This window comes from Variovorax sp. SRS16 (assembly GCF_901827165.1).
GTDB lineage: Bacteria > Pseudomonadota > Gammaproteobacteria > Burkholderiales > Burkholderiaceae_C > Variovorax.
Genome location: NZ_LR594666.1, coordinates 4,754,969 through 4,812,255 on the forward strand (window position 1 = coordinate 4,754,969; position 57,287 = coordinate 4,812,255).

Here is a 57,287-nt window from a genome sequence, read left to right on the forward strand (position 1 = left end):
GAAGAAATACTGCGTGATCGCCGAGTCGGCGCCTGCGTGCACCTTGGCCGCGAAGGCCTGCAGGTCCGCCTCGGGCGAACGTGCCTGCGGATGCACCTCGGGATAGCAGGCCACCTCGATGTGGAAGTCGCGGCCCGTCTCCTCGCGAATGAAACGCACCAGGTCGCTCGCATACAGGAACTCGCCGCCGATGCCGTAGCCGCTCGGCAGATCGCCGCGCAGCGCCACCAGCCGCCGGACGCCCATGGCCTTGAGTTCGGCCAGCTGCGCACGCACCGTCTCGCGCGTCGCGCCGATACAGGAGAAGTGGCTCGCGGCGTCGACGCCTTCGGCCAGGATCTCGCCCACGATGCCGAAGGTGCCGGCATGGGTCGACCCGCCGGCCCCATACGTGACGGAGCAGAACTCGGGCTTCTGCGCATAGAGCTGCTGGCGCACCGCGCGCAGCTTGACCGCGCCTTCGGGCGTCTTGGTCGGAAAGAATTCAAAGCTCAGCGGAAGGCGCACGGCCGGCTCCTGGTTGGCCGTTCGCATGAACGGCATGAATGAAGAATTCGCGGTTGCCATCGCCGCCCGCGATCGGGCTGTCGAACCAATGCAGCACGCGCAGCGCGAGCGCCGCGCAGGCCTCGCGCAGGCGCTGCTCGACCACCGCATACAGCGCGGGATCGCGCACGATACCGCCCTTGCCGACCTGCCCCGGCTGCAGCTCGAACTGCGGCTTGACCAGCATCAGCAGGTCGCCGCCCGGCGCCAGCAGCGGCACCAGCGCCGGCAGCACGAGCGTCTGCGAGATGAATGACAGATCGCCCACGATCAACCCGAAGCGCGCATCGGCGGGCGAAGACGCTGCCCAGGCCTCGGCGCCGAGCGTGCGCGCGTTGACGCCTTCGACGGCGGTCACGCGCGCATCCTCGCGCAGCCGCGCATGCAACTGGCCATGGCCCACATCGACGCCGATCACGTGCTCGGCACCCTGCTGCAGCAGGCAGTCGGTGAAGCCGCCGGTCGACTGGCCGACGTCGAGGCAACGCCTGCCGCGCGGATCGATGCCCGCGGCCGCGAGTGCGCCTTCCAGCTTGAGCCCGCCGCGCGAGACATAGCGCGCCTCGGCCGCATCGAGCAGCTCGAGTTCGGCGTCCACAGGGATCTCGTCGCGGTTCCTGGCGACCGTGCGCCAGTCCGCGCCGTCGCGCCAGCGCAGACCGCCCGCGATCAGCCGCACGGCCTGCGAGCGCGACGCGGCAAGGCCGCGTTCGACGAGCAACTGATCGGCGCGCAAAGCGCTACGCGAGTGGGCGTTTCAGTAGCGGTAGGTGTCCGGCTTGTACGGGCCGTTCTTGTCGACACCGATGTAGGCCGCCTGCGCATCGGTCAGCTCGGTCAGCATCGCGCCGACCTTCTTCAGATGCAGGCGCGCGACCTTCTCGTCCAGGTGCTTGGGCAGCACGTAGACCTTGCCGGCATGGTAGGCGTCGGGCTTGGTGAACAGCTCGATCTGCGCGATGGTCTGGTTGGCGAACGACGACGACATCACGAAGCTCGGATGGCCCGTGCCGCAGCCCAGGTTCACGAGCCGGCCCTTGGCCAGCAGGATGATCTTCTTGCCATCGGGGAAGGTGATGTGGTCGACCTGCGGCTTGATCTCTTCCCACTCGTACTTCTCAAGCGAGGCGACGGCGATCTCGTTGTCGAAGTGGCCGATGTTGCAGACGATCGCCTGGTCCTTCATGGCGGCCATGTGCTCGTGGCGGATCACATCGCGGTTGCCGGTGGTGGTCACGAAGATGTCGGCCTTGTCGGCCGCGTACTCCATGGTCACGACCTTGTAGCCTTCCATCGCGGCCTGCAGCGCGTTGATCGGGTCGATCTCGGTCACCCACACCTGCGCGCTCAGTGCGCGCAGCGCTTGCGCCGAGCCCTTGCCGACGTCGCCATAGCCAGCCACGCAGGCCACCTTGCCGGCGATCATCACGTCGGTCGCGCGCTTGATGCCGTCGACCAGCGATTCGCGGCAGCCGTAGAGGTTGTCGAACTTGCTCTTGGTGACCGAGTCGTTGACGTTGATGGCTCGGAACAGCAGCGTGCCCTTGGCGCTCATCTCGTTGAGGCGGTGCACGCCGGTGGTGGTCTCTTCGGTCACGCCGATGATCTCGGCCGACTTGCGCGTGTACCAGGTTGCGTCGAGCGCGAGCTTGGCCTTGATCGCGGCGTAGAGGATGCGTTCCTCGTCGCTGGTCGGGTTGGCGAGCACGCCCTGGTCCTTCTCGGCGCGCTGGCCCAGGTGCATCAGCAGCGTGGCATCGCCGCCGTCGTCCAGGATCATGTTCGGGCCTTCGCCCTTCGAATCCTTGGCGCCGAATTCGAAGATGCGGTGCGTGTAGTCCCAGTAGTCCTCGAGCGATTCGCCCTTGATCGCGAACACCGGCGTGCCGGCGGCCGCGATGGCGGCGGCGGCATGGTCCTGCGTCGAGAAGATGTTGCACGAGGCCCAGCGCACGTTGGCGCCGAGCGCCTGCAGCGTCTCGATCAGCACCGCGGTCTGGATCGTCATGTGCAGCGAGCCGGTGATGCGTGCGCCCTTGAGCGGCTGGCTCTTGGCGAATTCCTCGCGGATCGCCATCAGGCCGGGCATCTCGGTCTCGGCGATGCGGATTTCCTTGCGGCCCCAGGCAGCGAGCGACAGGTCGGCGATCGCCTGATCGGCGCTGGCCACGGGAGAAGATGCGGATTTGAGAACGGCGCTCATGAAAACTCCAAAACAAGTTTGAGTGATGCCACTGCCTTCGGGGATGACCGGAGAGGGACTCACCGCGAGAACAGCGGGTGAGCGTGGTTGCGATGATGGTCCGAGCCTCACGCCTGATGGCGCTGCAACGCTCCTCGGAGCGCGCATTTTAGCGCGCCCGGATGGGCCGTGTGGTCAGCAGCGGCTCCCGGATCGGCCTGGACTGCGTCGCCCTCCCCCAAACTCCACCGCCACCATGCTGGCCGGGCGCAACGGCTTCCAGCCGCCGCCGTGAGCGCGCGGTGCCCGCGGCACGCGCGAGGGGCGCTCGGTAAAATCGCTGGTTTTGCCTCGACTGCCCGCGCCCGTGAGCGCGCATCGCGTTCACTTCCATGACCTTCGCCTCCGAAACCCGCCGCCGCCGCACCTTCGCGATCATCTCCCACCCGGACGCCGGCAAGACCACGCTGACCGAGAAGCTGCTGCTGTTCTCCGGCGCGATCCAGATCGCCGGCTCGGTCAAGGCGCGCAAGGCCACGCGGCACGCCACTTCCGACTGGATGGAGATCGAGAAGCAGCGCGGCATCTCGGTCGCCTCCTCGGTGATGCAGATGGTCTACCGCGACCACGTCATCAACCTGCTGGACACGCCCGGCCACAAGGACTTCTCCGAAGACACCTACCGCGTGCTGACCGCGGTCGATTCGGCGCTGATGGTGATCGATGCCGCCAACGGCGTCGAGGCGCAGACGCGCCGGCTGATCGAGGTCTGCCGCCAGCGCGACACACCCATCATCACCTTCGTCAACAAGATGGACCGCGAGGTGCGCGAGCCGCTCGAGCTGCTCGACGAGATCGAGCGCGAACTCGGCATGCCCTGCGTGCCGATGACATGGCCCGTCGGCCAGGGCAAGTCCTTCGGCGGCATCATCAACCTGCGCACCGAAGTGATGACCGTCTTCGAATCGGGCAGCGAGCGCCTGCCGCAGGATTTCGACGCCATGCCGCTGACCGATCGCGACGCGCTGCACAAGCGCTTCGGCCGCGAGTTCGACACCGCGATGGAAAGCATGGAACTCGCCACCGGTGCCTCGCCCACCTGGGACCGCGAGGCCTTCCTGGCCGGCAGGCAGACGCCCGTGTTCTTCGGCTCCGGCGTCAACAACTTCGGCGTGATGGAAGTGCTCGATGCATTGGTGGACCTCGCGCCGCCGCCGCAGTCGCGCACCAGCACCACGATGGTCAATCGCCAGCCGGTGGTGAAGGAAATCCAGCCCGAGGACAAGGATTTCGCCGGCGTCGTGTTCAAGGTGCAGGCCAACATGGACGCCAACCACCGCGACCGCATCGCCTTCGTGCGCATGGCATCGGGCCGCTACACGCCGGGCATGAAGCTCAAGGTGCAGCGCACCGCCAAGGAGCTGCGCCCCACCAGCGTCGTGACCTTCATGAGCCAGCGCCGCGAGGCGGTCGAGGAAGCCTACGCGGGTGACATCGTCGGCTTCACCACGCACGGCGGCGTGCAGCTCGGCGACACCATCACCGATGGCGCGTCGCTGCAGTTCACCGGCCTGCCCTTCTTCGCGCCCGAACTCTTCATGACCGTGATCCTGAAGAACCCGCTGCGCACCAAGCAATTGCAGCAAGGCCTGGCGCAGCTCGGCGAGGAAGGCGCGATCCAGGTGTTCCGGCCCGAGGTCGGCGGCCCGATGCTGCTGGGCGCGGTCGGGCAACTGCAGTTCGAAGTGGTGCAGCACCGGCTCAAGTCCGAGTACGACGCCGACGTGCGGCTCGAAGGCTGCCAGTACACCGGCGCGCGCTGGATCACCGCCGATACGCCGGCCGAGCTGCGCGCCTTCGTCGATGCCTACCCGGCTCGCATGGCGCGCGATGCGGCCGACACGTTGGCCTATCTCTGCACCTCGCCCTACGACGTGCGGCTGGCGCAGGAGCGCTTTCCGAAGATCCACTTCCATCCGCTGCGCGAGCATGCGGGCCTGGCGCTGCAGACCGCCGGCTGATGAAGACACTCGCCCAATGGCCGCTCGCCGCGCGGCGCGGACTGGTCGGCCTGTTCACCGACATCGACGACACGCTGACCACCGAAGGCGCGATCACGCCCGATGCGCTGCAGGCGCTGGCCGGCATCCGCGCGGCGGGTCTGCACATGGTCGCCATCACCGGCCGGCCCGTCGGCTGGAGCGAAGTCTTCGCCGCGACGTGGCCCATCGATGCGATCGTTGCCGAGAACGGCGCCGTCGCGCTGGTGCCTTCTGACAGCGGCATGCTTTCCAAGCGCTACCAGCAGGATGCAGCGACCCGCGAACGCAATTTCGCGCGCATGCAGGCCGTGCTGGCGCGCATCGAGCGCGAGATCCCCGGTGCGCGTCGCGCCACCGATTCAGCCGGCCGCGAATGCGACATCGCGATCGACCACAGCGAGTTCGTGCAGCTCGACGATGCGCAGATCGCCGCCGTCGTCGCGCTGATGCGAAGCGAAGGCATGCACGCCACCGTCAGCAGCATCCACGTCAACGGCTGGTACGGCGAGCACAACAAGCTCGAAGGCGCACGCTGGATCGTGCGCGAGCTCTGGGGCCGCGACCTCGACGCCGAGATGGATCGCTGGGCCTACGTCGGCGACTCGACCAACGATGCGCTGATGTTCGAACGCTTCGTGCACAGCATTGGCGTCGCCAACGTGCGCCGCTTCGAGGCAGCGCTGTCGCATCGGCCGCGCTATGTCGCGCCGAGCGAGCGTGGTGCGGGCTTCGCCGAAGTGGCGGCCGCGGTGCTCGACAGCCGCGCCGGACCCGGCCGAGCCTAATCGGCGAGCCAGCGCGACAGGTTGGCCTTGACGAAGTCGTCGTCGGCCAGATCGGCGTGCAGCGCGCAGACGCGATCGATCTCTTCCTTCTGCCCCGGGCTCAAGCCCTCTTCGGGATCGAGGCACCAGATGCCTTCGAGCAGCCCCTGACGCCGCAACACCTCGTGGCAGCCCGCGATGCAGCCATGGAAGGCATTCGCGACATCGAAGAAGGCGCTGTTGCAGTCGGTCACGCGGCTGTCGAGCGCGAGCAGATCCGCCTCGATCGCGCGGCCGCTGTCCGCTGCGGCCTGACAACGCGCAAGCATGCGCACCGCACCCGAAGTCCAGACCGACCAGTGGCCCAGCAGCCCGCCGCGAAAGCGCACCGTCACCGGCGCACCGTCGCGCATCGCCGTGAACGGCGTCACCAGGTCGAGCACGATATGGTCGTCGTTGCCGGTGTAGAGCGTGACGCGCGACTCGGCGCGCGCGGCCACCACGCCGCGCACCACGTCCAGCGTGCGGTAGCGGTTGAAGGGTGCGACCTTGATCGCGACCACGTTCCCGATCGCGGCGAAGCGGGCCCAGAAGGCCGCGCTCAGGTCCATGCCGCCGACAGCCGGCTGCAGGTAGAAGCCGATCAGCGGGATCTCGGCCGCGACCGCTTCGCAGTGCGCGATCAGCGCGTCCTCGCCCTCGCCTTTCATCGCCGCCAGGCTCAGCAGCCCGGCCTGGTAGCCGAGGCCGCGCGCGAGCTTCGCTTCGCTCAGGGCCTGCGGCGTGCGCCCGCACACGCCCGCGACCATCGCGAGTTCGCGCTGCGGTGTGACCCATGCGCGCGCGGTGTCGATCGCGAGCCGCAGCACCGGTTCATACAGCCCGAGCTCGCGGATCGCGAACTGCGTCGTGTGCACGCCGACCGCCAGCCCCCCGGCGCCGGCATCGAGGTAATAGCGCGTCAGCGCACGCTGGCGCCGCGGGTCGAGCCGGTGCTGCGCGTCCAGCGCGAGCGGGTGCGCAGGGATCGCAAGCCCGCGTGCGAGCAGCGCACGGATGTCGTCAGAAGGTGCCATCGCGCACCTCGAACTTGGTCGGCTTGCCGAGGCTCGGGCCACCACTGCGAACCCAGTCGGCCACCCAGTCGAGCATCGCGCCCAACGGCACCAGCGGATAGCCGAAGAGGCGCGCGGCCTCGGTGGTGTCGGACAGCAGCGCGGTCGAAGCCTCCTGCCCGGTGATCTCCACGGTCACGCCGAGGCGCGCCGCGAATTCGCCGGCCAGCCAGCGCACCGACAGCGTCTCGGGACCGGTGCAGTTGATCGGCGTCGGCGGCACCGTGCAATGCCGCAGCGCGCGCAGCACCTGCGCATTGGCATCGCCCTGCCAGATCACGTTGACATACCCCATGGTCACATCGACCGGCTCGCCGCGATGCACCTTGGACGCGATGTCGAACAGCACGCCGTAGCGCATGTCGATCGCGTAGTTGAGCCGGAACAGCCGCCCCGGCGTGCCGTGCTTGGCGCCGAAGTACTCGAACATGCGCTCGCGCCCGATGCACGACTGCGCGTACTCGCCGACCGGCCCGGGCAGCGTGCGCTCGCTGGCGCCCTGGCGGCCGACGGTCGTCAGCGGATAGACGTTGCCGGTCGAGAAGCTGACGATGCGCGCATCGCGAAAGCTGTCGGCCACCAGCGCCGGCACGTGCGTGTTCATGGCCCAGGTCAGCGCCTGGTTGTCCTTGGCGCCGAACTTGTGGCCGGCCGCGAACACGATGTGGGGCACGCGCGGCAGCGCCGCGATGGCTGCGCGGTCGAGCAGGTCGCAGGCGATGGTCTCGATGCCCCAGCCCTCGAGTCGCTCGCGCACGCGCGCATCGCTGAAGCGCGCGACGCCGATCACGCGCTTGTGCGGCGCGGCGCGCTTGGCCAGCCGGGCCAGCGTCGGGCCCATCTTGCCGGCGACGCCGAGGATCATCAGGTCGCCCTCGATCTGCGCCAGATCGTCGACCAGCGCCTGGCTCGGACGTGACAGGAATTCATCGAGCGCCTCGACCGAGTCGAAGCGCGTCGGCAGGGCGGTGGGGTCGAGCAGCGGCGTGTCTGGCTGGCTCGGTGAGGAGGATGTCGGCATCGAAGAAACCTCGGCGTTCAGGTCGATGCCGATCAGCTTAGGAGGGTGGCCGGGCATTGTCAACCGTTTGGTTGAATTCCAGCTGAGCGAGCCGATCGACGTCAGGGAGAAGGAGCCGGCTGCCTCTGCCCGTAGCACAGATAGCTGATTACCATCTCGGTCGCGTGATGCAGGCGCGCCTGGATGCGTTCCGGCGTACCCAGATCGACATCGAGCACATAGGACAGCGTGTAGCGGTTGGTGATGAAGTACGAGCCCAGCCCCGAGATCGACACGTAGAGATCGACCCAGTCCGCGTCACTGCGGAACACGCCCTGTTGCTTGCCCTTCTCCAGCACATGAGCAAGCGCCGTGCGCAGCGGATTGAACATCGCACTGATCTGCTTGGACTTGCGGATGTGCTTGGCCTTGTGCAGGTTCTCGGTCGACAGCAGCTGCAGCAGATCGGGCTGGTCGATGAAATGCTGGATGGTCTTGGTCACCAGCTCGCGCATGTCCTCGACCGGGTTGTCGCCGCCGAGCGCGAGTTCATTCTGCCGGTCGCGCATGGCGCCGTAGGCGTGCTCCATCACTTCGATGAACAGGGCTTCCTTGCTCGCGAAGTAGTGATAGACGAGGTTCTTGCTGATCTTGCAGCGCGCCACGATGGCATCGATGCGCGCGCCGTCGTAGCCGTGCGCGGCGAACTCCTTGCTCGCGATCTTGACGATGCGTTCGCGGGTGGCCTGCGCGTTGCGCGGCCGGCGCTTGGGGCCGGCGACCTTGGTTTCTGTCATGGCTTCACCGGTCTCCTTCGGGCTGCGCCCAACCCGGCCGCGCGAGTTTAGCGGCCCGGTTCTTCACTGCGGAAAACTCGCGTTGACAAACCGCCATTCCATCTCCTATATTTCGCCCACTATTGGACTAGCCAGTTAGTTAGTTCGATGATCGATGGACCAGATTATCAACCAGCCGCGAGGCAAGTGAAACGGAGTAGGGGATGAACTTGACCCAGCACGCCCCCGGAGGCGTCCGCGTCGGATGCGACATCGGAGGCACCTTCACGGACATCGTCCTGGCCCTGCCCGACGGCAGGCTGTTCGTGAACAAGACCTCGACCACGCCCGACAACCTGGGCCAGGCGATCGTCGACGGCCTCGGTGCCCTGATCCAACAGGCCGGCGTGGCGCCCGGCGACATCACCGAGATCGTGCACGGCACCACCACCGCCTCGAACACGATCCTGCAGAAGGTCGGCGCGCCGACCGGCGTGCTGACCACGGAGGGCTTTCGCGACGTGCTGGAGATCGGCCGCATCCGCACGCCGACGATGTTCGACCTCGGCTGGTCCAAGCCCGAGCCGCTGGCCACGCGGCGCTGGCGCCGCGGCATCCGCGAGCGCATCGATGCGCAGGGGCGCATCGTCACCGCGCTGGACGCGGCGCAGCTGCTCGCCGAGACGCAGCAGCTGGTGGACGAGGGCGTGAGCTCGCTCGCGATCTGCTTTCTCAACAGCTACATCAATCCGGCGCACGAGCTCGCGGCCAAGGCGCTGCTGCAGCAGCATTTCCCGCAGCTGCTGCTGAGCGTCTCGTGCGAAGTGCTGCCCGAAATCAAGGAGTACGAGCGCACCAGCACGACGGTCGTCAACGCCTACATCCTGCCGGCCATGCGCACCTACCTCGCGCGTTTGCGCGACGACCTCACGCGCATGGGCATCACGGCCTCGCTGCAGGTGATGGCGTCCAACGGCGGCATGATGGGCCTCGCCTCGGCCAGCGACAAGCCCGTGTTCGCCGTGGCTTCGGGGCCGGCGGGCGGCGTCGCCGGCGCGGTCGAGATCGGCGCGCTCGGCGGCGACGCCGACCTGATCGTGTTCGACATGGGCGGCACCACCGCCAAGGCCTCGATCATCGCCAACGGCCAGCCTTCGCTGACCAATGAGTACGAGTTCCGCAACGGCATCAGCGCGCCGAGCCGCTTCGTCAAGGGCGGCGGCTACGTGCTCAAGGTGCCGGCGATCGACATCGCCGAAGTGGGCGCCGGCGGCGGTTCGATCGCGTGGATCGATGCCGGCGGTTTGCTGTGCGTCGGTCCCGAGTCGGCGGGGGCGCACCCGGGCCCGGCCTGCTACGGCAACGGCAACCCGCACCCGACGGTGACCGACGCCAACATGGTGCTCGGCTACCTCAATCCCAAGGCGCTCGCGGGCGGCAGCCTGAAGGTGTCGCCCGAACTGTCGATGGCCGCGATCGAGCGCGACGTCGGCCGCCCGCTCGGGCTCGACCTGCTGGCCGCCGCGCACGGCGTGCGCCAGCTCGCCAATGTCAGCATGGCGCGCGCGATCCGCGCCGTCACGGTCGAGCGCGGCCGCGATCCGCGCGAGATGTCGATGATCGCCTTCGGCGGCGGCGGTCCGCTGCATGCGGTCGCGGTGGCACGGCTGCTCGGCATCCGCCGCGTGATCGCGCCGATCATGGCCGGCGTGTTCTGCTCCGCCGGCATGCTGTCGGCCGATGCCGAGCACAACTTCGTCAAGGCCGTGCTGCGGCCGCTCGCGGATTGCGCACCGGCCGAGATGGGCGCGATCGCGAACGCGCTGGCCGACAAGGGCTACACCGTGCTGGCCTCCGAAGGCTATCCGCCGGAAGACGCGAGCGCCGTCCTGGCCGCCGATCTGCGCTACCTGGGCCAGAGCTCCGAACTCACGGTGCCGCTGAAATCGGCACGTTTCGATGCCGAGGTGGTCGCGCAGCTGACGCGCGACTTCCAGGCGATGTACCAGCAGACCTTCGGCTACAGCAGCGACGAGCCGCTGGAGCTGGTCAACCTGCGCGTCGCCGCGCGGGGCCGCAGCAAGCACCGGCTCGACTTCGCCCACTGCCAGGTCGATGCGACCGCGCTGCAGGGCGAGACCACCACCCGCCTCGTGAGCTTCGCCGCCGGCGAAGCGCCGGTGATGACGCACGTGGTGCCGCGCGCCAGCATCGGCGCCGACGCGCAGCAAGGCCCGCTGGTGATCGAGTCCTACGACACCACCATCGTTGTCCCGCCGCACTGCAGCGTGCGTTCGGACGCGATCGGCAACATCATCATCGACCTCGAGGAGTCAACGCAATGAGCATCGCCATCGACCCGATCACCTTCGCCGTGATCAAGAACGCCATGGACTCGATCGTCGACGAGGTCGCCTACACCGTGCTGCGCACCGCGCGCTCGGAGATCGTCAAGGACGTGATGGACTACTCGGCCGCGATCTGCGACCGCGAGGGCCGGATGATCGCGCAGGCCAAGACCATCGCTCTGCACTTGGGCGCGATTCCCGAAGCGATGGCCGCGGTCAACGCGCGCTACGGCCATGACCTCGCGCCGGGCGATGCGGTGATCGTCAACGACCCGTACCAGGGTGGCATGCACCTGCCGGACATCTTCATGTTCGTGCCCTTCTTCTACCAGGGCCAGCTCGAAGGCTTCTGCGTCGTGATCTGCCATCACACCGACGTCGGCGGCCGCGTGCCGGGCTCCAATGCCAGCGACTCGACCGAGATCTACCAGGAAGGCCTGCGCATCCCGGTGGTCAAGCTCTACGACGCCGGCCGTGTCAACGACATCATGGAGCGCGTGATCGCGCAGAACGTGCGCGTGCCAGACCGCGTGCTCGGCGACCTGCGTGCGCAGTACGCGGCCTGCCAGGTCGGCGTGCGCGAACTCACGAACCTGCTCGACCGCTACGGCCGCGAGAGCGCACGCGCCTACTTCGCCGAACTGCTCGACTACGCCGAGCGTCTGACCCGCGCCGAGATCCGCACCTGGCCCAAGGGCACCTTCACCTTCGAGGACTTCATCGACGACGACGGCCTGTCGCCCGAGCCGATCCCGATCCGCGTCGCGCTGACGGTGCACGAGGACCACGTGAGCGTCGACTACACCGGCTCGTCGCCGCAGGTGCGCGCCGCCATCAATTCCACGCGCTCGTACACCAACTCCTGCACCTATCTGAGCGTGCGCTGCGCGCTCAAGGGCGACGTGCCGAACAATGCCGGCGTGTTCCGCTGCGTCGAGATCCACGTGCCCGAAGGCACGGTGCTGAACCCGGTCGAGCCGGCCGCTGTCGCGGCACGCGCGCTGACCGGCTACCGCGTGTTCGACACCATGCTCGGCGCGCTCGCGCAGGTGGTGCCCGACCGCATCCCGGCGGCGGGCGAAGGCGGCAACACCGTCGTCTGCCTGTCCGGCAAGCGCGACGACGGCAAGCCCTACATCATCGTCGACATGGTCTGCGGCGCCTGGGGTGCGCGGCCGCATGCCGACGGTGTCGAGGCCATCACAAACGCATCGCAGAATCTTTCCAACACGCCGGTCGAGACGCTGGAAGCGCAGCACCCGGTGCGCGTCGAAGCGTACGAACTCGAGCCCGACACCTGCGGCGCCGGCCGCTGGCGCGGCGGGCTCGGCATCCGGCGCAGCTACCGCGTGCTCGGCGACGACGTGCTGCTGCAACTGCGTGCCGACCGCATGAAGTTCCGGCCCTACGGCCTCGACGGCGGCGAGCCCGCATCGCCGGCCTCGAACATCCTCACGCGCGGCGATGTCGACGAATCGCTGCCGAGCAAGATCGGCGTGCAGATCGCACGCAACGACAAGGTGACGCACATCCAGCCGGGCGGCGGCGGATTCGGCAATCCCTTGCTGCGCCCCTTGACCGAGATCGAGAAAGACGTCTGGAACCACAAGCTGAGCGCGGCCTTCGTGCGTCAGCACTACCTCGCGGTCGTCGATCCGGACACCGGCAAGGCCGACGCGGCTGCCACCCGGGCCCTGCGCGACGAGCATGCCGCCGCCCTCCCCGCCTGACGCTTCCCACCCCCAACCTGCAACCGGAGAATCACAATGAAGAGAAGGACCCTGAGCACCGGCCTGGCAGCCATGATCGCGCTGCCCGCCCTTTCCCTCCGCAACGCGCCGGCGCGCGCGCAAAGTGCCGCGAAACTGCGCGTGAAGCTGGACTTCTCGCCCTGGGGCATGCACGGTGCGATGCATCTGGCGCTGCAGAAAGGCCTGTTCAAGGCGCAGGGCCTGGACGTCGAAGTGCAGGACGGCACCGGCACCATCTCTACCTTGCAACTGCTGTCGGCGGGTCAGGCCGACATCGGGCAAGTCGCGCTCGGCACCATGGCGGTCGCGAAGGAGAACGGGCTCGACCTGATCTCGGTCGCGGGCTTCGCGCGCACCGGCGACCTCGCCGTGCTGATGGACCAGTCGCAGGGCATCCAGAAACCCAAGGACCTCGCGGGCAAGAAGATCGTCTGCTTCACGACCAGCCCATGGGCGCCCTTCATCGAGCCCTTCCTCAAAGCCAACGGCATGAGCAAGAGCAGCATCGAGCTGGTGATGGTCGCGCCGAGCGCGATGATCTCGACCTATGCCTCGGGCAACAGCGATGGCTTCATGTCGCAGGCGCCCTTCGGCCAGCCGATGGTGCTGAAGACGCGCAAGGCCTCGGCGCTGCTGCTCGGCGACAGCGGTATCAGCTTCCCGAGCTACGGCCTCGCGCTGACACCCAAGACGCTCGAAAGCAAGCGCGAGGCGATCGGCAAGTTCGTGCAGGTGCAGGTCAAGGCCTGGCAGTACATCTACGACGGCCACGTGGACGAGGCGGTGGCCGCGATCGTGGCGCAGCGGCCGAATGCGAAGCTGGATCCCGACGTGCTGAAAGGCCAGATCGTCGCCTACCGCGCCTTCTTCGAAAGCCCGAGCAGCAAGAACCTCGCCTTCGGCCTGCAGACCGACGCCGATTGGGCCGCGGCCATCAAGTCGATGGAGCAGACCGGCCAGATCAAGCCCGGCCACAAACCCTCGGACTACTACACCAATGCGCTCCTATCCGTCTGAACCCGCACCCGCGAGGAGCACTGCCGTGTCCGCCTTTCTCGAGATCGAGCGACTCAACAAGATCTACAAGTCCGAGCGCAAGCCGATCCACGCGCTGCAGGACATCGATCTGCACATCGAGGAAGGCGAGTTCGTCAGCATCGTCGGCCCGAGCGGCTGCGGCAAGAGCACGCTGATGCGCTGCATGGCCGGCCTCGAACCGATCAGCACCGGCCGGCTGGCGCTGCACGGCAAGGCCATCGATGCGCCGCCCGCCGACATGGGCGTGGTGTTCCAGCGCGACCTGCTGCTCGAGTGGCGCAACATCCTCGACAACGTGCTGGTCGCGGCCGAGTTCCACGACCTTGACCGCCGCCAGCACGAAGCGCGTGCGCGCGAACTGCTTGGCCTGTTCGGGCTGTCGGCTTTTCTCGACCGTTTTCCACGCGAGCTCTCGGGCGGCATGCGGCAGCGCGTCTCGATCTGCCGCGCGATGTTGCTCGACCCGCAGCTGCTGCTGATGGACGAACCCTTCGGCGCGCTCGACCCGTTCACGCGCGACGAACTCAACGTCGAGCTGCAGCGGACTTGGTTGGCGACGCGCAAGACCGTCGTCTTCATCACGCATTCGATCAGCGAGGCGATCTACCTCGGCGGCCGCGTGGTGGTGATGGCGCGCGGGCCGGGCCGCATTGCCGACGTGGTCCCTATCGAACTCGAGCGCCCGCGCGGCCTCGACATTCGCGAGACGGCGGAGTTCGCCGCCTACGTGGCGCGCATCCGCGACACCTTCCGAAACGTCGGCATTTTCAAGGGCTGAGAACATGAAAACCCTCTGGGCTCGCACCGCGCGCAGCTGGCAGGCGATGATTACGACGCTGGTGCTGCTCGTGATCTGGGAAGTCTGCGTGCGCACGCTAGGCATCCGCGACTTCCTGTTGCCGGCGCCTTCCAAGATCATCGGGCAGTTCTTCGCGCAGCCGGGCTACCTGCTGCTCGAAAGCCTGGACACGCTGCGCACCACGATCTACGGCTTCGCGCTCGCGCTGGTGCTCGGCGTGGCGGCGGCGATAGGCATCGTGTACTCGAAGTTTCTCGACCGCACGCTCTACTCGTTGCTCGTTGCGCTCAACGCCGTGCCGAAGGTCGCGCTGGCGCCGCTGTTCGTGATCTGGATGGGCACCGGCACCCTGCCGAAGGTCGCGATCGCGATGCTGATCGCGATCTTTCCGATCCTGATCGACACCGTGCTCGGCCTGCGCTCCACCGACCCCGACATGCTCGACATGGCGCGCGTCAACCATGCCTCGCGCGCCAAGATCCTGTGGAAGATCCGCTTTCCGAACGCGCTGCCCAGCCTCTTCGCGGGCATGAAGGTCGGCGTGTCCTTCGCGCTGGTCGGCACCATCGTCGGCGAGTTCGTCGCGGGTGAAGCCGGGCTCGGCCATGTGATCCTGGTGGCGCAGGGCGGCTTCGACACCTCGACCGTGTTCGTCGCGCTGATTCTGCTGTGCATCCTCGGCGTGCTGCTGTTCAAGGCGATCGAGATCGCGGAGGCGCGCTACCTGGTCTGGCATGCGTCGCAACGCGAGCGGCCGGAACTGAGCAGCGCATCGGCCTGAAGCGATCGAATCGAACGACGAATCCGAGCGCCCAACGAAAGTTCGGCGTTCAAAATATGATGGCGCTCGCGAGCGCCACCCGGTGGCCTCGGATTGTTCGATGACGCAGCAGCAGCAAAGAAAGAACTCACCATGGCTAAAGCCTATTGGATCAGCGCCTACCGTGCCGTCAAGGATGCCGACAAGCTGGCGGCCTACGCCAAGCTCGCCGGCCCGGCCATCAACGCCGGCGGCGGGCGCTTCCTGGCGCGCGGCCTGCCGGCCAAGACCTATGAACACGGACTGTCCGAACGCACCGTTCTGATCGAGTTCGACAGCGTCGCGCAAGCCACGGCGACGCATGACAGCCCCGCCTACAAGGCCGCGCTGGACGCGCTCGGCGACGGCGCCGAACGGGATATCCGGATCATCGAAGGCGCCTGAGTACGCTTGTCGCGCATGCCGCCGCAGGCAGGCATGGCGAGACACCGGGCGATGCGTCAGACGCTGATCGCCTTTTTCAGCACGCGCGCGTAGTTGCCAATGCACACGTCGTGCAGTACGGACGCGGGAATGTTCCGGCGCGCCAACGAGTCCGCCACGGCGCGCAGGTCGACATAGCGCTTGAACACGGCGTCGGTGCCGGCACCTTCCATGTCGGTCCCGAAGGCCACGCCTTGCGGTCCCAGCAGGTCGACCATTCGAAGGATCTCGTCCGCGTAGGTCTCGGCGTCCCGCACGTGGTACGCGGGATCGGAATGCACGCGCACGGTCCACAGACCCACGACGCCGCCATGCGCGACGATGCGGCGCGCCTGGTCCGGCGACAGCGCACGCGCGACGTTGGGCCAATCGCGCCAACTGCCGCCGCTGCGGCTGATCCACGAGTGCGACCAGATCATCGTCGCATCGCTGGCCGCGAGCGCCGCATCGACGAACGACGGCGCGGAATGCGCGAGATCGACCAGCACGCCGAGGCGCTTGCATTCCTGGATCACCTTCAGCGTGACGTCCGGCAGGCCCAGGAAACGCGGTGCCTCGGTCTGCAAATCGCCGAGTGGCGACTCGATGAAGTGCACCAGCTGCAGATGGCGCAGGCCCATCGCATGCGCAAGCGCCACGCGCTCGGGCTGGCCCTCCAGGAAGTTCGCGGCCTCCGAGGCCATGACGATGTGCGGTTCGCCGCGAAGCGCAGCGTCGATGTCCGATGCGGAGAGTGCCTTGGGCAAGTTCCATTGGCGCAATGCGTCGTCGTATCTTGTGACGCGTCGCTGGAAATAACTCCAGAGTTGTCCCGGTTCGGGTTGTCGAATCTGCTTGATGCCTTTGGGGGTCGTTCGAGTGAACGGAGTGTCGTCGACCAGGGCCCAGGCGACGAGCGTGACCCCCGCCTCGTCCATCTCGTTGCGCAGGTTCAGGACCGGATCTCGGCTGAACATGGTGGCGTGGGAATGCATGTCGGCAATGAGCTGGCGCTGCGGCTGCTGGGCCAGGGTGCGCTGCAGGGGGAATGCGGTGGCCAAGGCCCAGAGGGCGACGCTGCGGCGGCGCGGGGAAAAGCAGCGAGCGTTCATGAGCGGGCGATGGGACAAGCGGTCGGCCACTATATGGCGAACATGGCAATGAATGTTCTGGTCGCCCGCGTTGCGCGATAAGGGTTTCACATGTTCACCCTGCAAACATCGGCCATGAAAATCAAGGCACCTTCATCGGCACGCCATTCAGCCCATCCAGCAGTTCGCCTATACGCAGGGAAAGAACTCGACCGACTCCGCGTTCATCATCGATGCAATGGATCTCCTCTACGCGGGCAATGTCGACGGCTTCTGCCTGGTGTCGAGCGACAGCGATTTCACGCGTCTCGCAACTCGGCTCAGGGAGGCCGGCAAGATCGTGTACGGGTTGGGCGAACGCAAGACGCCTGAGCCATTCATCGCAGCGTGCGACAAGTTCATCTTCTTCGAGGTCTTGAAGCGGTCCGCTGAAGCCACAGTCCTGCCGCAAGTTTCGGATGTGCCGGACCTCAAGGAGTTGCTGACGCACGCCATTCGCGAAACTGCCAGGGATAGCGGCTGGGCTCGGCTCTCCACGGTGGGCGGCCTTGTGAGCAAGATGCACACATCGTTTGATCCGAGGAACTATGGGTTCAAGAAGCTCAGTGAACTCGTCCGCGCTCAGCCCTATCTCGATGTAGTCGATGCACCGGACGCTACTGGATTTGTGCACGTGGAAGTGCGCTCGAAATGAAGCCCTGCCCGAAGGCCAAGCGTCTATCCCCCGGCTGATGCCGAACCGACCTCCGCTTCAGACTGATCTGAGTCATTCGTGCCCGGTGGCCCAAGCGGTCGCTGCGATCATCACCGGACTTTCGGCGGGCAGCGGCTCGTATGACCGCAGCGCCCCCGAAACCGGGTACTCAAGGTGGCGCGGTCATGGTCTGGTCGTGAATGTCAGGTCGGGGGCGGAACCAACGGGCACTTCCGACCCAAAGCGGATGTAGCGAGTGCAGCGTGGACCATCGCCAAGCGGCCAGTCACCGCAGTACGCGTTTCGCGAAGATCGCTCGGTGTTTCGCGGTTCATTGAAGCGCTGACAGCGCGGACGCCAGTCACGGTATCCGAGTCACCGGGACGGTGAGATAGCCTGCAGCACATCGTTGAACACGCCGTACTGCACCTTGAATGCCTGCGGGCTGTAGTCCTGGTAGTAGCCTGCCGTCACGGCGACGACGAGATCGAGCTCGGGCACGATGCGGATCGATTGCCCGCCTCGACCGAGCGCACCGATCCAGCGGACTATCCGTCGGTGCGCAGCAGCATGGCCGCTCCACCAAAGGTAGCCGTAGTCCTGCTCGTCCGTCGCCTTGATGAACGATGCGGTGGAAGCGTCGATCCAGCCCTTCGACACGATCTGGCGTCCATCCCAGCGGCCGCCCGCCAGCACGAGCTGTCCGATCTTCGCCATGTCCCGCGGACGCATGCGAAGGCCACCGCCGGCGTCGCTGTCTCTTCCCATTCGGCTCCATTCTTCGCCCGAGATGCCCAGGGGCTCCAGCAGGCTCGCTCGCGCGAACTCGTCGAGCGGTCTGCCGGTGGCCCGATGCAAGATCGCTGATACAAGCGCCAGCGCGCCGGTACTGTAGAAGAACTGCTGCCCCGCCGCCGCCACAGCTCGGCGTGTGAGCACGTAGCGGCACGGATCGCCCGAGAAATACATCCGCGTTTCGTCGTTCGCGAGATCGCCGGTCGCGGGCGTCGACTCGATCCATTCGAGGCCGAGCGTCATGCTGAGCGCGTGCCGCAGCAACAGGCGATCCGATTCCGGCGTTCGCAGGTCTGCGAGTTCGGGGAAGAAGCTAAGGATTGGCTCGTCGACGTCCTGGATCAGCCCCCGGTCGATCGCGATGCCGACGGCGAGCGACGCGACGCTCTTCGTCGCTGACTTCATTGCATGGCGCGTGTTGGCGTCGAAGACGACGTTCTCCACGCGGCTGCCGAAAAAGCTGGTCGGCACCTGATCGCTGCCTCGCAGGTAGCGCTCGAAGACGAGCTTACCGCGATGCACGACGAGCACGGCGTGGATGTTCGCGCCCGAAGCAGCAAGCCGATCGGCCATCTTGCTGAGTGCGGTGGTGTCAACGAGCTTGTCGTCGTCGCCCGCGGCGATGTTCCAACCGTCGTCTCGCGAGGTTGTCGCGGCGAAGCCTTCGATCGGATATGCGCGAGCTGACCCGCCGAGTGAGGCAAGCGCATTGCCAGCAAAAACCAAGGTGAACTCACGGCGCTTCATGGCACGTTGACTGCGGAAGGTGCACCGATCTTAAGCGGCGAAGGCTGTTGCGTCGATTGCCTGCTCGTCCCAGTGAGCGATCCCATACCGCCTTGAAATGGGACTGGAGCATCTCCGAAGCACCCGTTCGCGATTGACAGCTTGTGGCCGTTAAGAGTCAGCAGTACCTTTCAGACCGGCCGGTGGCGTAGTGACCGCCGCGAAGGTTCGATGGCCGCTTCGTGGCCGAGACTGTGAACATGAGGGACCAAGGACGACCGGCTGGACACGCTGCGAAGCCGCCGTCGTCTGCCGCCTCAAAGCGCCCAACGCCGCTTTGCTGCCGCTGGCCAGCGCCGTCTCCGCCAGCACCAAGACACCTCCAACCCTCAAGGCCGCAACCCCGCCATCGCAAACGCCACCACATGCCGCCGATAGCCATCGACCGCCTTCCCCTCCCCCAGATCCCGCCCGAAGATCGACGACAGCGTGAGCCGATTGGAGAAGAAGAAGTACGACATCCCCGCCACCGAGATGTAGAACTCCACCGGATCGATCCCCCGCCTGAACACCTTCGCCGCAATCCCGCGCCGCAGCGTCTGCGCAATCAACTCGATCAACGGCGAGTTGGTCTCCCGAATCGCGCGCGAGTCGCGCACATGCATCGCGCCGTGCGCGTTCTCATGATTCAACAGTCCGATGAAATCCGGATGCCGCGCCAGGTAGTCGAAAGAAAAGCCGATCAGCGCCGCCATCGCCTCGGCCGGCTGCATGTCGCCGAGCTTGAGTTCCTTCTCGAGCGAACGGATCTCGGTGTAGACCTCTTCCAGCGCCGCGCGGTACAGGTCTTCCTTGCTGCCGAAGTAGTAGTAGATCAGCTGCTTGTTGGCGCCCGCGCGCGCGGCGATCTCGTTGACGCGCGCGCCCGCCAGGCCCTTGGCCGCGAACTCGGCGCGCGCCGCGGCGAGGATGGCCGTGCGGGCGGCATTCGGGTCGCCCTCTGTGGGCGCGGCGGCGGTGGAGCGGCGGGTGGGCATGCGTGGGCGGCGCTTCGCTTGGGTCGAAGTGCGCGGATTATCCGCGCGCCCCGCATGCGGGCCGTTCAGCCCGCGTGCTGCATGAACCCGTCCAGCACATTGACCGCATTGGTGCCGACCTCGGCCACCGCATAGCCGCCCTCGAACACGAAGACGGTAGGCAGCCCGGCGCGCGCGAGGTCTTCGCCGATGTGCAGGTAGTCCGGCGTCGCGAGTGTGAAGCCGGCGATCGGGTCGCCTTCGAAGGTATCGAGCCCGAGCGACACCACCATCGCGCCGGGCCGGAAATCCGCGATGCCGCGCAGCGCGCTCGCGAGCGCCTCGCGCCATGCAGCGAAGCCCGTCCCGCGTGCCAGCGGCAGGTTGCGGTTGAAGCCTGCACCCGCACCGGCGCCGCGCTCGTCGGCATAGCCGAGGTAGTGCGGGTACTCGGTGTGCGGATCGCCGTGCAGGCTGGTGAACTGCACGTCGGCGCGCTCGTAGAAGATGGCCTGCGTGCCGTTGCCGTGGTGGTAGTCGATGTCGAGCACCGCGACGCGTTCGACGCCGGCATCGCGCAGCGCCTGCGCCGCGATGGCCGCGTTGTTGAGAAAGCAATAGCCGCCGAAGAAGTCGACGCCTGCATGATGGCCCGGTGGCCGCGTGAGCGCGAAGGCCGCGCGTTCGCCTGCGAGCACGTGCTGCACGGCCGTGAGCGCGCAATCGGCGCCGGCGCGCGCGGCGGTCCACGTGCCCGAGGTCAGCGGCGATCCCGCGTCGTACGAGAACAGACCGAGCCGCGCCGCAAAGCTTGCGGGCAGCACGTCCGAACGGAAAGTGCGGATCGGCCAGTACGACGGCAGCGCATCGCGCCCCGCGTTGGCCGGATCGATGGCGACCCATTCGTCCCAGGCCTTCGACAGGAAATCGAGATAGCGCGGCGCATGCACCCGCGCGATGGCCGCATCGTCGAACGCGGCCGGCGCATCGATCGCCCCGAGCCCGCGCGCCTTGAGTTCGCGCAGCACATGATCGACGCGTGCCGGGATCTCGAAGCACGGCATCAGCTCGCCACGGAACATCTCCACCTTGCCGTGGTGCAGCGCGTGCCGGTCGTTGTAGATGGTGCGCATCAGGCTTCCCGGCGAATCGGCTCCGCCGCCTCGCGCGCGGGCGGCATGCGCAGCACGTGCGCGCTGCCGGCGCGTGCCAGCACCGGCCCCAGCGCGACGCCCGTGTGCGTGCCCAGTTGCACGACTTCCTCGGGCGGCGCCGCGGCGACCACGCGCCCGCCGCCGTTGCCGCCTTCGGGCCCGAGATCGATCAGCCAGTCGGCTTCGGCGATGACGTCGAGGTCGTGCTCGATCACGACCACGCTGTGGCCGCCGTTGACCAGCCGGTGCAGCACGTGGATCAGCTTCTCGACGTCGGCCATGTGCAGCCCGACCGTCGGCTCGTCGAGCACGTAGAGCGTGTGCGGCACCTTGTTGCCGCGCCGCGTGATGTCGTCGCGCACCTTGCTGAGTTCGGTCACGAGCTTGATGCGCTGCGCCTCGCCGCCGCTCAGCGTCGGCGAGGGCTGGCCGAGCGTGAGATAGCCCAGGCCCACGTCCTTGAGCAGCTGCAGCGGATGGCTGATGTGGGGCATGGCGACGAAGAACTCGACCGCCTCGTCGACCTCCATCTGCAGCACGTCGCCGATGCTCTTGCCGCGCCAGCTGACGGCCAGCGTCTCGGGGTTGAAGCGCGCGCCGTGGCAGACCTCGCACGGCACCTTGACGTCGGGCAGGAAGCTCATCTCGATGGTGCGAACGCCGGCGCCGTCGCAGCCGGGGCAGCGGCCCTCGCCGGTGTTGAAGCTGAAGCGCGCCGGGCCGTAGCCGCGCGCCTTGGCCTCGAGCGTGTCGGCGAAGAGTTTGCGGATGGTGTCCCAGAAGCCGATGTAGGTCGCGGGGCAGCTGCGCGGCGTCTTGCCGATCGGCGTCTGGTCGACCTCGAGCACGCGGTCGATGGTCTCGTAGCCGTCGACGCCGCTGCAGCCGACCCACTTCGGCCGCTTGCCGGCCGCATCGGCATCGCGACCGGCTTTGGTCGTGCGCTGCACGACGATCGCGTAGACGTTGGCGAGCAGCACGTCGCGCGCGAGCGTCGACTTGCCCGAGCCGCTGACGCCGGTGACCGCGACCAGCCGATGCAGCGGCAGCGGCACCGTGACGTCCTGCAGGTTGTGCAGGTCGGCGCCGCGCACCGTGAGCCAGTCCGGCGATCCGGGCTCGGGCAGCGGCACCGGGCGCCGCGCCTGCAGCGGATGCTTCATCGCATCGCGCAGGTAGCGGCCGGTCTGCGAATCGGCGGCGCGCTCGATGTCGGCGACGCTGCCCTCGGCCACCAGCCGGCCGCCGCGCTTGCCGGCGCTGGGGCCGATGTCGATCACATGGTCGGCGCGGCGGATGGTGTCCTCGTCATGCTCCACCACCACCAGCGTGTTGCCCTTGTCGCCGAGCTTGTGCAGCGCGTCGAGCAGGATCTGGTTGTCGCGCGCATGCAGGCCGATGGTCGGCTCGTCGAGCACGTAGCACACGCCCTGCAGGTTGCTGCCGAGCTGCGCCGCGAGCCGGATGCGCTGCGCCTCGCCGCCGCTCAGGGTCGGCGCGCCGCGGTCGAGCGTGAGATAGCCGAGGCCGACCTCTTCGAGGAATTCGAGCCGGCTCTTGATCTCGGGCACGAGGTCGCGCGCGATCTCGCCCTGGCGGCCGGTGAGCGCGATCTGCTCGAACCAGATGCGGATGTCGGTGACGCTCATGCGCGCCAGCTGCGTGATGCCGATGCCGCCTTCGCCCCAGGCCTCGCCCGCGACACCGCCACCGCCGAACATCACGGCGCGCGCCGTGGCGTTGAGCCGCGTGCCCTCGCAGGTCGGGCACACCGCGTCAGCGACATCCTCGACCTCGGGCTCCGCGAAGGTCTGCTCGCGGCCGCGGTTGTCGTCGCCGAGCACCGAGTCGTCGAACACCTTGCGCTGCTCCTTCGTGAGCTTGACGCCGGTGCCGACGCAATCGGGGCACCAGCCGTGCTTGCTGTTGTACGAGAAGAGGCGCGGGTCGAGCTCCGCATAGCTGGTGCTGCAGACCGGACAGGCGCGCAGCGTCGAGAACACATGGGCGCGGCCGATGCCGAGCGTCGGCGCGCCGGCCATCATCGCGCCGCGCAGGCCGGTGAGATCGCTCATCACGTGCACCACGCCCTTGCCGTGTTCGAGCGCCTTGGTCAGCGCCTGGCGCAAGGTCGTTTCTTCGGACGGCAGCACGTCGAGGCTCGCGACCGGCAGCTCGATGCTGTGTTCCTTGAAGCGGTCGATGCGCGGAAAGCCGGTGGTCGGCAGGAATTCGCCGTCGACCCGCAGGTGCGTGTAGCCGCGCGGCCGCGCCCAGTCGGCCAGCTCGGTATAGACGCCCTTGCGGTTGCTCACCAGCGGTGCGAGCAGGCCGATGTGCTGGCCCTTGAAGTTCTTCATGAGCTGCGCCGCGATGCTGTCGGGCGTCTGCGGCTGCACCGCGGCGCCGTCGTGGATGCAGTGCTGGATGCCGAGCTTGACGTACAGGAGCCGAAGGAAATGCCAGACCTCGGTGGTGGTGCCCACGGTGCTCTTGCGCCCGCCGCGCGACAGGCGCTGCTCGATCGCGACGGTCGGCGGAATGCCGTAGACCGCATCGACCTCGGGCCGGCCCGCCGGCTGCACGATGCTGCGCGCATAGGCGTTCAACGATTCGAGATAGCGGCGCTGGCCTTCGTTGAACAGGATGTCGAAGGCCAGCGTCGATTTGCCCGAGCCGCTGACGCCGGTCACCACGCTGAACTTGCCGCGCGGGATGTCGACCGTGAGGTTCTTGAGGTTGTGCTCGCGCGCATTGACGATCTGCACCGCGTCGCGCCCGGCCACCGGCTGCACGCGCGCGGCATACGAACGCGCCGCGCGTTCCGCCACCTTGTAGGCGCCGGGGCCGACGGCCAGTTCGTAGTCGGCCAGCGCCGCGCCGGTGAGCGAGGCGCGGTTCTCGCGCACCTGCTCGGGCGTGCCGACCGCCACCACCCGGCCGCCGCCCTCGCCGCCTTCGGGGCCGAGGTCGACCACCCAGTCGCTGGCGCGGATGACGTCGAGGTTGTGCTCGATCACGACCAGCGAATGCCCGGCATCGAGCAGCTTGCGCAGCGCACGCATCAGGCGCGCGATGTCGTCGAAGTGCAGGCCGGTGGTCGGCTCGTCGAACAGGAACAGCGTGCCCTTGCGCGCCAGCGGCTGCCGGCTCGAACTGCCGTTCTTCGCCGCCTCGGCGAGGAAGCCCGCGAGCTTGAGCCGCTGTGCCTCGCCGCCGCTCAAGGTGGGCACGGGCTGGCCGAGCTTGACGTAGTCGAGCCCGACATCGACGATCGGCTGCAGCACGCGCAGCACCTCGCGGTCCATCTCGAACACCGCGGCGGCCTCGGCCACCGTGAGGTCGAGCACGTCGGCGACGTTGAAGCTGCGCGCGGCGCGCTCGATCGTGACCTCGAGGATCTCGGGCCGGTAGCGCTTGCCGTCGCAGTCGGGGCAGCGCAGGTAGACGTCGGACAGGAACTGCATCTCGACGTGCTCGAAGCCCGAGCCGCCGCAGGTCGGGCAGCGGCCGTCGCCGCTGTTGAAGCTGAACTTCGAGGCCGTGTAGCCGCGCTGGCGCGAGAGCGCGGCGGTCGCGAAGATCTCGCGGATCGCATCCCAAGCGCCGACGTAGCTCGCCGGATTGGAACGCGCGGTCTTGCCGATCGGCGACTGGTCGACGAAGACCACGTCGCTCAGCAGATCGGCACCGAGCAGCCGGTCGTGCGCGCCCGGCGTTTCGGTGGCCTTGCCGAAATGGCGCATCAGCGCGGGCGCCAGCACATCCTGGATCAGGGTCGACTTGCCCGAACCGCTGACGCCGGTGATGCAGACCAGGCGCGCGAGCGGCAGCTCCACGGTCGCGTTCTGCAGGTTGTGCTCGCGCACGCCTTCGAGGATCAGCCGCGGCGTGTTGTCGGTGACCATGCGGCGAAAGCCCATGCCGATCTGCTTGCGTCCGCCGAGGTACTGACCGGTCAGCGTGTCGGCATCGCGCAGCGCATCGGTGCTGCCGTCGAACACGATCTGCCCGCCGCGCACGCCGGGCCCCGGGCCCATGTCGATCACGCGGTCGGCGGCCAGCATCACGGCCGGGTCGTGCTCGACCACCACCAGCGTGTTGCCTGCGTCGCGCAGGCGCAGCATGGCCTCGGTGATGCGGTTCATGTCGCGCGGATGCAGGCCGATGCTGGGCTCGTCGAGCACGAACAGCGTGTTGACCAGCGAGGTGCCGAGCGCGGTCGTAAGGTTGATGCGCTGCACCTCGCCGCCGCTCAGCGTGCGGCTCTGGCGGTCGAGCGTGAGGTAGCCGATGCCGACGTCGTGGAGGTAGCGCAGGCGGGTGGTGATTTCTTCGAACAGCAGCTTGAGGGCCTGGGTTTCGCCGTGGGAGATCGACGCGGGACCCTCACCCCCGCCCTCTCCCGCAGGCGGGAGAGGGAGCAAGCCCGCCTGGCCCCCTCTCCCGCCTGCGGGAGAGGGTTGGGGTGAGGGCTGCTGCCCATCGAAGAAACGCCGCAGTCTTTCGATCGGCAACATCATCAAGTCGTGCAGGCACAGCCCCGGCAACGCCTCCAGCTGCGCACGCGACCATTTCACGCCCACCGGCATGAAGCGCTTCGCCGGATCGAGCACCGCATCCGCGCCTTCCTTGCCGCCGATGCGCCACAACAGGCTTTCGAGCTTGAGCCGCGCACCCGCGCAGGTCGGGCACGGCGTGTAGCTGCGGTACTTCGACAAGAGCACGCGGATGTGCATCTTGTAGGCCTTGCTCTCCAGGTAGCCGAAGAAGCGGCGCACGCCATACCACTGCTGGTTCCACTTGCCCTTCCAGTTGGGCGAGCCCTCGATCACCCAGGCCTGCTGCTCGGGCGTGAGCTTGTTCCAGGGCGTGTCGCGCGGGATGCCGGCCGTCTCGGCGTGGCGCATCAGGTCGTCCTGCGCTTCCTTCCAGGCGGGCGTCTGGATGGTCTTGATCGCGCCGGCGCGCAGCGTCAGCTTGTCGTTGGGAATCACGAGGCCGAGGTCAACGCCGATCACCCGGCCGAAGCCGCGGCAGGTCTCGCAGGCGCCGACCGCGGAGTTGAAGGAGAACATCGACGGGATCGGATCGGCGTAGCGGATGTCGCTCTCGGGGCAATGAAGGCCCGTGGAGAATTTCCAGATCTCGGGTGATGCGCTTTCGTCAGCCGGCAAGGCATACACGGTGAGCCGCCCGCTGCCGCGCTTGAGCGCGACCTCGATCGCCTCGACCACGCGCGCGCGTTCGGCGCCGGCGATGCGGAAGCGGTCGGCCACCACGTCGAGCACCTTGCGCGGCCCGGTCGGCGTCGCGATCTCGCGCTCGGCCTGCACGCGCGTGAAGCCGCTGGCGGACAGCCATTGCGTGACCTCGTCGGCCGTGGTGCTCGCAGGCAGCTCGACCGGGAAGGTGAGCACTACGCGCGGATCGCCCGCGACCGCCGCGCGCGACGCCAGTTCCGCATAGATCGAGTCCGGCGAATCGTGCCGCACCGGCAGCGCCGTCTCGCGATCGAACAGCTGTGCCGCGCGCGCGAACAGCAGCTTGAGGTGGTCGTTGAGCTCGGTCATCGTGCCGACGGTCGAGCGCGACGAACGCACCGGATTGGTCTGGTCGATCGCGATGGCCGGCGGCACGCCTTCGACCTTGTCGACGGCCGGCTTGTCCATGCGGTCGAGGAACTGGCGCGCATAGGCCGAGAAGGTCTCGACATAGCGCCGCTGGCCTTCGGCGTAGAGCGTGTCGAACACCAGGCTGGACTTGCCCGAGCCGCTCGGGCCGGTGACCACGGTCATCTCGCCGGTGCGGATGTCGAGATCGAGGTTCTGGAGGTTGTGCTGACGTGCACCGCGAATCCGGATGGAGCCCTGTGTCATGAATGCCTTGGGGGTGGGGCAGACATTCTAGGAAGGCCGGGCGACACATTCGTGCACGACATCACATGGGGGGTCGGGACGCAGGGGTTTCCACCGATGGCAACACGTATCACGGCAGACACAAATAGACGCGTTTGCTGTCACATCCCGGATTTCAAATGAAAAAACATACCCGAACATGGGGGATCCGCGCCTGCGCGGCCCTCCTGCTGGCCCTCGCCACCCTGAGCACATCGGCCCAGATCCTCATCGGCCAGACGGCCGGCATGACCGGCCCCACCGCCGCTCCCTTGAACGAAGCCAACAGCGGCGCCCAGCTGGTCATCGACGCGGCGAACGCCAAGGGCGGCATCAACGGCGAAAAGATCGAGATGGTCCGCATCGACGATGCCTTCGACGCCCAGCGCGCGGGCGAGAACGCACGCGTGCTGATCGAGGACAGGAAGGTGGTCGCTCTGTTCCTGAGCCGCGGCACGCCGAACACCCAGGCCATGATCCCCTGGCTCGACAAGTACGGCGTGGCGCTGATCGGGCCGTCCACCGGCGCCATGGCGCTGTACAAGCCGCTGCAGAAACACGTCTTCAACGTGCGCGCGACCTACCAGAGCGAAGCCGAGAAAGCGGTCCAGCACCTGGTCACCATCGGCCTGACGCGGATCGTCGTGGTGCACGCGGCCGACTCCTTCGGCAAGGATGCGCTCGCGGGCGCCGTGACGGGCTTCGACAAGGCCAGGCAGAAGCCGGCCGCGGTCGTGGCGGCGGACCGCGAGAAACCCGACTACGCGAGCATCGTGCCGAAGATCACCGGCGCCGATGCCCAGGCGGTGTTGTGGTTCGGCGCCAGCCAGGTGGTGGCCGACGGCGTCAAGGCCTTGCGCGCCGCGGGCTCGGCGGCGCAGGTCGTCACGCTGTCCAACAATGCCTCGTCGGGTTTCATCAAGCAGCTGGGCGATGCGAGCAGCGGCGTGATCGTGACCCAGGTGTTCCCCAACGAGCACCTGATCGGCCAGCCGATGGTCCACGAAGCCCTCGCGCTCGCGCAGGCCAAGGGCCAGACCGAGCTGTCACCGGCCACGCTCGAAGGCTTCGCCGCGGCCAAGGTGCTGGTCGAGGCGCTGCGCCGTGCCGGCCCGAAGCCGACACGCGCCAAGGTGCTCGCTGCGCTCGAGACCATGCACGACTACGACCTCGGCGGACTGGAGGTGCACTATTCGCCCCAGAGCCACGCCGGCATCGATTTCGCCGACCTCTCAATCATCAGCCAAGGCAAATTCAAGAGATAGGCTCGCCCCCAGTCTTCGCGCACTTCGTGTCGCTTCGCCAACCCCCTACCGGGGGCAACACCAGCGGCCCGGCGGAGCCGGTTCCGCGGTGTTTCTGGTACTAGGGTCGACGCGGAGTCAGTCGTTGGCGTAGATGTCTACGTCCTTGGTTTCGCGAATGAAGAGCGTACCTACGACCAGTGTGACGGCCGCGATGATGATCGGATACCAGAGCCCGTTGTACATGTTCCCGGTGGTCGCCACGATCGCGAAGGCGGTGGTGGGCAGCAGACCGCCGAACCAGCCGTTGCCGATGTGGTACGGCAGGCTCATGGAGGTGTAGCGGATGCGTGTGGGGAACAGCTCGACCAGCATCGCCGCGATCGGGCCATAGACCATCGTCACCAGCAGCACAAGCCAGAACAGCATCAGCACCGACATGAACTTGTTCATCTTCGCGGGGTCGGCCTTGCTCGGATAGCCGGCCGCCTTCAGGTCGTCGCCCACGCCCTTCTTGAAGGCGGCGATGTCCTTGGCCGAAGCCTCGTCGAACTTGAGGTTGACCACGTTGCCGACCGGCGCTTCGACCGTCTTGTCGCCGATCTTGACCACGGCCTTGGAGCCCGGCGCGCCGTCAATGTTGTTGTAGCTCACCGAGTTCTGCACCAGGTAGCGCTTGGCGATGTCGCACGAGCTCTTGAAGTCGATCTCGCGCGCCACCGGGTTGCCCTGGAAGGAGCAGGACTTGGGATCGGCCGTCACCGTCACGCCGGCCGTGGCCTGGGCCTTGGCGAGGTCGGGATTGGCGGCCTCGGTCAGCATCTTGAAGACCGGAAAGTAGGTCACCACCGCCAGCAGGCAGCCGGCCATGATGATCGGCTTGCGGCCGATCTTGTCCGACAGCGTGCCGAAGATCACGAAGAAGGGCGTGCCGAGCGCGAGCGCCGCGGCGATCATCAGGTTGGCCGTGGTCGCATCGACCTTGAGCTGCGCCGTGAGGAAGAACAGCGCGTAGAACTGGCCCGTGTACCAGACCACCGCCTGCCCGGCTGTGAGGCCGACCAGCGCCAGGATCACGATCTTGAGGTTCTTCCACTGGCCGAAGGACTCGGACAGCGGCGCCTTCGAGGTCTTGCCCTCGGCCTTCATCTTCTGGAAGGCCGGCGACTCGGACAGCGACAGCCGGATCCACACCGAGATGCCGAGCAGGAAGATCGACACCAGGAACGGAATGCGCCAGGCCCAGTCGTTGAACGCCGCCTCGCCGACGCCTTCGCGCACCCCCAAAATCACCAGCAGGCTCAGGAACAGGCCGAGCGTGGCGGTGGTCTGGATCCACGAGGTGTAGGCGCCGCGCTTGCCGAAGGGCGAGTGCTCGGCCACGTAGGTGGCGGCACCGCCGTACTCGCCGCCGAGCGCCAGGCCCTGCAGCATGCGCAGCGCGATCAGGATCACGGGCGCCGCGACGCCAATGGTCCCGTAGCTGGGCAACAGGCCGACGATGAAGGTCGACAGGCCCATGATCAGGATGGTCACCAGAAAGGTGTACTTGCGCCCGATCATGTCGCCCAGCCGGCCGAACACGATGGCGCCGAAGGGCCGCACCAGGAAGCCGGCCGCGAAGGCCAGCAGCGCGAAGATGAAGGCCGCTCCCGCATCCAGGCCGCTGAAGAACTGCTTGGCGATGATCGCCGCCAGCGAGCCGTAGAGATAGAAGTCGTACCACTCGAACACGGTGCCGAGGGAGGAGGCGAAGATGACCTTCTTCTCCTCCCGGCTCATGGGCCGGGGCGCGCTCGTGGGCGCTCCGCGCGAATCCAGTGTGGCTGCCATTGCGTCGTCTCCTCAGAAGTGTCGGCCCACGGAAAGGGACCGTGACGCATTCTTGAGGCGGCGACTGACCCGATCCTTTCGCCAAACTGAATCGGCGCTGACAACTTAGGGTGAAACCCGGAGGGTCTGTTTCAGCTGGCAGGAAAGCTCAGGTTTTGCTGCTGCGCAGCAGTGCCGGCCGCTGGTCGGCGGCGGTCCATTGCGGACCTGCGAACCACGCGTCGTCCGCGAGCCGCGCGCGCAGCATGCCGAGGCCGTCGAAGCCCCAGAACAGGTCGCCGTCGACCTCGTACGCCGGCACGCCGAACACGCCTTGTGCGATGGCCTCGTCGGTGTTGGCGCGCAGCTGGGCCTTGACCTCTTGGCCATTGGCATCGCGCACCTGCGGCAGCCTGGCTGCGAGCGCCGCGAGCCGGGCCGCATCGCCGGCCTCGGCGCCGCCGCGCCAGATTTCGCGAAAGATCGTCTCCGCGACCCAGCGGCTGATCGTCCCGTCCGGCGTCGTCGCCAGCGCGAGGCGCAGGTGCGGCAGCGGGTTGTAGGGATGCGAGGCCGGCATCTCGATCGGGATGCCGTGCGCATGGCCCAGCCACAGCACGTGGCGATAGGTCCAGGTCCGCTTGGCCGGAATCTCCGCCGGCCCGAGCTGGCCGTGGTGCTTGAGCAGCGCGCCGAGCAGCAGCGGCTTGTAGCTCACGCTGTAGCTCAGGCCCTCGAGCGCGTCGGGAAGATGCTCGAACGCGAGCAAGGCGTAGGGCGAGATGAAGTCGAGATGGAAGGTGATGTGCTTCATGGCGATGCGTCCTGATCGTCGAGTGTCAGCAGATCGGTCTCGGCGCGCAGCTCGATGGCGCGCCAGACCCTGCGCTTGGTCGCATCGTCCATGCGGCTCCAGCCGGCGATCTCGTCGATGGTGCGCAGGCAGCCGGTGCAGAAACCGCTGGGCCGGTGCATGCGGCAGATCGAGATGCACGGCGACGGCAGATCGTTCGGCAGCATCCGCGCGACGGCCGCGCGCGACGCGAGTTCGGGCGCGAGGCCGGTGCTCACACCACGTCCGCGACCGGCGCGCCGGTCAGGCCTTCGAGATCGTGTGGGGAGAGCCGCACCACCGCATGCGGATGGCCGGCCGCGGCCCAGACATCCTCGAAGCGGAACAGCTCGCGGTCGATCAGCATGACCGGCGCCAGCGCGTGCGCGAAGGGCGAGACGCCGCCGATCGAGAAGCCGGTCGTGCGCTTGACGAATTCGGCATCGGCGCGGCCCAGCTTGCCGACCAGCGCCTCGACCTTCTTCTCGTCGACGCGCCGGTCGCCCGAAGTCACGACCAGCACCGCCACGTCGTCGGCCTTGCGGCGGAACACGATGCTCTTGGCGATCTGGCCGAGTTCGATGCCGAGCGCATCGGCCGCCTGCTGTGCGGTGCGCGCGGCGTCGTCGAGCATCTGCGGCGCATGGGGATGGCCCTTGTCCTGCAGCAGGCGCGCGACGCGCTGCACGCCGTCGGGCAGTGAGGTCAATTCGGCACCGCACATCGTCTCAGCCCTCGCGCTTCGTGCGTATCGCCTTCGACGCCCGCGAGTTGGGCTCGCGGCCCAGCGCCTCGCTGATGTACACGCCCGCATCGATCAACCGGTCCAGGTCGATGCCGGTCTCGATGCCCATGCCGTGCAGCATGTAGACCACGTCCTCGGTGGCCACATTGCCGGTCGCGCCTTTCGCGTACGGGCAGCCGCCGAGCCCGGCCGACGAGGTGTCGAACTGCCACACGCCCATCGCCAGGCTCGCGAGCGTGTTGCCCAGCGCCTGGCCGTAGGTGTCGTGGTAGTGGCCCGAGATGTCGTCGATGCCGAAGTGCTTCAAGGTCGCTTCCAGCGCGCGCTGCACCTTGACCGGGGTGCCCACGCCGATGGTGTCGGCCACGCCCACGTGCTGCACGCCGATGTCTTTCATGAGGCCGGCCAGCATGTCGACGCGCGCGGGCGCGACTTCGCCTTCGTAGGGACAGCCCACGGCGCAGGACATCGCGCCGCGCACGTAGATGCCCTGGTCGCGCGCTGCCGCCACCACCGGCCGGAAGCGCTCGATGCTTTCGGCGATCGAGCAGTTGATGTTGCGCTGGCTGAAGGCCTCGCTGGCGGCGGCGAACACCACGATCTCGTCGGGCCATTCCTCGCGCGGCGCGGCGATGGCGGCCTCGAAGCCTTTCATGTTGGGCGTCAGCACCGAGTAGCGCACGCCGGCCTTGCGGTGGATGCCGTGCATGACCTCGGCGTTGTCGGCCATCTGCGGCACCCATTTGGGCGAGACGAAGCTCGTCACCTCGATCTCGCGCACCCCCGCATCCTGCAGCCGGTGCACGAGGCCGATCTTGATCTCGGCCGACACCGGCTGCTTTTCGTTCTGCAAGCCATCGCGTGGGCCCACGTCGACGATCTTGACTTTGCCCGGATATTTCATGACCAACCTTCCAGATTCCTGTGCGAGCTCAGTATCCACGGTTGTGGTCGACCACGCCGCCGATGGGTTCACCGCGCTCCAGTGCGCGGATCTTGCCGGCGATCTGCGCGATGCTCGTCTCGCGCTCGGTGCGCGCCGAACCGTGCGGCGTCACCGTGATTTTCGGATGGCGCCAGAACGCGTGCGCCGGCGGCAGCGGCTCGACCTCGAACACGTCGAGCGTCGCACCCGCCAGCTGCCCGCCGTCGAGCAGCGGCATCAGTTCGGCTTCCATCAGATGGCCGCCGCGCGCCACGTTGATCAGATAGCCGCCCGGCTGCCCGCCGTGGAGCAAGGAAAGATTGCGCCGGTTCAGGATGCCGCGCGTCGCCTCGGTCAGCGGCAGCAAGTTCACCAGCACGCGGCTGGCGCTCAGAAAGGCATCGAAACCGTCGTCGCCAACGAAGCCCCGCACGCCATCGATCGCCTTGCCCGAGCGGCTCCAGCCATTGACCGGGAAATCGAACTGCGCAACCGCGCGCGCCACCCGCTCGCCGAGCACGCCCAGGCCCATCACGCCGACTGCGAAATCTCCGCGCTCGCGCGGCTTGCGATAGCTCCAGCGGCCTTCGCGCGCGTCGGCCTCGTAGACGTCGAACTCGCGGAAATGGCGGATCAGCGCATGGCACACATACTCGGCCATCTGCACGGCCATGCCGCCGTCTTCGAGACGCACCAGCTGCGTCCGCGGCGGCAGCCGGAGCCGGGTCAGCGCATCCACGCCCGCGCCGATGTTGAACAGCCCGCGCAACTGCGGCTGCTCGTCGAGCAGTTGCTGCGGCGGCATCCAGACCACCGCGTGGTCGACCGGCGGCGCGCCCGGCGTCCAGGCCCGCACCTCGGCGCCGGGCAGTGCACGGCGCAGGCCGTCGACCCAGGGTTCCGGCTTGAGTTCGGACAAGCAGACGGCGATGCGCAGATGGGGGTAGGAGATCCCGTCGGCAGAAGACGGTGCAGGCGGCACGGAAGAGGTCGATGAAATCGTCATGCCCCGAGCTTAAGCGGCGATGCGCAGCAGTTCCGCGCCCTCGGTCACCTGGTCGCCCGGCGCGTAGAGCAGTTCTTCCACGGTGCCGTCGGCCGGCGCCGCGATGGTGTGTTCCATCTTCATCGCTTCCATCACGGCCAGGGCTTGGCCGCGGCGGACCTTGTCGCCGGCCTTGACCGCGAAGGACACCACCTTGCCCGGCATCGGCGCGGTGAGGCGCCCGCCTTCGGCCTGCGTCTCGCCCGCATGCGCGAGGCGATCGATGGCGACGATCTTCGTCGCGCCCTCGGCCGCGAACACATGCGCCGTCGCCTGTTCCTGGTAGACGCTCAGCGTGCGGCGCTGCCCGTTGAACTGCACCTCGATGTCGCCCGAAGGCAAGCGGCCGATCACCAGCGGCCCGGACACGCCGCCCACCTGCAGCGCGAGCGTGCCGTCGTGCAGGTAGCTCAGCATGGCGGCCTGCGTTTCGCCGCGGAACTCGAATTCGAACGGGCGCAGCGCGACGCCGTGCGACTGCCAGCCGTCGCGCCGGCTGAAGGGATCGGCCGAGGCGCTCGCCCCCTCGCCGAGCAGCGTGTGCGCCACCGAAGCCGCGGCCGCCAGCGGCAGGCCGAGCGGCTCCTGGTCGAACAGCACCGCGCGCTCGCGCTCGATCAGCGCGGTGTCGAGCTTCGCATGGGCAAAGGAATCGGTGCGCAGCACGCCGCGCAGAAACTGCACGTTGGTCGCGACGCCGACGATGTGCGTCTGCGCCAGCGCGAGATCGAGCCGCGCCAGCGCCTCCTCGCGGGTCGCGCCGTGCACGATCAGCTTGGCGATCATCGAGTCGTAGAAGGGCGAGATCACGCCGCCCTCGCGCACGCCGTCGTCGATGCGCACGCGGCTGCGCTGGAAGGCCGTGGCCTGCGGCTTGCGGTAGACGCGCAGGGTGCCGGTGGCGGGCAGGAAGTTCTTGTCGGGGTTCTCGGCGCAGATGCGCGCTTCGATCGCATGGCCGTGGATCTGCAGCTGGTCCTGCGTGAGCGGCAGGGGCTCGCCCGAGGCCACGCGCAGTTGCCACTCGACGAGATCGAGGCCGGTGATGGCTTCGGTGACCGGATGCTCGACCTGCAGGCGCGTGTTCATCTCCATGAAGAAGAAGTTCATCTCGCCGCCTTCGCGCTGCTCGACGATGAATTCCACCGTGCCCGCGCCGACGTAGTTCACTGCGCGCGCCGCGGCGACGGCGGCCTCGCCCATCTGCTTGCGCATGGCCTCGGTCATGCCCGGCGCCGGCGCTTCTTCCAGCACCTTCTGGTGGCGCCGCTGCACCGAGCAGTCGCGCTCGAACAGGTAGACGCAGTGGCCCTGCGTGTCGCCGAAGACCTGGATCTCGATATGGCGCGGACGCTGCACGTATTTCTCGATCAGCACCGCATCGTCGCCGAAGCTGTTGATCGCCTCGCGCTGGCACGAGGCCAGCGCGGCCGCGAAGTCGGCCGACTTCTCGACCACGCGCATGCCCTTGCCGCCGCCGCCGGCACTGGCCTTGATCAGCACCGGGTAGCCGATGCGGTCGGCCTCGCGCTGCAACAGCGCCGGATCCTGGTCGCTGCCGTGGTAGCCGGGCACCAGCGGCACGCCGGCCTTCTCCATCAATTGCTTGGACTCGGCCTTCAGCCCCATGGCCTTGATGGCGGAAGGCGGCGGGCCGATGAAGACCAGGCCCGCCTCGGCGCAGGCGCGCGCGAACTCCTCGTTCTCGCTCAGAAAGCCGTAGCCCGGGTGCACCGCCTGCGCGCCCGTGGCCTTGGCGGCTTCGCGGATCTTGTCCCAGCGCAGGTAGCTGTCCTTGGGCGCGCTGCCGCCGAGGTGGACGGCTTCGTCGCAGGCACGCACGTGGTTGGCGTAGGCATCGGCGTCGGAATACACGGCCACCGTGCGGATGGCCATGCGCCGGGCCGTGGCAGCCACGCGGCAGGCAATCTCCCCGCGATTGGCAATCAGGATCTTGTCAAACATTCGATGAGTCCCCAGGGGTGTTCTTCTTGAATTGGAATGCGGGCACGACGCCGGGATCGGGCCGCCCGCTGAAGATGCGCGCGACGCGGCTGAACAGCGAGCGGAGGAAGCGCCAGCTCTTTCGGATCAGCCACACGCTGAGCGCCAGCACCGCGACGAAGAGCACGCCGAAGACCAGCGGATGCGCGACCGCGAGCCACAGCCCGGCCGGCACCATGCCGTCCTCCACCAGCGAGGCGCCGACGTTGCTGAAGGGCTCGGGCGAGGTGTTGATGGCCGCGCGCGTGGTGGCCTTGGCCGCATGCGCCGTGGCCGCGAAACCACCGCCGAGCAGTCCGGCCACGAGCGCCATCACCGCGTGGTCGGTGCCGAACACGCTGGCTGCGAGCGCCGCACCGGCCGGAATGCGGATCACGGTGTGCACCATGTCCCACAGCGAATCGAGGCCCGGGATCTTGTCGGCGAAGAACTCGACGAAGACCATGAAGCCGCTGGCCGCAATCACGACCGGATGCGCCAGCAGCTGCAGGCCATGCGGCAGCGGCACCCAGCCGAAGTAGCCGACCAGGCCGGTCAGCAGCACGACCAGGTAGAGCCGCACGCCGCTGGCCCAGCCGACGGCGGCGGCCAGTGCGAGGAGTTGCGGTGTGTCGAGCGTGTCCATGGGCCGGCCGTCTCAGCGGACCAGCCACGAGGGCTTGCGCTTCTGCAGAAAGGCTTGCACGCCTTCTTTGCCCTCGTCGCTGGCACGGATGTCGGCGATGCCCTGCACCGTCTTCGCGATCAGCGCATCGTCGATCTCGGCGCCCGCCACGTCGGCGATCAGCCGCTTGCAGGCCCGCACCGCGGCCGGACTCGCGCCCGTGAAGGCCTTGACGAGTTCGGCTACCTTGGCATCGAGTGCATCGGCCGCGACCACCTCGTGCACGAAGCCGATGCGATGCGCCTCGGCCGCGCTGAAGCGCTCCGCGGTCAGGAACCAGCGCTGCGCCGCGCGCGTGCCCATCGCGCGCAGCACGTAGGGGCTGATGGTCGCGGGAACCAGGCCGATCTTGACTTCGCTCAGGCAGTACCACGCCGTGTCGGCGCTCACCGCGATGTCGCAGGCGGCAACGAGGCCCATGCCGCCGGCATAGACGTCGCCCTGCACGCGCGCGATCACGGGCTTGGGGCATTCGTGGATCGCGCGCAGCATGGTCGCGAGCGCGCCCGCGTCGGCGAGGTTTTCCTCATGCGTGAAGTCGGCCGCGCGGCGCATCCAGTGGAGGTTGGCGCCGGCGCAGAAGGCCGGGCCGTTGGCGCCGAGCACGATGACCCGCACGTCTGCCGAGGCGCTCGCTTCGGCGAAGGCCTCGCCGAGTTCGCGGATGACGACCTCATCGAAGGCATTGCGCGATTCCGGCCGGTCGAGCCAGATGCGCGCGACGGCGCCCTCGATCGCGAGTTGAAGCGTGGTGAAGGAAGTGCTCATGAAGAACGCGCCTCTTGTTGCAGCAGATAGACCCAGTCGAGTACCGGCCCGGGCTGGACCATCGCGGTCAGCGCAGCCGTCAGCTGGCCGCGGTGATGGGTCGCGTGGTTGAACACATGGCCGAGCGCGGGCGCGAACGGGATGCGGACTTCGTCGCCGTTGTTGCGCGTGTAGGCCAGCTCGCCGTCGAAGCGCTCGGGCGGCAGCGTCGAAAGCCAGGGGCTCCAGCGCGTGACGGCCGTGGCGAGGGCGTTGCACACGTCGGCGCGCTGCGCATGCAGCACGGTGTCGAGCGGCATGCGCAGCGACTTGCCTTCGGCGAAACGCGCGAACCAGATGGTGTCGGTCACCAGCAGGTGATTGACCGTGTTGTGCACCGAATGAAAGAAGAGCCCACAGTCGCGATGCCAGTCCGCGTCGGACAGGCCGTCCAGGTTCGAGGCGATCAGCTTCTGCGTCGCCCACACGTGGTAGCGGGCCAGGCTGGCAAAGTAGTTGGCAAGCGACATGGCGGCTACCTCACATGCGGAAGATGCCGAACTTCGGCTCGGGAATCGGCGCGTTGCGCGCGGCCGCCAGGCCGAGCGCCAGCACGCGGCGCGTGTCGGCCGGGTCGATGATGCCGTCGTCCCACAGCCGCGCGGTGGCGTAGTAGGGATGGCCCTGGGCCTCGTACTGCTGGCGGATCGGCGCCTTGAAGGCTTCTTCTTCCTCGGCGCTCCACTGGCCACCCTTGCCTTCGATGCCGTCGCGCTTGACAGTGGCCAGCACGCTCGCGGCCTGCTCGCCGCCCATCACGCTGATGCGCGCGTTGGGCCACATCCAGAGGAAGCGCGGCGAGTAGGCGCGGCCGCACATGCCGTAGTTGCCGGCGCCGAAGCTGCCACCGATGATGATGGTGAACTTGGGCACGTTGGCGGTGGCCACGGCCGTCACCATCTTGGCGCCGTGGCGCGCGATGCCTTCGTTCTCGTACTTGCGACCGACCATGAAGCCGGTGATGTTCTGCAGGAACACCAGCGGGATCCTGCGCTGGCAGCACAACTCGATGAAGTGCGCGCCCTTCTGCGCCGATTCACTGAACAGGATGCCGTTGTTGGCGACGATGCCCACGGGCATGCCCTCGATCTCGGCGAAGCCGCAGACCAGCGTGCTGCCGAAGCGCGCCTTGAATTCATGGAACTCGCTGCCGTCGACGATGCGCGCGATGATCTCGCGCACGTCGAAGGGCTTGCGCGTGTCGGTCGGGATCACGCCGTAGAGTTCTTCGGCCGCGAAGGCCGGCGTGCGCACCTGCGTGGCAGCGGGCGCCGCAGGCGCGCCGTTGTGCGCGTTGAGGTTGGCGATCGCCGAACGCGCCAGCGCCAGCGCGTGCAGGTCGTTCTGCGCGAGGTGGTCGGCCACGCCCGACAGCCGCGTGTGCACGTCGCCGCCGCCCAGGTCCTCGGCCGTGACGACCTCGCCGGTGGCCGCCTTCACCAGCGGCGGGCCGCCGAGGAAGATGGTGCCCTGGTTCTTGACGATGATCGACTCATCGCTCATCGCCGGTACGTAGGCACCGCCGGCCGTGCACGAGCCCATCACGACGGCGATCTGCGCGATGCCCTGCGCGCTCATCTGCGCCTGGTTGTAGAAGATGCGGCCGAAGTGGTCGCGGTCGGGAAACACCTCATCCTGGTTCGGCAGGTTGGCGCCGCCCGAGTCGACGAGGTAGATGCAGGGCAGGCGGTTCTGCTCGGCGATCTCCTGCGCGCGCAGGTGCTTCTTGACGGTCAGCGGGTAGTAGGTGCCGCCCTTCACGGTCGCGTCGTTGCACACGATCATGCAGTCGACGCCGCTGACGCGGCCGATGCCGGCGATCAGTCCCGCGCCGGGCGCCGCGCCGTGGTACATCGCATGCGCGGCGAGCGGCGCGATCTCGAGAAAGGGCGTTCCGGGATCGAGCAATTGCGCCACGCGGTCGCGCGGCAGCAGCTTGCCGCGCGCGGTGTGCTTGTTGCGCGCGGCCTCGCCGCCGCCGGCTTCGACCTTGGCGAACTGCGCATGCAGGTCATCGACCAGCGCGCGCATCGCCGTCGCGTTGGCCTGGAATTCGGCCGATCGGGCGTTGAGTTTGGTTTCGAGTTGGCTCATGCGGTCTTTTCGTCGTCGAGTCCGAGCTTGCTTTTCATCGCATCGCGGATCTTGAATTTCTGGATCTTGCCGGTCACGGTCATCGGGAACTCGGAGACGAATTCGATGTACTTCGGCACCTTGTAGTGCGCGATCTGGCCCTTGCAGAATTCGCGCACCTCGTCGGCGGTCGGTGCCTGCCCCGGCTTGGCGATGATCCACGCGCAAAGCTCCTCGCCGTAGCGCTTGTCGGGCAGGCCGACCACCTGCACGTCGCGCACCTTCGGATGGTGGTAGAGGAATTCCTCGATCTCGCGCGGATAGATGTTCTCGCCGCCGCGGATCACGAGGTCCTTGATGCGGCCGACGATGTTGACGTAGCCCTCGGCGTCCATGGTTGCGAGGTCGCCGGTGTGCATCCAGCCTTCGGCATCGATCGCCTCGCGCGTCTTCTCTTCGTCTTCCCAGTAGCCCAGCATCACCGAGTAGCCACGCGTGCAGAACTCGCCCGAAGCGCCGCGCGGCACGATGGCGCCGGTCTCGGGGTCGACGATCTTGATGTCGATGTGCGGCTGCACCGTGCCGACCGTGGAGACGCGCTTGTCGAGCGGCGTGTCGGTGCTGCTCTGGCAGCTCACGGGGCTGGTCTCGGTCATGCCGTAGGCGATGGTGATCTCGCTCAGGTGCATCTGCTCGACCACGCGCTTCATCACCTCGGTCGGGCACGGCGAGCCGGCCATGATGCCGGTGCGCAGCGTCGACAGATCGAACTCCTTGAAACGCGGCTGGTCGAGCTCGGCGATGAACATGGTCGGCACGCCGTGCAGGCCGGTGCATTTCTCGGCCTGTACCGTCTCCAGCACAGTGAGCGGATCGAAGCCGTCGTTCGGATAGACGATGGCAGAGCCATGCGTGAGGCAGGCCAGGTTGCCCAGCACCATGCCGAAGCAGTGGTACAGCGGCACCGGGATGCAGAGCCGATCGTCGGGCGTGAGCTTCATGCACTCGCCGATGAAGAAGCCGTTGTTGAGGATGTTGCGGTGCGTGAGCGTCGCGCCTTTGGGGAAGCCGGTGGTGCCGCTGGTGAACTGGATGTTGACGGCATCGGTGGCCTTGAGCGTCCTGCCGATCTGCGCGATGCGCGCATCGCCGGGGTCGCCGCTCGCAAGCAATGCGGAGAAGCGCTGCAGGCCCGCCTTGTCGGCCTCGCCCGGCTTGTCGATCCACACCGTGTGCTCGAGCGTCGGCAGCTTCGCCGGCCCGAGTTCGCGCAGCATGCCGAGGTAGTCGCTGGTCTTGAACTGCGCCATCGACACCAGCGCCCTGCAGCCGACCTTGTTGAGCGCGTACTCGACTTCGGAGGTGCGGTAGGCCGGGTTGATGTTGACCAGGATCAGTCCGACCTTCGCCGTCGCGATCTGCATCAGCACCCACGGCACGTTGTTGTGCGACCAGATGCCGATGCGGTCGCCGGGCACGAGGCCCAGGTTCAGCAAGGCGCTCGCGAGCCGCATCGATTCGGTCTGCAGTTCGCGGTACGTCAGGCGCTGGCCCTCGTGGCGGCTCACCAGCGCGTCGCGGTCCGGCTGCCCGGCCGTCATGTCGTCGAAAAAATCGCCGATCGTCTGTTCGATCAGCGGGACATCGGTGGCGCCTATGGCGATGCTGTCGAGGTGGTTCATCTTGTCTCCTTCAGTGGCATTCCTATCGTGCCAGCTTCAGCAGTCGGCGGTGGTCATGCCGTTTCAGCAAAGAGTTCACGGCCGATCAGCATGCGCCGGATCTCGCTGGTGCCGGCGCCGATCTCGTAGAGCTTGGCATCGCGCCACAGGCGCTCCACCGGAAAGTCCTTGGTGTATCCCACGCCGCCCAGCGCCTGGATCGCCTCGCCGGCCATCCAGGTGGCTTTCTCGGCCGAGTAGAGGATCGCGCCGGCCGCATCCTTGCGGAAGGTGCGTGCGTGGTCCTTGCGGTCGCAGGCCTTGCCGACGGCGTAGACATAGGCGCGCGTCGCCTGCCAGGTCGAATACATGTCGGCCAGCTTGCCCTGCATCAGCTGGAACTCGCCGATGCTCTGGCCGAATTGCTTGCGCTCGTGGACGAAAGGCAGCACGGCGTCCATGCACGCGGCCATGATGCCGAGCGGCCCGCCGGAAAGAACGGCGCGCTCGTAGTCGAGGCCGCTCATCAGCACCTTCGCGCCCATGCCCTCGCCGCCCAGCACGTTCTCTTCCGGCACTTCGCAGTTGTCGAAGAAGAGCGGGTAGGTGTTGGAGCCGCGCATGCCCAGCTTGTCGAGCTTGGTGCCGGCCGAGAAGCCCTTGAAGTTCTTCTCGACGATGAAGGCCGTCATGCCGCGCGCGCCCATCTCGGGCTCGGTCTTGGCGTAGATCACCAGCGTGTCGGCATCGCCGCCGTTGGTGATCCACATCTTGCCGCCGTTGAGCACATAGCGGTCGCCCTTCTTCTCGGCGCGCAGCTTCATGCTGACGACGTCGGAACCGGCATTGGGCTCGCTCATCGCCAGGGCGCCGACGTGCTCGCCGCTCACCAGCCTGGGCAGGTATTTCTTCTTCTGCGCCTCGCTGCCGTTGCGGTGGATCTGGTTGACGCACAGGTTGGAGTGCGCGCCGTACGACAAGCCGACCGAGGCCGAGGCGCGCGAGACTTCCTCCATCGCCACGATGTGCGCAAGGTAGCCGAGCTCGGTGCCGCCGAATTCTTCCTTCACCGTCATGCCGTGCAGGCCGAGTTCGCCAAGCTTCTTCCAGAGGTCGGGCGGAAACAGGTTGTCGCGGTCGATGTCGGGCGCGCGCGGCGCGATCTCGTTGGCGGCGAAGTCCTGGATCGCGTCGCGCAGCGAGTCGATGGTGTCGCCCAGGTCGAAATTCAGGCCGGGATCGTGCATGGGTTGTCTCCTGAGTGGCGGGCCGGTGTTGGCGCGAAAGCCGCAGCTTACGCCGTGTGCCGTTGCATTTGGCGCCACAATGGTTGCATATCGTGCCATCGACTCTGCCTTCCTCCATGCCCTCGTCGCTGCTGCGCCCGGCCGGCCGCGCAGCCACGCCGATGGCCTTCGTGCGAGCGATCGTGGAGGGCTACGAGCGCTACGGCCTCGATCCCACCGAGGCCCTGGCACGGGCACATATCGCGCCGCGCGATCTGGCCCGACCGCAGGCGCGCGTGACGGCGGCGCAGTTCGAGGCGCTGTCGGGCCACGCGATGCAGCAACTCGACGACGAGGCGCTCGGCTGGTTCTCGCGCCGCCTGCCCTGGGGCAGCTACGGCATGCTGTGCCGCGCCTCGCTGAGCTCGCCCGACCTGGGCGTCGCGATCAAGCGCTGGTGCCGGCATCTGCGGCTGCTCACGGACGACATCGTGCTCGACCTCAAGGTGGCGGGCGGCGTGGCGACGGTGTCGATCACCGAGCATCGCGCGCTCGGCGCGTTCCGCGAGTTCTGCTTGGTCTCCAATCTGCGCTTCCTGCACGGGTACGCGTGCTGGGTCATCGATTCGCGCGTCTCGCTGCGCGCCGCCGCCTTTCCCTTCGAGGCGCCGCCGCACCAGGACGCCTATCCGCTGATGTTCGGCGGCACGCTGCACTTCGGCGCCGCACGGGCGAGCTACAGCTTCGACGAGCGCTATCTCGCGTTGCCGCTGCAGCGCGACGAACGCGCGCTGCGCACGATGCTGCGGCGCGCGCTCCCGCTCACGGTGCTGCAGTACCGCCGCGACCGGCTGCTCGGCCAGCGCGTGCGCGAGTTGCTGCGCATGCGTGGCGGCGAGATGGCCAATGCGGCATCGCTGGCGGCGATGCTGAACCTGTCCAGCCGCACGCTGCACCGCCAATTGCTCGAGGAGGGCAGCTCGCTGCAGGCCCTGAAGGATGAGGTGCGCCACGAGCAGGCCGCGGAACAGCTGCGGCGCACCGATCGGCCGATCAAGCAGATCGCCCTGGCGGTCGGATTCCGCAACGAGAAGAGCTTTTCGCGCGCCTTTCGCGCCTGGGCCGGCATGACGCCCGGTGCGTTCCGGCGCGCGGATGGCATCACGTAAGAACTTCGACGTACAAACAGCCGCTGTACCTTTTTGACATGGCCACGATCGTCCGGAGGCTTTAAGCTCGCAGGCTGGGCCGTTCGTGAAAAAGTGTGAGCTAACGCCTTCGGCCTAAGCCTTCTGCGCGGATATTCACCCCGTTCCGGCCCTACGATCGACCCATGCAAGTTCCCGACACCGACACCTCCGAATACGCTGCGCTCATCGAGTTCGTCGCCACCTCCGGCCGCTCGCGCAGCCATCCGTCGGTGATCGAGAACGCCGGCGAGTTGATCGCCAACATGTGGTCGAGCCGGGCCAAGGCCATGACCCAATCGCTCGCCACCATGGCGAAGGCCGCCATGCACGGCAACGCCCGCTGAACGGACCCCGCCTCGGAACTCAGGCCGTCGCGGCAAAGCGCCACGCGGCCAGCAGCGCCGGCAGCTGCGCCATGTCACTGAACACCTGGGCCACGCCGACGCCGAGCAGCGCCTGCGGATCGCTGTGCCCGAGGTTGCCCGGGCTGTAACCGAACACCGTCGCGCCGGCGGCGATGCCCGCCACCGCACCCGTCACCGTGTCCTCGACGACCGCGCAGCGCGCCGGCGCGACGCCCAGCGCAGCCGCCGCGGCCAGGTACACGTCGGGGGCCGGCTTGGAGCGCGGCATCTCGTGGCCGCTGAAGATGCGGCCGGCGAAGCGGTCGAGGATGCCGATCTTGCCGAGCTGCAGCTCAACCTTGTGCCGGTCGGCGCCGGACGCGCAGGCGATGCGGCCGTCGAGCGCGCCGTGCAGCGCACGCACGGCCTCGGGCGCATGAGGAATCGCCACCAGGTCGCGCTCGAGCGCTTCATTGCGGCGGCCGCGGAACTCGCTCAGCCATTCGGGCGTCAGCGCGAAGCCGGTCTTGGCCTCGATCAGCGCGGCCTCGTCCTTCACGGCCTTGCCGGTGAAGACCCGCATGCACTCGTCGACGCTCAAGCGCCAGCCGAGTTCGCCGAGCATGTCGGCCAGCACACAGTTGGTGATCGGCTCGGAGTCGACCAGCACGCCGTCGCAGTCGAACAGCACGGCGTCGAAGGGGATGGGCATCATGCGCCGATGGTACCAACCCCTCCCCAGCCTTATTCGGTGCCGGACGCGATCGGGATGTAGATCTCGCCGCCGCGGGCCTTGAACTCGGCCGACTTGCCGGCCATGCCGAGCGCCAGCGCGTCGTCTTCGGCCAGGCCCTTCTGCGCAGCGAAGTCACGCACCTCCTGCGTGATCTTCATCGAGCAGAACTTGGGACCGCACATCGAGCAGAAATGCGCCACCTTGCTGCTGTCCTTGGGCAGCGTCTCGTCGTGGAATTCGCGCGCGGTGTCGGGGTCGAGCCCGAGGTTGAACTGGTCCTGCCAGCGGAAGTCGAAGCGCGCCTGCGACAGCGCATCGTCGCGCGCACGCGCACCCGGATGGCCCTTGGCCACGTCGGCCGCATGCGCGGCGATCTTGTACGCGATGATGCCCTGCTTGACGTCGTCGCGGTCCGGCAGGCCCAGGTGTTCCTTGGGCGTGACGTAGCACAGCATCGCGGTGCCGGCCCAACCGATCATCGCGGCGCCGATGGCACTGGCGATGTGGTCGTAGCCGGGCGCGATGTCGATGGTCAGCGGGCCGAGCGTGTAGAACGGCGCCTCGTGGCAGGTCTTGAGCTGCTCGTCCATGTTGGCCTGGATCAGGTGCATGGGCACGTGGCCCGGGCCTTCGATCATGGTCTGCACGTCGTGCTTCCAGGCCAGCTGCGTGAGCTCGCCCAGCGTGTGCAGCTCGGCGAACTGGGCCTCGTCATTGGCGTCCGATGCGCAGCCGGGGCGCAGGCCGTCGCCGAGCGAGAAGCTCACGTCGTAGGCCTTCATGATGTCGCAGATGTCCTCGAAGTGCGTGTAGAGGAAGCTTTCCTTGTGATGCGTGATGCACCACTTGGCCATGATCGAGCCGCCGCGCGAGACGATGCCGGTGCGACGGCCTGCCGTCAGGTGGATGAAGGGCAGGCGCAGGCCGGCGTGGATGGTGAAGTAGTCGACGCCCTGCTCGGCCTGCTCGATCAGTGTGTCGCGGTAGATCTCCCAGGTGAGGTCCTCGGCCACGCCGCCGACCTTCTCGAGCGCCTGGTAGATCGGCACGGTGCCGATCGGCACCGGGCTGTTGCGCACGATCCAGTCGCGCGTCGTGTGGATGTTGCGGCCGGTGGAGAGGTCCATCACATTGTCGGCGCCCCAGCGGATCGCCCACACGAGTTTCTCCACCTCTTCCTCGATGCTGGAGGTGACGGCCGAGTTGCCGATGTTGGCGTTGATCTTGACCTTGAAGTTGCGCCCGATCGCCATCGGCTCGACCTCGGGGTGGTTGATGTTGGCCGGGATGATCGCGCGCCCGCGAGCCACCTCGTCGCGCACGAATTCGGGCGTGATGATCTTCGGGATACTGGCGCCCATCGGGTTGCCGGCAAGGCGCTTCTCGCGCGCGGCATCGGCCATGTACGCAGCCATCCATTCGCGCCGGCCGTTCTCGCGCAGCGCGACGTATTCCATCTCGGGGGTCACGATGCCGCGGCGCGCGTAGTGCATCTGGGTGACGTTGGCGCCGGACTTGGCGCGGCGCGGCGTGCGCTGCAGCGCGGCGGCGCCGGCACGCAGCTCGGCGATGCGCTGGGCGTCGCGGTCGGCATGGGTGGCGCCGTCGTCGAGCGCGAGGTGCAGGCGCCCTTCGTAACTTTCCGTGTCGTTGCGTTCGGCGATCCACGCATCGCGCACGCCGGCCAGGCCGCGGCGCACGTCGATCTCGGCAGCGGGATCGGTGTATGGGCCCGAGGTGTCGTAGAGCGAGACGCGCTCGCCGTTGGTGAGCAGCACCTCGCGCACCGGCACGCGCAGGTCGGGCCGGCTGCCCTCGATGAGGGCCTTGGTCGAGGCGGGAAAGGGTTCGCGCGTGAGCGTGAGAAGGGAAGCGAACTTGTCGATGGCGTTCATGCGGGGCACTCCGGGTTGATGGACAACGGGGTGCTCCGCGATCGCTCCGGGGCGGCACAGGGTCTTCGAGGACGGGGGCCGTGGAGTCGCAGCTCTTCTTACGCTGGTATGAACCAGATCAAGTTCGCGGGTTCGGCCATTTGGCCATCTCAGTACGCAACTGCGTGCACCCCGGAGCGGGGTCGATTCTAGGCCTCGCGCGCCGTAGCGATCAAGCGGAATGTGCCGCGATGGCCGGCATGGCGCCCATCGACCCTTCTTCAGACTCGCTGGCCGCGACCATCGCCGTCCAGGCGTCGAGCCCGCCGGCGAGCACGCGCACGCGCGGCAGGCCCGCGGCCATCAGCACGCGCGCTGCGACGACCGCCGATGCGTCTTCGGGACAGTCGCAGAACACGACCAGTTCGCGGCCGTCCGAGAACGCGCCGAGGCGCTTCGGCAACTCGTTGAGGTCGATCGCCAGCGCGCCCGGGATCTCGCGCGGGTCGAGCGCGCGCGCCTGCGGCGCACGGACGTCGATCACCGTCGGACCGGCGCCGGCAGCGAGCGCCTCGCGCAACGCCAGCACGCCGATGTGCACGATGTCGTCGGCCCGCAGCGCCAGCCGCCGCACGCGCCAGCGCCACGCGACGAAGACCAGCAGCGCCAGACCGCAGGCGATCGAGGCCGCGATGCCGATCTCGGACAGCACCGCCAGGATGTCCTGGATGGCGGCGTGGAAGATCCGACCGATGACGAGAAAACCCAGCGCCCAGATCAGCGCGGCCACCGTCTCGTAGGACAGGAAGCGCGTGTTCGACATGCCCAGCGCGCCGGCCATCGGCGGCGCGATCACCGAGACGCCCGGCACGAACTTGGCGGCGATCAGCGACCATCCGCCCCAGCGGCCGAGGATCGATTCACTGCGCTTGACGCAGGTGTCGGCCGACAGCGAGATGCGGCACAGCAGCCGCATCACGCGGTAGCCCCAGCGCCGCCCGGCGAGGAACCACACGCCATCACCGAGGATGTTGCCGATCACCGCGGCCCCCGTGACCGCGGCGAAGGACACCTGTCCGCCCACCGACAAGCCGCCCGCCACGATCAGGAAGGGCACCGCCGGCACCGGCGCGCCCAGCCGCGTCGCCAGCGTGGCGGCGAACACCACGAGCGCACCCTGGTTGGCGAGGAGCGAGATGAAGTCGTTCATGGTCGATGCGCTCTATTCCCCTTGCAGGGGGTGCTCGGCCGGCGGCATCGCCGCGTTGTGGGCCGGCGCCGGGCTGTGCAGGTCGATGTCGGAATAGTAGGCCACGCCATGGCCGTGCGTATTGTCCGCGTCGGCCGAGACGGCCACCGCGACCACGTCGGGCAGCGTACCGCCGGCCTCGTCGCCGAAGGCACGCCGGTAGTCGGCCAGCAGATGGCGGCTTTCGCCCACCCAGGCGCCCGGCGTCGGCGCGGCGCCGGATTCCAACACGATCATGCGCATGCGCTTGGTGAAGGCGTTCGCGAGTTCCGTGCCCTTGGGCTCCTTGTTGTCCCATACGTAGCACAGGGCCTCGCTGGGAACGTCCTCGCCGGTCGCGCGGCGCGCCAATGCGAGGCTGGTGCGCTCGCCCAGCGAGAGCTTGGAGGTCGGCAGGTCGAAGAAGACGCAGAGCTTGGCCGCGCCGTCATCGCCGGCGCGCGTGCGCAGGTCGGCGCCGGCCACGAACTCGTCCACTCGCCAGCGCCAGGCCAGCGTGGTGCTGGCATCGAGCGGTGTTTGCGTGGCATGCACCAGGTTGCCGTAGGACTGGTCGGCATCGACCTTGAGCACCCGCCGCCCGTCCTGCTGCACGACTTCGAAGTGCGTGGGCGTCTTGTTCGGCAGGCCGCTGAAGTGCCACGGCTCGGGCGGCTGTGCGCCCTGGCTGGTCGAGAAGCGCGCCAGCGGCACGCTGTCGTCCGCGCGCGCGGCCGGCGCGGCAGCCCACAGGGCCAGCGCCAGCAGCGGCAGGGCCAGCGCATTCCACGACGGATGAGAGACGGGTTGCATCATCACCCCCGAAGTGTGGGCGCAATTCGACGCGAGATAAATACGCCAAAAGGAATCGCTCTGTGTCACCCAAAGAGACAATCGACGGCAGGCTGCTATCGAAGTCGTAGCACGCAACGAAGGCCCGGGCCATTCTCTCGCCGCTTTTGGCGGCCGGCGGCCTTCAGCGCAGATCGCCGTCGACGTAATACCAGCGGTCGAGCGTGCCGTCGTTCTCGCGCACGAAACGGCTGCGCTCGTGCAGCCGGCTCGCGACACCGGCGCTGCTGCGCTGGCGCGCCACGAACTCGACCTCGGCATGGTCGGCATCCAGCACCGAACGGGACCGCAGGTCGAGGCCGAGCCATTTCACGCCGGGTTCGAAACTGACCGCGGCAGGCCGCGTCGACGCATGCCAGGTCGCCAGCAGGTAGTCGGCCCGTTCGCGCACGAAGGCGGTGTAACGCGAGCGCATCAACGACTCGGCATCCGGCGCGGGCGTCTGATCGAAGTCGTCCAGGTAGCGCCCGCAGCATTGGGTGTAAGCCAGCGGCAGCTCCCGCCGATCGCGGCGCCCGCAGGGACAGGGGGCGCGGGCGGGGCTGGTGGACGGTGAGGGCATGGCAATCGATGGATGGCGAGGGATTCAGCCTCCATTGTGCAGACCCTCGCACAAACCCTGAGAGCGCCCCCGCCGCCGCTCAGGCCAGCGCGCGCTGGATCAGCAGCTTCTGGATGTCCGAGGTGCCTTCGTAGATCTGGCACACGCGCACGTCGCGGTAGATGCGTTCGAGCGGAAAGTCGTTCACGTAGCCATAGCCGCCCAGCGTCTGGATGGCCGCGCTGCACACGCGCTCGGCCATCTCGCTCGCAAACAGCTTGGCCATGGCGGCTTCCTTCAGGCAGGGCCGCCCGGCATCGCGCAGGCTCGCGGCATGCCAGATGAGTTGACGCGCGGCTTCGAGCTGGGTCGCGCACTCGGCCAGCCGAAAGCCCACGGCCTGCTGGTCGAAGATCGCGCCGCCGAAGGCCTGCCGCTCCTTGGCATAGGCCAGTGCGACGTCGAAGGCGCTGCGCGCCATGCCCACGCTCTGGGCGGCGATCCCGATGCGGCCGCCCTCCAGCGCGCCGAGCGCGATCTTGTAGCCCTCGCCTTCCTGGCCGATCAGGTTTTCGGCCGCGATGCGGCAGCCGTCGAAGTTGATCTGCGCGGTGTCGCTCGAGTGCTGGCCCAGCTTGTCTTCCAGACGCGCGACCTGGTAGCCCGGCGCGTCGGTCGGCACGATGAAGGCGCTCATGCCGCGCTTGCCCGCACCCTTGTCGGTGACGGCGATGACGATCGCGACCTGCCCGTTCTTCCCGCTGGTGATGAACTGCTTGACGCCGTCGATCACCCAGCCGTCGCCATCCTTGCGTGCGGTGGTGCGCAGCGATGACGCATCGCTGCCGGCCTGCGGCTCGGTCAGGCAGAAGGCGCCGAGCATCTGCCCGCGTGCGAGCGGCTGCAGCCATTTCTTCTTCTGCTCGGCATTGCCGTAGCGCATGAGGATCGCGTTGACCGGACAGTTGGTCACGCTGATCGCGGTGCTGGTGCCGCCGTCGCCGGCTGCGATCTCCTCGAGCACCAGCGCCAGCGTCACGTAGTCGAGGCCGGCGCCGCCGTCCTCCTCGGGCACGCAGATGCCGTAGGCGCCGAGCGCCGCCAGGCCCGCATGGGCTTCTTTCGGGAAGCTGTGCTCGCGATCCCAGCGCGGCGCATGGGGCCAGAGTTCGGCCTGCGCGAAATCGCGCACGGCGTCGCGGATCGCTTCCTGGTCGGCGTTCAGCAGCATGATGGGGCGGGCCTCGTTCGGTTCGTCAGAGCAGTTCGATCGCCACCGCGGTGCCTTCGCCGCCGCCGATGCACAGCGTCGCGACGCCGCGCTTCTTGCCGCGTTGCTGCAGCGCATGGATCAGCGTGACCATGATGCGCGCGCCGCTGGCGCCGATCGGATGGCCCAGTGCGCAGGCGCCGCCGTGCACGTTGACGATGTCGTGCGCCACCGAGAGCTCGTGCATCAGCGCCATCGGCACCACGGCGAAGGCCTCGTTGACTTCCCACAGGTCGACGTCCTTCACGCCCCAACCGGTCTTCTTGAACAGCTTGGCGACGGCACCGACCGGCGCGGTCGAGAACCACTCGGGTTGCTGCGCGTGCGTGGCGTGCCCGACCAGGCGCGCGATCGGCTTCACGCCCAGGCGCCTGGCGCTGCTCTCGGTCATCATCACCAGCGCCGCGGCGCCGTCGTTGATCGACGAGCTCGATGCGGCGGTGATGGTGCCGCCGTCCTTCTTGAAGGCGGGCTTGAGCGTCGGGATCTTGTCGAGCTTGACCTTGCCCGGGCCTTCGTCGACGGCGATCACGGTCTCGCCGCTGCGGCCCTTGACCGTGACCGGCGCGATCTCGGCCTTGAAGGCACCCGACGCGGTGGCGGCCTTGGCGCGCTCCACGCTGGCAATCGCGAAAGCGTCCTGCTGTTCGCGCGTGAACTTGTACTTGGCGGCGCAGTCCTCGCCGAAGGTGCCCATCGAGCGGCCCGGCTGGTAGGCGTCCTCGAGGCCGTCGAGCATCATGTGATCGAAGATGCGGTCGTGGCCCATGCGGTAGCCGCCGCGGCCCTTGAGCATCAGGTAGGGCGCGTTGGTCATGCTTTCCATGCCGCCGGCCACCATCACTTCGTGCGTGCCCGCGAGCAGCATGTCGTGCGCGAGCATCGCGGCCTTCATGGCCGAGCCGCACATCTTGCTGAGCGTGACGGCCCCCGCGCTGTCGGGCAGGCCGCCCTTGTACGCCGCCTGGCGCGCCGGCGCCTGACCCTGGCCGGCCATCAGGCAGTTGCCGAACAGCACTTCGCCGACCGCGTCGGCCGTGATGCCGGCGCGCTCGACCGCCGCCTTGATGGCGACGCCGCCGAGGTCGTGCGCGGCCAGGGAAGAAAAGTCGCCCTGGAAACCGCCCATGGGGGTGCGGGCGGCGCCGACGATGACGATGGATTCATTCATGGGTTTACTCCTTCAATCAATATCACTTGCACAATTCAATCCAAAACCAGAAACACCGCGGAACCGGCTTTGCCGGGCCGCTGGTGTTGCCCCCGGTAGGGGGTAGGCGGAGCGACACGAAGTGCGCGCAGCCTGGGGGCGAGCTAAAAATACGGTGCGTGGCCGTCGTGCTTGAAGCGGTGGGCTTCGTCGTAGGGAAAGACATCCAGCATCTGCCCGGCCTGGATGCGTTGCTTGTGGCTCTGCCAGAACGCGGCATCCAGCAGGTCGGCATGGTGCGCCATGAAAGCCTCGCGCACCGCCGCATTGCCGAGCAGGAAGGGGCCGAAGGTCTCGGGAAACACGTCCTTCGGCCCGACCGAATACCAGACCTCGCCGCTCATCTCTTCTTCCTCGTTGCGCGGCGTGGGCACCTTGCGGAAGTTGCAGTCGGTGAGGTATTCGATCTCGTCATAGTCGTAGAACACCACCTTGCCGCCGCGCGTCACGCCGAAGTTCTTCCACAGCATATCGCCCGGGAAGATGTTGGCCGAGACCATGTCCTTGATCGCATTGCCGTACTCGATCACCGCGTGCTCCAGCTGCTTGCCCGCGCGCTGGGCATGTTCCGGCTGCGCGAGCTGGTCGAAGGCTTCCTGCAGGTAGATGTTGAGAGGGATCATGCGGCGCTCGATGTAGACGTGCTTGAGCACGAGCTCCATCTCCCCGTTGCCGTCGCGGTCGCCGATCTCGAGCTGGCTGGGCGCGAACTTGCGGATCTCCTCGACCAGCTCGGGCTCGAAGCGGTCGAGCGGGAAGCCGACCAGGCTGTATTCGAGCGTGTCGGCCATGCGGCCGACCCGGTCGTGCTGCTTGACGAGCAGGTACTTGCCCTTGACCTGCTCGCGCGTGGTCTCCTTCTGCGGCGGAAAGAAGTCCTTGATGACCTTGAACACATAGGGAAAGGACGGCAGGTCGAACACCAGCATCACCATGCCCTTGATGCCGGGCGCGATGCGGAACCTGTCGGTCGAGTAGTTGAGATGCGAGAGGAAGTCGCGATAGAACAAGGTCTTGCCCTGCTTGGCGAGGCCGAGCGCGTTGTAGATCTCGGCGCGCGGCTTGCGCGGCATCAGCGAGCGCAGGAACTGCACATAGGCCGAGGGCACTTCCATGTCGACCATGAAGTAGGCACGCGCGAAGCTGAACAGCATCTGCAGGTCGTCTTCGCCGAAGAGCGCCGCATCGACATGGAACCTGCCCCTGCTGTCGTGCAGGATCGGCAGCGCGAAGGGCAGCTCGACGAAGCCGTTGATGATCTTGCCGACCAGGTAGGCGCCCTTGTTGCGGTAGAACAGGCTGGACAGCACCTGCAGCTGGAAGTTGGCGCGCAGCTTGATCTGGTGGAAGCGCCCGAGGATCGCGGTCGCGACGCGCTCGGCATCGCGCCGCCGGTTGGCGAAGCCGCCCAGCAGCGCATAGTCGTCCAGCACGACCGCGATCGTGTCGGCCAACGTGTCGGGGTCCGGATAGTAGGCGCGGTAAGTCGGCGCGCCGCGCGGCTCGATGTACTCTGTGCTGATGGCCGGCCGCACGAAGATGAAATCGTTCAGGAAGTAGGCGCGGTGCAGGATCTTGGTGGTCACCGAGTTGAAGAAGGTCTCGGCCAGCTCGGGCTGGTGATGGTCGACCAGGAGGCCGATGAAATGCAGCTTGACCTGGTGCCACACATCCATCGGCTGCTCGCCGGCCTTGAATTCCTTCTCGAGGCGCGCGACCGCCTCGCTCACCCGCAGGTCGTAGAACTCGATGCGCTCGCGCTGCGCGCGCTGCTGGCCGTGCCAGTCGGCGGTCTCGAAGCGATGCTTGGCACGCGCGGACTCGGCGCGAAAGAGCCGGTAGTGGCGGTCGAAGCCGTCGCGCATCGCACGGGCGATGTCATAGGCGAGCGGCGAGTCGAGACGCTGCGGAAACATGGTCCGATCCCCGCCTGCTCCTCAGGCGGCGCCGGTGCCGGGCTGCGGCGCTTCGGCCGGCTTGCTCCACTTGTAGCGGATGCGCTGTACGGCGGCGCGGTAGGTGGTCTCCAGCGGCTTGGAACCGTCGACGGACACGCCCAGATCCTGCAGCAATCCGTCGTGCACGCCGAACGCCCAGCCGTGGATGGTCACCTCCTGGCCGCGGCTCCAGGCGTCGACCATCACGGTGCTGACCGCCACGTTGACCACCTGCTCGGCCACGTTGAGTTCGCACAGTGCGTCGGCGCGAAGCTCCGGCGGCAGGCTGTCGAGCATGGCGTGGTGACGGTCGCGCACGTCCTGGATGTGGCGGATCCAGTTGTCGGCGAGACCGATGCGCGCGCCCTCGAGCGCGGCCTGCACGCCGCCGCAGCCGTAGTGCCCGACCACCATGATGTGCTCGACCTTCAGGCGCTCGACCGCGAACTGGATCGCCGACAGCGCGTTGAGGTCGGAGTGCACCACGATGTTGGCCACGTTGCGGTGCACGAACACCTCGCCCGGCTCGAGCCCGGTGATCTGGTTGGCCGGCACGCGGCTGTCGGAGCAGCCGATCCACATGTAGCGCGGCTTCTGCTGCTTGACCAGGCTGGTGAAGAAGCCGGGACGATCGCGCTCCATCCGGGCGGCCCAGCTGCGGTTGTGGGAGAAGAGATCGTCGAGCGTTTCGGACATGGTGTGATCCTCGATGGAAGTTGTTCGAAATGGGCGCCGCCGTCAGCGCGCCCTCGGCCGGGTGGCGCGCGTGAGGGCGGCGCGCGCCTGCTTTTCCTGGGCCCGCACTTCCGCGATGTTGGCCTGCAGCTCGGCCAGGCGCGCTTCGAGCTGCGCACGGTGCTCGCCGAGCACGCCCAGGAAGCGCTGCAGCTGCACGGCAGTGTCACGCGGGCTGTCGTACATGTCGAGGATCTCCTTGACCTCGGTGAGCTTCAGGCCCAGCCGCTTGGCGCGCAGCGTGAGCATCAGGCGGGTGCGGTCGCGTGCGCTGTAGACGCGCTGCTGGCCGGCGCGCGCCGGGGCCAGCAGGCCCATGTCCTCGTAGAAACGGATGGCGCGCGTGGTGAGATCGAATTCCCGGGCGAGCTCACCGATGGCGAAGGTCTGCGAAGGCATGCGAATGGAGCGGGGTTTGCGGAGGCGACAGCGCAGTGGGACGGCACTGCCTACAATGGGGGCTCAGCTCTATGACGTTTACGTTAACGTCAATCTTACATGAACCTGCTCGAACGCGAACTCCACTACCCTCTCGGCGACACGATGCCGGCCCCCGGCGAAACGATCGAGGTCGCGCCGGGCGTACGCTGGATCCGCATGGCGCTGCCCTTCGCGCTCGACCACATCAACCTCTGGCTGCTGCGCGACACGATCGATGGCGTCGAGGGCTGGACGGTGGTCGACTGCTGCATTTCCCGCGACGAGGCGCGCGCGCAATGGGAGCAGATCTTCGCTACGCAGCTCGAGGGCCTGCCGATCCTGCGCGTGATCGTCACCCACATGCATCCCGACCACATCGGCCTGGCCGACTGGCTGTGCCGGCGCTGGAACGCGCCGCTGTGGATCAGCGCGACCGACTACCACGTGGCGTGCGTGCTCACCAGCACCGGCGACACGCTGGCCGGCGGCGACGCGGCGGCGGATTTCTTCGCCCTGCACGGCCTCACCGATCCGGAATCGATCGCCAAGATCCGCGCCCGCACCAGCTACTACGCCAACATGGTGCCCGCCGTGCCCGCGCGCTTCGTGCGCATGCTCGACGGCGACCTCATCCCGATCGGCGGGCGCAGCTGGCGCTGCATCAGCGGCTACGGCCATGCGCCGGAGCACATCGCGCTCTACAGCGAGGAGCTGCACGCGCTGCTCGGCGGCGACATGATGCTGCCGCGCATCTCGACCAACGTGAGCGTGCACGCGGGCGAGCCCGAGGCGAATTCGCTGCGGCTTTTCCTCGACAGCATCGAGCGCTTCAAGTCGCTGCCCGCCGACACGCTGGGCCTGCCCTCGCACGGCAAGCCCTTCACCGGCATCCACCGGCGCGTCGAGCAGTTGCAGGAACACCACCGCGACCGGCTGGCCGAGCTGCTGGAGGCCTGTCTGCAAAGGCCCCACAGCGCGGCCGAGGGTCTGCCGATCCTGTTCAAGCGCGAACTCGACCTGCACCAGATCACCTTCGCCATGGGCGAGACGGTGGCGCACCTGCACCTGCTGTGGTTTTCGGGCCAACTGCAGCGCCGCCTGGGCGAGGACGGCATCTATCGCTTCGGCGCAGCGGCATGAGCCTCGAGACGCTGGCTCGGCTGCGCGCGGGCGAGCTGGCCGGCATCCAGCGGCTCGATCTCTCGTGCGGCCTGACCGAGTTCCCGCGCGAGGTCTTCGATCTGGCCGACACGCTGGAGGTGCTCAACCTGTCGGGCAATGCCCTCAGCAGCCTGCCCGATGACCTGCACCGGCTGCACCGCCTGCGCGTGCTGTTCTGTTCCGACAACCAGTTCAGCGAATTGCCCGAAGCCATCGGGCGCTGCGCGCAGCTCGACATGGTCGCCTTCAAGGCCAACCGCATCCGCAGCGTGCCGGCCGCCGCGCTGCCGCCCTTGCTGCGCTGGCTGATACTGACCGACAACCGCATCGAGGCACTGCCGCCCGCGCTCGGCCGCTGCACGCGGCTGCAAAAGCTCATGCTCGCAGGCAACCTGCTGCAGGCCTTGCCCGAGGCGTTGGCCGCGTGCCATCGGCTCGAGCTGCTGCGCATCTCGGCCAACCGCTTCGATGCCCTGCCCGCCTGGCTGCTCTCGCTGCCGCGGCTGTCGTGGCTGGCCTTCGCGGGCAACCCTTTCGACGAGACGCCCGAGGCGACCGCCATGGCCGCCCCGGCGATGCCGACCATCGACTGGCAAAGCCTGTCGTTGCAGCATCGGCTGGGTGAAGGCGCTTCGGGCGTGATCTATCGCGCCGAGTGGCAACCCCTGCAAGGCGAGGCGCAGCCGGTGGCAGTGAAGCTCTTCAAGGGCACCGTGACCAGCGACGGCTGGCCGCACAGCGAGATGGCCGCCTGCATTGCCGCCGGCGCGCATCCGAACCTGATCGCCGTCGAGGCCCGCGTGGCGAATCACCCGGAGGGCACGCCGGGACTGGCGCTCGCGCTGGTCGATCCGCACTTTTCCAACCTCGCCGGCCCGCCCAGCCTGCAATCCTGCACGCGCGATGTCTATGACGGCAACGCGGGCTGGTCCGCCAAGGCCGCGCTGCGCATGGCCTGCGGCATCGCCTCGGCCACGGCCCAGCTGCATGCGCGCGGCATCCTGCATGGCGATCTCTATGCCCACAACATCCTGTGGGACGGCGCAGGCCATTGCCTGCTGGGCGACTTCGGCGCGGCCTCCTTCCTGCCGCGCGGCGACGACGCGCAGGCGCGGGCGCTGCAGCGCATCGAGGTGCGCGCGTTCGGCTGCCTCGTCGAGGAGCTGGCGGCGCGCTGCCGGCCGGGCGACGGCGACGAAGACGACGCAACGCGCGCGCTGCTGGCGGACCTCCAGGCGCGCTGCCTGCAAGCCGAGCCTGCGGCGCGTCCGGCCTTCGCCGAGATCGTGTCGGCCCTGAACGCCGACGCGGGCCGCTGAGCACGCAGCCCATGCGCGCGCTGCCGCTGCCCACCCGCGACGGCGTCGGCCCGAGCTGCACCGCGCTGCCGGTCGGCCCCTGGCCCACCATCGCGGAATTCCTGATCGAGCGCTTCGCGGCCATCCCGCGCGCGACATGGGAAGCCCGCATGGACGCGCGCGAAGTGGTCGACGAGCATGGCGTGCCGGTCAGCGCCGAGCGGCCCTACGAGCCGCGGCTGCGCGTCTATTACTACCGCTCGCTCGAGGCCGAGGCGCGCATTCCTTTCGACGAACTCATCCTGTCGCAGGACGCGCACCTGCTGGTGGTGGACAAGCCGCACTTCCTGCCGGTCGCGCCGGTCGGCAAGTACGTGCAGGAAAGCCTGCTGGTGCGGCTCAAGCGGACGCTGGGCCTCGACCAGCTCGCGCCGCTGCACCGCATCGACCGCGAGACCGCCGGCATCGTGCTGTTCTCGGTCCAGCCCGCCACGCGC

The 57,287-nt window shown here is 67.8% G+C and carries 49 protein-coding genes and 2 riboswitches (2 of these 51 running past the window's edge); of the genes, 15 read left to right on the top strand and 34 right to left on the bottom strand.

The window, feature by feature from the left end; genetic code table 11:
- The 3 genes in view from metF to ahcY are tightly spaced (at most 21 nt apart) and all read right to left on the bottom strand, a layout consistent with a single transcriptional unit that may run on beyond the window.
- Positions 1-507, bottom strand: partial view of a methylenetetrahydrofolate reductase [NAD(P)H] gene (metF, locus tag E5P2_RS23025; RefSeq protein WP_162570621.1) — the 5' portion only. It extends 327 nt beyond the left edge of the window; only the first 507 of its 834 coding nucleotides appear in the window; the start codon lies at positions 505-507; its stop codon lies beyond the left edge, outside the window.
- Entirely contained in the window at positions 485-1,282 is a 798-nt protein-coding gene (locus E5P2_RS23030; protein WP_162569462.1) for a TlyA family RNA methyltransferase, read from the bottom strand. The genes metF and E5P2_RS23030 overlap by 23 nt, the downstream gene beginning before the upstream one ends.
- Before the next feature lie 21 nt (positions 1,283-1,303).
- Positions 1,304-2,749 carry an adenosylhomocysteinase gene (ahcY, locus tag E5P2_RS23035; RefSeq protein WP_162569463.1) on the bottom strand — a complete coding sequence of 482 codons (1,446 nt, stop codon included), beginning with the start codon at positions 2,747-2,749 and terminating at the stop codon, positions 1,304-1,306.
- Positions 2,750-2,821: 72 nt separating this feature from the next.
- Positions 2,822-2,891: riboswitch (S-adenosyl-L-homocysteine riboswitch) on the bottom strand.
- 229 nt (positions 2,892-3,120) lie between these two features.
- Here ahcY and E5P2_RS23040 point away from each other — a divergent pair.
- Both E5P2_RS23040 and E5P2_RS23045 read left to right on the top strand, forming a co-directional pair.
- Positions 3,121-4,749: a peptide chain release factor 3 gene (locus E5P2_RS23040; RefSeq protein WP_162569464.1), complete on the top strand. Its 1,629-nt coding sequence runs from the start codon at positions 3,121-3,123 to the stop codon at positions 4,747-4,749.
- Positions 4,749-5,555 carry an HAD-IIB family hydrolase gene (locus E5P2_RS23045; RefSeq protein ID WP_162569465.1) on the top strand — a complete coding sequence of 269 codons (807 nt, stop codon included), beginning with the start codon at positions 4,749-4,751 and terminating at the stop codon, positions 5,553-5,555. The genes E5P2_RS23040 and E5P2_RS23045 overlap by 1 nt, the downstream gene beginning before the upstream one ends.
- Here E5P2_RS23045 and E5P2_RS23050 read toward each other — a convergent pair.
- The 3 genes from E5P2_RS23050 to E5P2_RS23060 all read right to left on the bottom strand — a co-directional run bounded on the left by E5P2_RS23050 (position 5,552) and on the right by E5P2_RS23060 (position 8,446).
- Positions 5,552-6,610: a dihydrodipicolinate synthase family protein gene (locus E5P2_RS23050; RefSeq protein ID WP_162569466.1), complete on the bottom strand. Its 1,059-nt coding sequence runs from the start codon at positions 6,608-6,610 to the stop codon at positions 5,552-5,554. The genes E5P2_RS23045 and E5P2_RS23050 overlap by 4 nt on opposite strands.
- Positions 6,597-7,670 (bottom strand): NAD-dependent epimerase/dehydratase family protein, encoded by a 1,074-nt coding sequence (locus E5P2_RS23055; RefSeq protein ID WP_197908545.1) that lies wholly within the window; start codon positions 7,668-7,670, stop codon positions 6,597-6,599. The genes E5P2_RS23050 and E5P2_RS23055 overlap by 14 nt, the downstream gene beginning before the upstream one ends.
- Before the next feature lie 101 nt (positions 7,671-7,771).
- Entirely contained in the window at positions 7,772-8,446 is a 675-nt protein-coding gene (locus tag E5P2_RS23060; RefSeq protein ID WP_162569467.1) for a TetR/AcrR family transcriptional regulator, read from the bottom strand.
- A gap of 203 nt (positions 8,447-8,649) precedes the next feature.
- Here E5P2_RS23060 and E5P2_RS23065 point away from each other — a divergent pair, with 203 nt between their 5' ends.
- The 6 genes from E5P2_RS23065 (at position 8,650) to E5P2_RS23090 (ending at position 15,565) form a co-directional block, all read left to right on the top strand.
- Positions 8,650-10,770 carry a hydantoinase/oxoprolinase family protein gene (locus tag E5P2_RS23065; protein WP_162569468.1) on the top strand — a complete coding sequence of 707 codons (2,121 nt, stop codon included), beginning with the start codon at positions 8,650-8,652 and terminating at the stop codon, positions 10,768-10,770.
- Positions 10,767-12,503, top strand: coding sequence for a hydantoinase B/oxoprolinase family protein (locus E5P2_RS23070; RefSeq protein ID WP_162569469.1), 1,737 nt, complete (start codon positions 10,767-10,769; stop codon positions 12,501-12,503). The genes E5P2_RS23065 and E5P2_RS23070 overlap by 4 nt, the downstream gene beginning before the upstream one ends.
- A gap of 36 nt (positions 12,504-12,539) precedes the next feature.
- Positions 12,540-13,541 carry an ABC transporter substrate-binding protein gene (locus tag E5P2_RS23075; protein WP_232080808.1) on the top strand — a complete coding sequence of 334 codons (1,002 nt, stop codon included), beginning with the start codon at positions 12,540-12,542 and terminating at the stop codon, positions 13,539-13,541.
- 25 nt (positions 13,542-13,566) lie between these two features.
- On the top strand, positions 13,567-14,340 hold the full coding sequence (locus tag E5P2_RS23080) for an ABC transporter ATP-binding protein (RefSeq protein ID WP_232080809.1): 774 nt from the start codon (positions 13,567-13,569) through the stop codon (positions 14,338-14,340).
- 4 nt (positions 14,341-14,344) lie between these two features.
- Complete coding sequence (locus E5P2_RS23085; RefSeq protein WP_162569471.1) at positions 14,345-15,142, top strand: ABC transporter permease; 798 nt, start codon at positions 14,345-14,347, stop codon at positions 15,140-15,142.
- A 132-nt stretch (positions 15,143-15,274) separates the two neighbouring features.
- The gene (locus E5P2_RS23090; RefSeq protein ID WP_162569472.1) at positions 15,275-15,565 is read left to right on the top strand and encodes a DUF1330 domain-containing protein; all 291 of its coding nucleotides are present in this window, start codon (positions 15,275-15,277) and stop codon (positions 15,563-15,565) included.
- A gap of 56 nt (positions 15,566-15,621) precedes the next feature.
- On the opposite strand, the gene E5P2_RS23095 is transcribed toward E5P2_RS23090, so the two are convergent.
- Entirely contained in the window at positions 15,622-16,785 is a 1,164-nt protein-coding gene (locus E5P2_RS23095; RefSeq protein WP_162569473.1) for a dipeptidase, read from the bottom strand.
- Positions 16,786-16,849: 64 nt separating this feature from the next.
- Between E5P2_RS23095 and E5P2_RS38375 the strand changes: the two genes are divergently transcribed.
- Positions 16,850-17,368: an NYN domain-containing protein gene (locus tag E5P2_RS38375; protein ID WP_232080931.1), complete on the top strand. Its 519-nt coding sequence runs from the start codon at positions 16,850-16,852 to the stop codon at positions 17,366-17,368.
- A gap of 375 nt (positions 17,369-17,743) precedes the next feature.
- On the opposite strand, the gene E5P2_RS23105 is transcribed toward E5P2_RS38375, so the two are convergent.
- The 4 genes from E5P2_RS23105 to uvrA all read right to left on the bottom strand — a co-directional run bounded on the left by E5P2_RS23105 (position 17,744) and on the right by uvrA (position 26,938).
- Complete coding sequence (locus E5P2_RS23105; protein WP_162569474.1) at positions 17,744-18,910, bottom strand: serine hydrolase domain-containing protein; 1,167 nt, start codon at positions 18,908-18,910, stop codon at positions 17,744-17,746.
- A gap of 368 nt (positions 18,911-19,278) precedes the next feature.
- Positions 19,279-19,926 (bottom strand): TetR/AcrR family transcriptional regulator, encoded by a 648-nt coding sequence (locus tag E5P2_RS23110; RefSeq protein ID WP_162569475.1) that lies wholly within the window; start codon positions 19,924-19,926, stop codon positions 19,279-19,281.
- A 65-nt stretch (positions 19,927-19,991) separates the two neighbouring features.
- Positions 19,992-21,038, bottom strand: a complete 1,047-nt coding sequence (locus E5P2_RS23115) for a histone deacetylase family protein (RefSeq protein WP_162569476.1) — start codon at positions 21,036-21,038, stop codon at positions 19,992-19,994.
- Positions 21,038-26,938 (bottom strand): excinuclease ABC subunit UvrA, encoded by a 5,901-nt coding sequence (gene uvrA, locus E5P2_RS23120; protein ID WP_162569477.1) that lies wholly within the window; start codon positions 26,936-26,938, stop codon positions 21,038-21,040. Before uvrA ends, E5P2_RS23115 begins: the two co-directional genes overlap by 1 nt.
- Before the next feature lie 158 nt (positions 26,939-27,096).
- Here uvrA and E5P2_RS23125 point away from each other — a divergent pair, with 158 nt between their 5' ends.
- On the top strand, positions 27,097-28,221 hold the full coding sequence (locus tag E5P2_RS23125) for an ABC transporter substrate-binding protein (RefSeq protein ID WP_162569478.1): 1,125 nt from the start codon (positions 27,097-27,099) through the stop codon (positions 28,219-28,221).
- Positions 28,222-28,338: 117 nt separating this feature from the next.
- On the opposite strand, the gene E5P2_RS23130 is transcribed toward E5P2_RS23125, so the two are convergent.
- The 13 genes from E5P2_RS23130 to E5P2_RS23190 form a co-directional block, all read right to left on the bottom strand.
- Entirely contained in the window at positions 28,339-30,033 is a 1,695-nt protein-coding gene (locus E5P2_RS23130) for an MFS transporter (protein ID WP_162569479.1), read from the bottom strand.
- Between the two features lie 148 nt (positions 30,034-30,181).
- Positions 30,182-30,826: a 2-hydroxychromene-2-carboxylate isomerase gene (locus E5P2_RS23135; RefSeq protein WP_162569480.1), complete on the bottom strand. Its 645-nt coding sequence runs from the start codon at positions 30,824-30,826 to the stop codon at positions 30,182-30,184.
- Positions 30,823-31,032 carry a DUF1289 domain-containing protein gene (locus tag E5P2_RS23140; protein WP_162570624.1) on the bottom strand — a complete coding sequence of 70 codons (210 nt, stop codon included), beginning with the start codon at positions 31,030-31,032 and terminating at the stop codon, positions 30,823-30,825. Before E5P2_RS23140 ends, E5P2_RS23135 begins: the two co-directional genes overlap by 4 nt.
- Positions 31,033-31,079: 47 nt before the next feature.
- The gene (locus E5P2_RS23145; protein WP_162569481.1) at positions 31,080-31,568 is read right to left on the bottom strand and encodes a YbaK/EbsC family protein; all 489 of its coding nucleotides are present in this window, start codon (positions 31,566-31,568) and stop codon (positions 31,080-31,082) included.
- Between the two features lie 4 nt (positions 31,569-31,572).
- Positions 31,573-32,493, bottom strand: coding sequence for a hydroxymethylglutaryl-CoA lyase (locus E5P2_RS23150; RefSeq protein ID WP_162569482.1), 921 nt, complete (start codon positions 32,491-32,493; stop codon positions 31,573-31,575).
- 28 nt (positions 32,494-32,521) lie between these two features.
- Positions 32,522-33,451: a 2-hydroxyacid dehydrogenase gene (locus E5P2_RS23155; protein WP_162570625.1), complete on the bottom strand. Its 930-nt coding sequence runs from the start codon at positions 33,449-33,451 to the stop codon at positions 32,522-32,524.
- Between the two features lie 78 nt (positions 33,452-33,529).
- Positions 33,530-35,524, bottom strand: coding sequence for an acetyl-CoA carboxylase biotin carboxylase subunit (locus E5P2_RS23160; RefSeq protein WP_162569483.1), 1,995 nt, complete (start codon positions 35,522-35,524; stop codon positions 33,530-33,532).
- The gene (locus E5P2_RS23165) at positions 35,517-36,188 is read right to left on the bottom strand and encodes a DUF4126 domain-containing protein (RefSeq protein ID WP_162569484.1); all 672 of its coding nucleotides are present in this window, start codon (positions 36,186-36,188) and stop codon (positions 35,517-35,519) included. The genes E5P2_RS23160 and E5P2_RS23165 overlap by 8 nt, the downstream gene beginning before the upstream one ends.
- Positions 36,189-36,200: 12 nt before the next feature.
- Entirely contained in the window at positions 36,201-36,995 is a 795-nt protein-coding gene (locus tag E5P2_RS23170; RefSeq protein ID WP_162569485.1) for an enoyl-CoA hydratase/isomerase family protein, read from the bottom strand.
- Positions 36,992-37,504: a DinB family protein gene (locus E5P2_RS23175; RefSeq protein WP_162569486.1), complete on the bottom strand. Its 513-nt coding sequence runs from the start codon at positions 37,502-37,504 to the stop codon at positions 36,992-36,994. The genes E5P2_RS23170 and E5P2_RS23175 overlap by 4 nt, the downstream gene beginning before the upstream one ends.
- Positions 37,505-37,514: 10 nt before the next feature.
- Entirely contained in the window at positions 37,515-39,128 is a 1,614-nt protein-coding gene (locus E5P2_RS23180; protein ID WP_162569487.1) for a carboxyl transferase domain-containing protein, read from the bottom strand.
- Positions 39,125-40,789 (bottom strand): AMP-binding protein, encoded by a 1,665-nt coding sequence (locus E5P2_RS23185; RefSeq protein WP_162569488.1) that lies wholly within the window; start codon positions 40,787-40,789, stop codon positions 39,125-39,127. Before E5P2_RS23185 ends, E5P2_RS23180 begins: the two co-directional genes overlap by 4 nt.
- Before the next feature lie 53 nt (positions 40,790-40,842).
- Complete coding sequence (locus E5P2_RS23190) at positions 40,843-42,015, bottom strand: isovaleryl-CoA dehydrogenase (protein ID WP_162569489.1); 1,173 nt, start codon at positions 42,013-42,015, stop codon at positions 40,843-40,845.
- A 116-nt stretch (positions 42,016-42,131) separates the two neighbouring features.
- Here E5P2_RS23190 and E5P2_RS23195 point away from each other — a divergent pair, with 116 nt between their 5' ends.
- Positions 42,132-43,163, top strand: coding sequence for an AraC family transcriptional regulator (locus E5P2_RS23195; RefSeq protein ID WP_162569490.1), 1,032 nt, complete (start codon positions 42,132-42,134; stop codon positions 43,161-43,163).
- A gap of 164 nt (positions 43,164-43,327) precedes the next feature.
- On the top strand, positions 43,328-43,528 hold the full coding sequence (locus E5P2_RS23200) for a hypothetical protein (protein WP_162569491.1): 201 nt from the start codon (positions 43,328-43,330) through the stop codon (positions 43,526-43,528).
- Between the two features lie 19 nt (positions 43,529-43,547).
- On the opposite strand, the gene E5P2_RS23205 is transcribed toward E5P2_RS23200, so the two are convergent.
- From E5P2_RS23205 to E5P2_RS23250, 10 genes are all read right to left on the bottom strand, one after another.
- Positions 43,548-44,243, bottom strand: a complete 696-nt coding sequence (locus tag E5P2_RS23205; RefSeq protein WP_162569492.1) for an HAD family hydrolase — start codon at positions 44,241-44,243, stop codon at positions 43,548-43,550.
- Positions 44,244-44,272: 29 nt separating this feature from the next.
- Positions 44,273-46,159 (bottom strand): phosphomethylpyrimidine synthase ThiC, encoded by a 1,887-nt coding sequence (thiC, locus tag E5P2_RS23210; protein WP_162569493.1) that lies wholly within the window; start codon positions 46,157-46,159, stop codon positions 44,273-44,275.
- A gap of 78 nt (positions 46,160-46,237) precedes the next feature.
- Positions 46,238-46,343: riboswitch (TPP riboswitch) on the bottom strand.
- A gap of 27 nt (positions 46,344-46,370) precedes the next feature.
- A complete protein-coding gene (locus tag E5P2_RS23215) occupies positions 46,371-47,348 on the bottom strand; it encodes a VTT domain-containing protein (RefSeq protein ID WP_162569494.1) in 978 nt (325 codons plus the stop codon).
- Between the two features lie 12 nt (positions 47,349-47,360).
- Entirely contained in the window at positions 47,361-48,179 is an 819-nt protein-coding gene (locus E5P2_RS23220; RefSeq protein ID WP_162569495.1) for a DUF3047 domain-containing protein, read from the bottom strand.
- 163 nt (positions 48,180-48,342) lie between these two features.
- Positions 48,343-48,780, bottom strand: coding sequence for a YchJ family protein (locus tag E5P2_RS23225; protein WP_162569496.1), 438 nt, complete (start codon positions 48,778-48,780; stop codon positions 48,343-48,345).
- Positions 48,781-48,859: 79 nt separating this feature from the next.
- On the bottom strand, positions 48,860-49,990 hold the full coding sequence (locus E5P2_RS23230) for an acyl-CoA dehydrogenase family protein (protein WP_162569497.1): 1,131 nt from the start codon (positions 49,988-49,990) through the stop codon (positions 48,860-48,862).
- A gap of 25 nt (positions 49,991-50,015) precedes the next feature.
- Complete coding sequence (locus tag E5P2_RS23235) at positions 50,016-51,200, bottom strand: acetyl-CoA C-acyltransferase (protein WP_162569498.1); 1,185 nt, start codon at positions 51,198-51,200, stop codon at positions 50,016-50,018.
- 143 nt (positions 51,201-51,343) lie between these two features.
- Positions 51,344-53,155: a bifunctional isocitrate dehydrogenase kinase/phosphatase gene (aceK, locus tag E5P2_RS23240; protein WP_162569499.1), complete on the bottom strand. Its 1,812-nt coding sequence runs from the start codon at positions 53,153-53,155 to the stop codon at positions 51,344-51,346.
- A gap of 21 nt (positions 53,156-53,176) precedes the next feature.
- The gene (gene can, locus E5P2_RS23245) at positions 53,177-53,872 is read right to left on the bottom strand and encodes a carbonate dehydratase (protein WP_162569500.1); all 696 of its coding nucleotides are present in this window, start codon (positions 53,870-53,872) and stop codon (positions 53,177-53,179) included.
- A gap of 42 nt (positions 53,873-53,914) precedes the next feature.
- Positions 53,915-54,310: a MerR family transcriptional regulator gene (locus E5P2_RS23250; RefSeq protein WP_162569501.1), complete on the bottom strand. Its 396-nt coding sequence runs from the start codon at positions 54,308-54,310 to the stop codon at positions 53,915-53,917.
- Positions 54,311-54,409: 99 nt separating this feature from the next.
- Between E5P2_RS23250 and E5P2_RS23255 the strand changes: the two genes are divergently transcribed.
- The 3 genes in view from E5P2_RS23255 to E5P2_RS23265 are tightly spaced (at most 11 nt apart) and all read left to right on the top strand, a layout consistent with a single transcriptional unit that may run on beyond the window.
- On the top strand, positions 54,410-55,471 hold the full coding sequence (locus tag E5P2_RS23255) for an MBL fold metallo-hydrolase (protein WP_162569502.1): 1,062 nt from the start codon (positions 54,410-54,412) through the stop codon (positions 55,469-55,471).
- Positions 55,468-56,811, top strand: coding sequence for a leucine-rich repeat-containing protein kinase family protein (locus E5P2_RS23260; protein ID WP_162569503.1), 1,344 nt, complete (start codon positions 55,468-55,470; stop codon positions 56,809-56,811). Before E5P2_RS23255 ends, E5P2_RS23260 begins: the two co-directional genes overlap by 4 nt.
- 11 nt (positions 56,812-56,822) lie before the next feature.
- Positions 56,823-57,287: the 5' portion of a pseudouridine synthase gene (locus E5P2_RS23265; RefSeq protein ID WP_162569504.1), read on the top strand. It continues 456 nt past the right edge of the window; 465 of the gene's 921 nt are visible here — the first part of the coding sequence; its start codon is at positions 56,823-56,825; the stop codon falls past the right edge of the window.

Coding starts and splice junctions, on each gene's coding strand:
- uvrA (WP_162569477.1), bottom strand. CDS start 26,938: ATGACACAGGGCTCCATCCGGATTCGCGGTGCACGTCAGCACAACCTC.
- E5P2_RS23215 (WP_162569494.1), bottom strand. CDS start 47,348: ATGAACGACTTCATCTCGCTCCTCGCCAACCAGGGTGCGCTCGTGGTG.
- E5P2_RS23115 (WP_162569476.1), bottom strand. CDS start 21,038: ATGCGCACCATCTACAACGACCGGCACGCGCTGCACCACGGCAAGGTG.
- E5P2_RS23110 (WP_162569475.1), bottom strand. CDS start 19,926: ATGCCCACCCGCCGCTCCACCGCCGCCGCGCCCACAGAGGGCGACCCG.
- E5P2_RS23130 (WP_162569479.1), bottom strand. CDS start 30,033: ATGGCAGCCACACTGGATTCGCGCGGAGCGCCCACGAGCGCGCCCCGG.
- E5P2_RS23040 (WP_162569464.1), top strand. CDS start 3,121: ATGACCTTCGCCTCCGAAACCCGCCGCCGCCGCACCTTCGCGATCATC.
- E5P2_RS23085 (WP_162569471.1), top strand. CDS start 14,345: ATGAAAACCCTCTGGGCTCGCACCGCGCGCAGCTGGCAGGCGATGATT.
- E5P2_RS23090 (WP_162569472.1), top strand. CDS start 15,275: ATGGCTAAAGCCTATTGGATCAGCGCCTACCGTGCCGTCAAGGATGCC.
- E5P2_RS23220 (WP_162569495.1), bottom strand. CDS start 48,179: ATGCAACCCGTCTCTCATCCGTCGTGGAATGCGCTGGCCCTGCCGCTG.
- E5P2_RS23050 (WP_162569466.1), bottom strand. CDS start 6,610: ATGGCACCTTCTGACGACATCCGTGCGCTGCTCGCACGCGGGCTTGCG.
- E5P2_RS23065 (WP_162569468.1), top strand. CDS start 8,650: ATGAACTTGACCCAGCACGCCCCCGGAGGCGTCCGCGTCGGATGCGAC.
- E5P2_RS23260 (WP_162569503.1), top strand. CDS start 55,468: ATGAGCCTCGAGACGCTGGCTCGGCTGCGCGCGGGCGAGCTGGCCGGC.
- E5P2_RS23235 (WP_162569498.1), bottom strand. CDS start 51,200: ATGAATGAATCCATCGTCATCGTCGGCGCCGCCCGCACCCCCATGGGC.
- E5P2_RS23175 (WP_162569486.1), bottom strand. CDS start 37,504: ATGTCGCTTGCCAACTACTTTGCCAGCCTGGCCCGCTACCACGTGTGG.
- E5P2_RS23200 (WP_162569491.1), top strand. CDS start 43,328: ATGCAAGTTCCCGACACCGACACCTCCGAATACGCTGCGCTCATCGAG.
- E5P2_RS23075 (WP_232080808.1), top strand. CDS start 12,540: ATGAAGAGAAGGACCCTGAGCACCGGCCTGGCAGCCATGATCGCGCTG.
- E5P2_RS23060 (WP_162569467.1), bottom strand. CDS start 8,446: ATGACAGAAACCAAGGTCGCCGGCCCCAAGCGCCGGCCGCGCAACGCG.
- thiC (WP_162569493.1), bottom strand. CDS start 46,159: ATGAACGCCATCGACAAGTTCGCTTCCCTTCTCACGCTCACGCGCGAA.
- E5P2_RS23055 (WP_197908545.1), bottom strand. CDS start 7,670: ATGCCGACATCCTCCTCACCGAGCCAGCCAGACACGCCGCTGCTCGAC.
- E5P2_RS23230 (WP_162569497.1), bottom strand. CDS start 49,990: ATGCTGCTGAACGCCGACCAGGAAGCGATCCGCGACGCCGTGCGCGAT.
- E5P2_RS23140 (WP_162570624.1), bottom strand. CDS start 31,032: ATGCTGCCGAACGATCTGCCGTCGCCGTGCATCTCGATCTGCCGCATG.
- aceK (WP_162569499.1), bottom strand. CDS start 53,155: ATGTTTCCGCAGCGTCTCGACTCGCCGCTCGCCTATGACATCGCCCGT.
- ahcY (WP_162569463.1), bottom strand. CDS start 2,749: ATGAGCGCCGTTCTCAAATCCGCATCTTCTCCCGTGGCCAGCGCCGAT.
- E5P2_RS23105 (WP_162569474.1), bottom strand. CDS start 18,910: ATGAAGCGCCGTGAGTTCACCTTGGTTTTTGCTGGCAATGCGCTTGCC.
- E5P2_RS23225 (WP_162569496.1), bottom strand. CDS start 48,780: ATGCCCTCACCGTCCACCAGCCCCGCCCGCGCCCCCTGTCCCTGCGGG.
- E5P2_RS23255 (WP_162569502.1), top strand. CDS start 54,410: ATGAACCTGCTCGAACGCGAACTCCACTACCCTCTCGGCGACACGATG.
- E5P2_RS23125 (WP_162569478.1), top strand. CDS start 27,097: ATGAAAAAACATACCCGAACATGGGGGATCCGCGCCTGCGCGGCCCTC.
- E5P2_RS23170 (WP_162569485.1), bottom strand. CDS start 36,995: ATGAGCACTTCCTTCACCACGCTTCAACTCGCGATCGAGGGCGCCGTC.
- can (WP_162569500.1), bottom strand. CDS start 53,872: ATGTCCGAAACGCTCGACGATCTCTTCTCCCACAACCGCAGCTGGGCC.
- E5P2_RS23070 (WP_162569469.1), top strand. CDS start 10,767: ATGAGCATCGCCATCGACCCGATCACCTTCGCCGTGATCAAGAACGCC.
- E5P2_RS23195 (WP_162569490.1), top strand. CDS start 42,132: ATGCCCTCGTCGCTGCTGCGCCCGGCCGGCCGCGCAGCCACGCCGATG.
- E5P2_RS23250 (WP_162569501.1), bottom strand. CDS start 54,310: ATGCCTTCGCAGACCTTCGCCATCGGTGAGCTCGCCCGGGAATTCGAT.
- E5P2_RS23205 (WP_162569492.1), bottom strand. CDS start 44,243: ATGATGCCCATCCCCTTCGACGCCGTGCTGTTCGACTGCGACGGCGTG.
- E5P2_RS23145 (WP_162569481.1), bottom strand. CDS start 31,568: ATGTGCGGTGCCGAATTGACCTCACTGCCCGACGGCGTGCAGCGCGTC.
- E5P2_RS23185 (WP_162569488.1), bottom strand. CDS start 40,789: ATGAACCACCTCGACAGCATCGCCATAGGCGCCACCGATGTCCCGCTG.
- E5P2_RS23045 (WP_162569465.1), top strand. CDS start 4,749: ATGAAGACACTCGCCCAATGGCCGCTCGCCGCGCGGCGCGGACTGGTC.
- E5P2_RS23150 (WP_162569482.1), bottom strand. CDS start 32,493: ATGAAATATCCGGGCAAAGTCAAGATCGTCGACGTGGGCCCACGCGAT.
- E5P2_RS23160 (WP_162569483.1), bottom strand. CDS start 35,524: ATGTTTGACAAGATCCTGATTGCCAATCGCGGGGAGATTGCCTGCCGC.
- E5P2_RS23165 (WP_162569484.1), bottom strand. CDS start 36,188: ATGGACACGCTCGACACACCGCAACTCCTCGCACTGGCCGCCGCCGTC.
- E5P2_RS23190 (WP_162569489.1), bottom strand. CDS start 42,015: ATGCACGATCCCGGCCTGAATTTCGACCTGGGCGACACCATCGACTCG.
- E5P2_RS23180 (WP_162569487.1), bottom strand. CDS start 39,128: ATGAGCCAACTCGAAACCAAACTCAACGCCCGATCGGCCGAATTCCAG.
- E5P2_RS23135 (WP_162569480.1), bottom strand. CDS start 30,826: ATGAAGCACATCACCTTCCATCTCGACTTCATCTCGCCCTACGCCTTG.